The organism is Tundrisphaera macrotermitis (assembly GCF_051175315.1).
GTDB lineage: Bacteria > Planctomycetota > Planctomycetia > Isosphaerales > Isosphaeraceae > Tundrisphaera.
The window spans coordinates 1089756-1147426 of the sequence record NZ_CP195100.1; the positions used below are offsets into that span (position 1 = coordinate 1089756).

Sequence of the window (57671 nt, forward strand, 5' to 3'; positions counted from 1 at the left end):
CGAGATCACTCACACGAGCGAATTGCAGGTGATGCGGCGCGGCAATCATGCCGAGATCGACGTCTTCCCGGGCGAGCCGATCGACAACCCCCTCTCCGGCAACGTCGTCGACCTCTGCCCGGTCGGGGCTCTCCTGGACAAGGACTTCCTCCACAAGCAGAGGGCGTGGTTCCTGTCCAAGCACGACGGGATCTGCACCCGCTGCTCGACCGGATGCAACGTCAAGGTCGAGGAAAACCGCGGGCAGATCTGGCGGTTCACCCCCCGCTTCAATCCCGAGGTCAATGACCACTGGATCTGCGACGAGGGACGGCTCAGCTACAAGGCCGCCAACGACCCGGGCCTGCTCACCTCGGCCTACGGCCGCGACGGCGGCAACCTGGGATCGATCCCGCTCGACCAGGCGATCAACCGCGCGGGCCAGGCCCTGGGCGAACTCGGCCGATCGGGCGGGGTCGTCGCCGGCGTGATCTCGCCGTTCCTGACGGTCGAGGAGGCTTACCTGATGGCCACCTACCTCAAGGAACTGAACCCGGCCAACGTGCTTGCCATCGGCCCGGTGCCGGTCCGGGGCGAGGACACCACGTTCACGCCCGACCTGCGGACGGGCCGGGGCGGCGACACCAGCTTCATCACCCCTCGCCCGTTCACGATCCACGCCGAAAAATGCCCGAATCGCAAGGGCGTCGAGGCGGTCCTCGCCCACGTCCAGGGCGAGGTCATCCCGTTCGAGTCGATCTCCGCCCGCGTGGCCTCCGGCGAGTTCCAGGGCCTGTACGTCGCTTCCGACGCCCTGGAACCCTGGATCGACGAGCCCGCCGCCCAGGCCCTCCGGGCCGGCGTCGCCCTGCTGATCGTCCAGGACACCACGGTCACACCGCTGGCCCAGGCCGCCGACATCGTCCTCCCCGGCGCGACTTTTGCCGAGAAGGCCGGGTGCTACGTCAATGCCCAGGGACGCCTCCAGTATGCCGAGGCATCCTTGCCGCCCCGCGATGGGTCCTTGCCGGATCTCGACCTGTTCGCCATCCTGAAAGGCCGGACGGGCGGCCCGGTCCGGTCGCGCGACATCCTCACCGAGGTCGCCGCCGCGATCCCCGCCTTCGCGGCGTTCGCCGACGGGGTTGTCCCCGCCTTCGGCCTGCCGATCGGCGAGGGACAGGCGGACGGTAAGCCCGAGTTGGTCGCCGTCGGTTACGTCGACCCGTGGCAGGCCCCCCGCGGATTCCGGGGAGATCGGCCCGGCGAACCGAGCCCGAAGGGCGACGTGAACGCATGAGGCTGACATTGGGACGAATCGGATCTGAAGCGGTTGATGGTCTTCTTCCGGGATTGAGAAAGGCGAGCGGCCGATGACGTTCTGGGACTCATTTTGGAACCTCGCGATCCCCATGGGGCTGATCCTCGCGGTCGTCGGGATCAGCCAGGGCACCGTCGCCTACTTGATCCTGGTCGAGCGCAAGATCGCCGCCTGGGCCCAGGACCGCATCGGCCCCAACCGGGTCGGGCCGTTCGGGCTGATCCAGCCGCTCGTCGACGGCGCCAAGATGATCCTCAAGGAGGACGTCACGCCGAAGTATGTCTCGACGCCGGTCTACATCCTGGCGCCGGCGATCGCGATCATCGCCGCAATGATCGGCTTCGCGGTCGTGCCGTTCGGGCCGGTGGGGGCTTCGGCACCCATCTTGCCGTTCCTGGACCGCAGGCTCGACTTCCAGATCGCCCCCAATGTCGACATCGGGATCCTCTACATCCTGTCGATCGGATCGCTGGGCGTTTACGGGGTCATCCTGGCCGGATGGGCCTCGAACAGCAAGTACTCGTTCATCGGCGGCCTCCGCTCCAGCGCCCAGCTGATCAGCTATGAGATCCCCCTGGGGATGTCGATCCTGGGCATGGTCCTGCTGGCCGGCTCGCTCGACCTGAACGCGATCGTCAACTGGCAGGACCGCCACGTCTGGGGCGTCTTCGCCCAGCCGATCGGGTTCCTCCTGTTCCTGATCGCCGGGTTCGCCGAGACGAACCGACTGCCGTTCGACTTGCCCGAGTCGGAGCAGGAACTGGTCGGCGGGTTCCACACGGAATACTCGGCGATGAAGTTCGGCATGTTCTTCCTCGGCGAATATCTCCACGTGATCACGGTCAGCTTCCTAATCACGATCCTGTTCCTGGGCGGATGGGACCTCCCGTTCCTGCTCGACCAGAACCAGACCGGTTGGATTCCCGCACTGGCCAAGGTGGCGGTCGTCTGCGGCAAGGTCGGGTTCCTGATCATCTTCATCATGTGGATCCGCTGGACCCTGCCCCGCTTCCGGTACGACACCTTGATGGACCTCGCCTGGAAGCGGATGATCCCGCTGGCCCTGGTCAATCTGACCCTGACGGCGATCATCGTCTACGCCCTTCGCGAATGGGTGGGTTTGAAGTTCGCTTGAACTGATCGGGCTCCCGCCGGGGCCGAGAATGGAGCATGACACGTGCGAGCCGATGACCCGAAATTGAAGCGGGTGACCCCGCCCACCCTGACCTGGGCGGAGAAGACCTACCTTCCCCAAATTCTCGGCGGCCTGATGGTCACCGGCAAGCATATCGTCAGTGCGGCCCTGGGCGGCGGCGCCATCACGGTGTCCTATCCCGAAGAGCAGCACGTCCCCAGCCCGAACTATCGCGGCGTCCATCGCCTGAACAAGGACGGTCAGGGTCGGGTCAAGTGCGTGGCCTGCATGCTCTGCGCCACCGCCTGCCCGGCCCACTGCATCGACATCGTCGGCGGGACGGCCCCGGAGACCTGGCCCGACCGCGAGAAATATTGCGAGAGCTTCGTCATCGACGAACTCCGCTGCATCTACTGCGGGATGTGCGAGGAAGCCTGCCCGGTCGAGGCCATCGAGCTGACCGGGCTGTATGACCTCACCGGCCTTTCCCGCGAGCAGATGATCTTCGACAAGGCCAAGCTCCTGTCGGTCTTCGACCTGACCAAGGACGCCGAGCCGATGCGTTACACCCAGCCCCCGACCACCGCCGGCGCGACCGAGATCCAGCCGACCACCGTCCCCGGCCCTCGCTGATCCCGAGACGCTTGCCGGACGTCACTCCGATCGGACCCCGCCCCGCACGAGGATGCACGCGACCGTGGACACGCTCTCCCAGTTCGACCAGATCCGGGCCTTCGCGGTCATCCTCCTCGGGGCCACCGGGGCGTTCCTGCTCCTGCCGCACCGGCATGGGCTGGCCCGACCGCGGGTCGCCCACCTCCTCGGATTCGCCCTCTCGGGCCTTTCCGTGATCTTGCTGGCCTCGTTCTGGAGGCCGTCGGGCCATTTCGTCGGCACCGGGTTCTTCTACGCCTTCGCAATCTCGGCGGTGATGTGCGGGATCCTGACCGTCACCAGCCGCGACCCGATCCACAGCGCCCTCTGGTTCGCTGGGGTCGTCCTGGCCACTTCCGGACTGTTTCTCCTGTCCGGGGCCCAGTTCCTCGCGGCCGGCACCGTGATCGTCTATGCCGGGGCGATCATCGTCACCTTCCTGTTCGTGATCATGCTCGCTCAGATGGAAGGTCGCGCCGTTTATGACCGGATGGCCCGTTCGCCGTTCCTGGCGACGCTGACGAGCTATCTGCTCTTCTTCGGCCTCCTTTACGCATTGCTGACGGTGCAGCGTCCGGCGGGCCAGCAGCGCGTCCAGACGGGCGTCATGGTCGAGACTCGCCAGCCCTCCCTGATTCGGGCGAGCCAGCGCCAGGCCGTCGGGGAGTATTCCCGCACGACGGACCGTCAGAAGCTCGTTCTTGCCAAGGCGCTGCCCCCGACCTCACAGTTGCCCGAGGCGACGCCCGGTCGTCCGTCGGCTGGCAATCACGTCGCGGGGCTGGGCGGGAGCCTCTTCACCGAACACCTGGTCACGGTCGAACTGGCGGGCGCCTTGCTGTTCGTCGCGTTGATCGGTTGCGTGGCCATCACCCGGCCCCGCACCCCGATCCGGCCGCCCGGATACACGACCCTGGCTTGATCGACCATCGAAGGTCTCGGCGTCCTCCGAACCCACTCATACCGAGCTTCCGTCCATGACCACCGACGCCTTCAGCTTCGACATGCTGACGAACTTCCTGCTGGTCGGGGCCGCCTTGATGGCCCTGGGCATGCTGGGGTTCCTGTCTCGCCGCAACATGATCGTCATGTTCCTGTCGGCGGAGATGATGCTCCAGGGCGTGGCATTGACCCTGGTCGCCTTCGGTCGCTACCACGGGAACTGGACCGGCCAGGTTTTCACGATCGTGATCCTGACCGTGGCGGCCTGCGAAGCGTCGATCGCCCTGGCGCTGATCCTGATCCTCTTCAACCGGCGGTCTTCGCTCGACGTCACGCTCTGGCAGGACATTCGCGAGCCCAACCAGCCTCGCACGGTCGACCCGGCCGGCGAGGCCGAGCCGCTGCCCGCCCTGGCCGGCCCCGAGACCTACCCGCACCTGCTCACGGCCGGCGTCGAGCCCGCCCACCCGACCGAAGCCTGGGGCCAACGTCGGAATTGACCCGAAACTGAACCTGGACCCGAATCCGACCGTCGCCGATCGCCGGGAGTCGCCTTTCGATGGACGTCTTCGTACGCAATGCCTGGCTCGTGCCGTTGTTGCCGCTCTTGGGCGGCCTCGCCGCCGCCATCGGCGCCAGGCAGCTCAAGCAGATGGCGCACCTGCCGGTGGTCGCCGGGATCGGCCTGGCCTTCCTTGTCTCGCTCGCGCTCCTTTCCGCGACCGGCGGCCAGGCGAAGCCCACTCCGATCGAGTGGATCGAGATCAGCGGCCTGTCGGTGCCGCTCCAGTTCCAGGTCGACGGTCTGACCTCGATGATGCTCTCGATGGTGACGTTCGTGGCCACGCTGGTCGCGATCTTCGCGTCGGGTTACATGGCGGGCGACCCGTCCTACCCGCGCTTCTTCGCTCTGGTGGGTCTGTTCGTCTTCTCGATGACCGGGCTGCTGCTCTCGGCGAACTACCTGCTCACTTATGCCTTCTGGGAAGGGGTGGGCGTCTGCTCTTACCTCCTGGTCGGCTTCTGGCACAGCAAGCCGGCCGCTGCGGCCGCCGCCAAGAAAGCGTTTTTGGTCAACCGTGTCGGCGACGTCGGGTTCGCGATCGCGATCTTCTGGATGTGGGCGGCTTCCAAGGGTCATGACCTGAGCTATGCCAATATCCTGAGCCACGAGAACGTCGAATTGCTGGCCAGCCAGGGTGCGATCGTCGGGATCACCCTCCTCCTCTTCTGGGCCGCCACGGCCAAGAGTGCCCAGGTCCCCCTCTACGTCTGGCTTCCGGACGCGATGGAAGGCCCGACCCCGGTCTCGGCCCTGATCCACGCCGCGACGATGGTCACGGCCGGCGTCTACCTGATCGCCCGATCGACCCCGCTGCTGGTCGAGGTCCCTGGCGTTCAGGCCCTGATCGCGGCCACTGGCTGCGTGACCGCCCTGCTCGCCGCGGCGATCGCCCTGACCCAGACCGACCTCAAGCGGGTGATGGCCTACTCCACGGTCAGCCAGCTCGGCTTCATGTTCATGGGGCTGGGGGCCGGGGTTGAGGGGATCACCCAGTTCGCCGTGATCGGCGCCATGTTCCACCTGTTCACCCACGCCTTCTTCAAGGCCCTACTCTTCCTCGCGTCCGGAAGCGTGATGCACGCGATGGGCGGCGTGATCGACATGAGGGAATTCGGCGGCCTCCGCAAGCGGTTGCCGATCACTTTCCTCACCTTCACGGTGGGGGCCCTGGCGTTGTGCGGGATCCCGCCGTTCGCCGGGTTTTTCTCCAAGGACGAGATCCTGACCAGCCTCAAGCTCGCCGCCCAGCATGGTCATGGCGAGCATGGCGGGGCCAACTACGCCTGGGTCTATCACTCGGTCTACTGGATCGCGGTGATCACGGCTGGGATGACGGCCTTCTACACCGGCCGGGCTTACTTCCTGACCTTCTTCGGTCCCGAGAAGCTGCCCGACCCGTCGGTTGTCGAGGCCCACGGCCATTCCTCGCCCGAGCCCGAAGCGGCCCACCACACCGGGTCCGATGCCCACGGCCATGCGGCCGATCATGGTCACGGCCACGGTGACGGGCACGACTCGCACTTCGGCCACGAATCCGGCCCGGTCATGGCCATCCCGCTGATGATCCTGGCCGTGTGCGCCGCCTTGGTTGGGCTGGTCTTCGGGGCCCAGACCTTCGGCTGGTTCGAGCATCATCTCGAACTGACCCACGGGCTTGAGGCGGTCGAGGGGCACCACATGCCCGGCTTCGACTGGTCGGTGGCGACGGTGGGGACCCTGGTCGGTGTGATCGGCATCGCCCTGAGCTATGCGATGTACGGGACCCGGAGCGCGCTTCCGGCGAAGCTCGCCAGCGGGCTCCGGCCGCTCTACCTGGCCTCGCTCCACAAGTTCTTCATCGACGAGATCTACACCCGGATCGTGATCCTGCCGACGCGGGTGCTCGCCTTCACCGCCGAGCTGCTCGACAAGACCCTGGTCGATGGCCTGGTTCAGATGTTCGCCTGGGTGCCGCGGATCGTCGGCCGCAACCTGCTCGGCCCGGTCCAGAATGGGCTGATCCAGTGGTATGCGGTGGTGACCGCCCTGAGCGTCAGCCTGCTGCTGCTCGCGATGTTGTTCCTGGTCTATTGACCCTTCGATAGTTGATGCGTCTCCCGCGATTCGACCGACCGCCGAGGACCCCGTGATGGCGATCTTGTTGGTGTTGACGGTCTTGCTCCCACTGATTGGGAGCCTGGCCCTGTTCTCGATGCCCCGGTTGCCGGTCACCACGGCGCGGTCGCTGGCGTTGGCCATCACCCTGGCCACCCTGGCCCTTTCGGGGGTGCTCGTCCTCGGCTTCAAGGTCGGCGTGGATGGGCCTCAGTTCGCCTTCCTGGGCGAGTCCGGGCAGCTCGGGCTCCCCTGGATGCCGCGGCTGGGCGTGCGATTCGCCCTCGGCCTGGATGGCATCAGCCTGCTGATGTTCGCCCTGACCTCTCTGCTGATGATCACGGCGGTCTTCTCGTCGTGGACCTCGGTCACGGAGCGGGCCCCGACGCATTACGCGTTGCTCCTGGCGCTGCAGACCGGGCTGCTCGGCCTGTTCGCGAGCCTGGACGTGGTCCTGTTCTACATCTTCTTTGAATTCACCCTGATCCCGCTGTTCTTCCTGATCGGCCTCTATGGCGGGCCTCAGCGGGGCAAGGCGTCGGTCACGTTCTTCCTGTATACCCTCGCCGGCAGCTTGCTGACCCTCCTTGGGGTGATCGCCCTGGTGGCCGTTCACTATCAGTACTCGCCCGACCATGTCCTCACCTTCTCGATGCCAGAGCTGACCCAGGGGCTGGCCAAGCTCGGCTGGGCCGACTGGCAGCAGGCCCACACCTGGGGCGAGTGGCGGCATGGTCATGCGTTCTGGACGACGCCGCAGGTCCTGATTTTCCTCCTGCTCTTCGCCGGCTTCGCGATCAAGGTTCCCCTGTTCCCGTTCCACACCTGGTTGCCCCTGGCCCACGTTGAAGCCCCCACGGCCGGCTCGATCTTGTTGGCCGGCGTGATGCTCAAGGTGGGCAGCTACGGCTTCCTCCGGTTCAATATGGCGATGACCCCGCTGGGGGCCCAGGCGCTCTATCCCCTGATGGCGACCCTGGCCGTGGCCGGGATCATCTACGGGGCGCTGGCGGCCCTGGCCCAGACCGACGTCAAGCGGCTGGTCGCCTATAGCTCGGTCAGCCACATGGGCTTCATCCTTCTGGGCCTGTTCTCGCTGAACGCGACCGGGATGGAAGGGGCCGTGATCCAGATGCTCAACCACGGCCTCACGACGGGCGCCCTGTTCGCCTGCGTGGGCGTGATCTACGAGCGTTACCACACCCGTGACATGGGCGAACTGAGCGGCCTGTGGAATCGCCTGCCGTTGTGGGCCTTCATGTTCATCCTGGCGTCGATGGGCTCGGTCGCCCTGCCGGGCCTGAACGGGTTCATCGGCGAGTTCCCGATCCTCCTGGGGATGTACCGGACCAGCCCGATGTTCGCGGTCTGGGCCACGCTGGGGATGGTGCTGGGGGCCTACTACCTGCTCACGATGCTCCAGAAGGTCGTCTTCGGCCCGCTCAAGGAACCGAAGGCCCACCATCACGACGCGTCCGGGCACGACCACCACGGGGTCCCGCCGATGGGGTGGCACGAGATCGCCGGCCTGACGCCGCTGCTGGTCCTGATCGTCCTGATCGGCGTCTATCCCCGGCCGTTCCTGAACTTGCTCAAGCCGCCCGTCGCACCGATCGCGGCGAAATTCGAAGCCAAGGCCCCGGTCGTGGCGACGATCGCCCCGGTGCCGGCCCCCGCCGCCCACGGCGTCGTCGGTCACTGAACTCGTCTTCTCCTTCACCGAGGCCCGCCCGTCGATGAGTTCCCTCGAAAATGCCCGGCAGACGCTCCTGATCCTGTCGCCGGAATTGCTGATGCTGCTGTCGGCGACCGTGATGATGACGGTCGGGGCGTTCGTCCGCCTCCCGCGGCGGGCCTGGGCGACGACGGCGACGGTGACCCTGGTCGCCTCCCTGTTGGCCCTGATCGCGCTCCGGCACACGACCAACGACCTCTACGCCTCGGTGGCGATCAACGACGCCATGTCGGGCTATGGTCGTCTGTTCTTCCTGCTGACCGGATTCCTGGTGCTGGCCCTGGCCCATGATGCCGTGGACGACGCTCGCGCCTCGGAGTTCTTCGGGTCGCTGCTGATGATCAACGCCGGCGCGATGCTCGTCGTCGCGGCCAATGAGTTGGTCTTCCTGTTCGTCGGCCTGGAACTGGTCAGCATTCCGACCTATCTCCTGCTCTACCTGCCCCGGCGGACGGCCAGCACCCAGGAAGCGGCGACCAAGTACTTCTTCCTGAGCATCTTCTCGTCGGGCCTGCTGCTCTTCGGCCTGGCCTACCTCTACGGGATGACCGGGGTCAGCAACCTCAAGGCCCTGTCCTACCTGGCCCGCATCACGCCGACCGTGCCCGACGTGCCGCATCCCGTCCTGGGCGTGATCGCGGTGGTCTTCGTCATGGCGGGGCTCGGCTTCCGGGTCGCGGCGGTGCCGTTCCACTTCTATGCCCCGGACGTTTACCAGGGTTCGCCGACTTTCATGGCCGCGCTGCTGGCGTGGGTGCCCAAGGGGATCGGCTTCGTCGCGATCCTGCGGACGCTCACGGCGGTGATCCCGACCGATCGCTTCGATTCGAGCCTGACGACCAAGGCCGCCGTCCTCGCCTGGATCATCGCGGTCGTCACCATGACCCTGGGCAACACGGTCGCCCTGGCCCAGACGAATCTCAAGCGGCTGTTCGCCTATTCCTCGATCGCCCATGCCGGCTACCTGATGATCGGCGTGGCGGTCGCCTTCCGCAACGGATCGATGGATGTCGGTTCCCTGCGGATGATGGGGAGCGAGGCGGTCCTGTTCTACCTCGTCGCTTATGCCCTCATGACCCTGGGCGCCTTCGCCATCATCATCGGCCTGAGCACGCCCGAGCGGCCGGTCGAGAAGGTCGATGACCTCAACGGCCTGATCCGGACCCATCCCGTGCTGGCCATCGCGATGGCGGTCTGCCTGTTCAGCCTGGCGGGCATCCCCCCCCTGGCCGGATTCTTCAGCAAACTGTACTTGTTCGTGTCCGCATTCGACGCGGGGCGTAACGAGGATGCCCGGTTCTATCAGTATCTGGCCCTCGCCGGTGCGATCAACTCGGCCATCGGGGCGTATTACTACCTGAAGATCGTGGTTGCGATGTACTACAAGGCCCCGACCGGTGCCCCCCTGGCGGGCAAGCCGTCGTGGCCGGTCGCCCTGAGCATCGGGGCCTGCACCACGCTGACCATCGTCTTCGGTCTGTATCCCAACCCGATCACGATCGCCACCCGCGACTCGGCTGAGGCGCTCGTGAACCTCCCCGCCCCGACCGCCCCTGCCCCCGTCGCCGAGGTGCCCGTGGTCGTCACGGCGGTCCCAGCCGCCCGCTGAGGCCGACCGGTCGGGTTGGTTTGATCTGGATACGATACGAGGGCGGGTCGGGAGTCTTCCCGATCCGCCCTCGTCGTTGTCGGGCGCCGAGCCGACCGGGATCAACTCATCCGGTAGTGGGCACGGTGGATCGGACGGCCCTCGATGCGATACTTGCGTTCGAAGTTGGTCAGGTAGTCCAGTTCGTGCTGGGGTTCCGTCAACTCGGGCAAGGGTTGGTTCTGGAAGCGTTCGCGGGTCGCCATCAGGGCCTGGATGACGCCGAAGTACTCTTCGACGTCCGTGACGACGTGGAGGTCCCCGCCCGGGATGAGCGTCCGTTCGATGTCGTTGACCAGCGGTTCGGCGAAGACGCGGCGCTTCTTGTGGCGGGCCTTCCACCAGGGGTCGGGGAAGTAGACGTGGACGGCGTGCAGGCTCCGCGGCGGGACGTGCCTGGACATGGTCAGCCGGGCATCTCCGGCCAGGACCTTGACGTTGGTCAGCTGCTTCTTGGCGACCCGGTCGGCGGCGCGCCGGGCATACTTCTTGGCCAGTTCGATGCCGAAGAAATTGTGCCCTGGGTTCGCCGTGGCGGCATTGGCCAGGAACAGGCCCTTGCCCGAGCCGACTTCCAGCTCGACCGGGTGGTCATTGCCGAAGAAGTCGGGCCAGGAGATCGGTTCGGGGAGGTCCTCGGGCAGCACGAGGTTGTGGAGCGTGGCGTCGGGCATGGGAGGTGGTTCTGGCTCGGCATCGGGAGGCAGGGTCGAATATCAGCCGCGGCTGCCCAGCGGGACCCCGATGATCTTGCCGTGGTAGACCATGTTGGTCCCGACGAACCCCTGCGTCTCGAAGACGGTCTGGCGGCGATGGACCCGGATGGCCTTGGAGACCAGGACGAGTCGATCGCCGGGCTTGACCTGCCCCCGGAACCGGACGTCTTCCATCCCGCCGAAGCCGATGAAGCTGCCCTCGGCCAGCTTGATCCGATGGCAGAAATAGCTGGAAAGCTGCGCGGCGGCCTCGCAGATCAGGACGCCCGGCATCAGCGGGTAATCGGGCATGTGGCCCCGGACCCAGAACTCATCGGGCTCGACGTCCTTGTAGCCGATCACGAGCTTTTCGGGGATGTCGACGAGGACGATCGCGGTCAGCTGCTCCATCTCGAACCGCTGGGGATTGCCCTGGCGAATCGCTTCGCGGTCGGCAAGGATGCGCGAGGTGTCGATTGTCGCGGGATCGACCAAGGCGACAGGCGGCATTCCCAGTCTTCCTTTCCCGATGGCGGGATTCCAAGGCGCATTGGTCGGGCCGTCATGGACCGGCGGGTCTTCGGGCCGATACCCCGGGAATGAACCGGGTGTCCGGGATCGGGTGGCCGGATCAAGTCTCGACCCGCTATCATGCCGTGCCGAACCCGCAGCATCAAGGGGTCTCACCCCCGGAGCGACGCAACAATATGCCTGGATTTGCCATAGCGACGAACTTCCGGCGACCACTCGGGACCATGATCGCCTACGGATTCGCGGGGGGCGACGTCGGCGTGGACCTGGAGATCGCCCGGCGAATTGGGGCGGATTGCGTCGAGGTCCTGCCCGATTGGCGCGGGTTCCCCGACCCGGAAGTGATCCGGGATCGCGTCGCCGATTCAGGACTGGCGATCCACAGCGCCCACGGTTGCTGGGGGGGGCAGAGCATCTCCGGGGTCCGGGTCGACCTGGCGCAGGAGAACGACGCCGCGCGTTCGAGTAGCCTCGCCGACCTTCGACGATGCGTCGACTGGCTGGCCCGGGCCGGCGGGTCCTGCCTGGTCGTCCACCCCGGCGGACTCTCCTCGCCGGAACAGGCGGAAGCCCGGCGTCATCGATTGAAGGACGGACTGGTGGCCCTGGCCGATCATGCCGTCGGGACGGGGGTGGTGGTCTGCGTCGAGAACATGCCCCCCGGCGTCCATCCCGGCAGCCGGATGGCCGACCTGTTCGACCTCGTCTCGGAGATCGATCACCCCAGCCTGGCGCTGGCGCTCGATACCGGTCATGGTCACCTCAATGGGTCGGCGGCCGATGAGACCGCGAAGGCCGGCCATCGGCTCGCCACGACGCACGTCCACGACAACGACGGGCGGCTCGATTCGCACCTCCCCCCCGGCCTGGGGACGATCGATTGGGGCGGTTGGGTCGCGGCCCTCGACTCGATCGCGTATCGGGGGCCGATCATGCTCGAATGCATCCGACACCTGCGGCAGTTTTCGTCGACGATCTCCGAAGGACTGCAGGGACGATTGCGCCGAATATCGGGGCTGGATCGGTGATGAGAGCTTCGCCTGGGGAGCCGGTCCTGAGACGCTGAGCGCCGCCCGCCGCATCCCCGATCTAGGAGGAGTAGGAAGGGGAGGCGGTGGGCTCGGCCCGCCGCGGATAAGCCGATCTCGAGGGGCCATCGCCGGCCCGGGGGATCGGCCCGAGGATCGCCAGGGAGGGCGAAAGCCGTGGAATCAGATTTCGACCTCGATCGACGCGCGGCCCTCGGGGTCCTGGGGGCCATCGGTGCCGTCGCCACCCTGACCGTCCCATCGTCGCACGCGCAGGAGCCCCCCGTCTCCGTCCCCGCGATCCAGGACGGAATCCGGGGCAAGATGTCCGGGGCCCAGGCGGCGGTGATGGCCCTGTGCAGCGAGGGGACGCCCTGCGTGTTCGGCGTGCCCGGGGCCCAGAACAACGAGTTCTGGGACGCGATGAAGTCGGCCGGCCTGCCCTACCTGCTGGTGACCAACGAGAGTTCGGCGAGCGTGATGGCCGACGCCTCGGCGCGGGTGACCGGCCGGGTGGGGGTCTTCAGCCTGATCCCCGGGCCGGGGCTGACCAACGCCATGACCGGCATCGGCGAGGCGCTCCTGGATAGCGTGCCGATCGTGGGGATCGTGACCGACGTCGATCGCCGCCCGGGCGCGCACAGCTTCCAGGTCCATTCGACCAACAATGCCGCCCTCCTGCGGCCGATCTGCAAGGCGGTCCTGGAAGTCCAGCACCCGGCCCAGATCCCGTCGATGATCCACGACGCCTTCCGGATCGCCCGCTGCGGCGAGCCCGGGCCGGTCGCCGTGGTGATCCCCTACTATCTCTACACCGAGACCTGGGCGTTCGACGGGGCGGTCCCGCCCCCCTACCCGGTCGCCTTCGACGAGAACGCCTACCGCAAGGCGCTCTGCATGCTGGCGGACCGCAAGGCCCGGGTCGGGATCTACGCCGGGATGGGCTGCCAGGACGTCGGGCCCGCTCTGGTCGCGGCGGCCGAGGTGCTCCAGGCGCCGGTGGCGACCTCGGTGAGCGGCAAGGGGGCGATCCCGGACTCGCACCCGCTGGCGGTCGGCTGGGGCTACGGGGCCCAGGGCACCCGCGCGGCGGAGAAGGCGTTCAAGGAAGTCGACATCGTCCTCGCCGTGGGGGTGAAGTACAGCGAGAACTCGACGGCCAGCTTCGCCATCCCCCGCCACGACCGCGTGATCCACGTCGACGCCAACCCGAACAACATCGGGCGGAACGTCCCGGCCTCGGTCGGCGTGAATGCTGATGCCGGCCTGTTCTTCAACCGGCTGGTCGCCGACGCGCCCCTGATCCGCCGGCCGGCCGATCCCAGGCTGGTCCGGAAGATCGCCGCCAACCGCGAGCTGGATCGGCGCGAGAATCACGCGGTGAGGATCACCCAGGGGGTCGATCCGATGAACTTCTTCCTCCAGCTCCGCTGCCAGCTGGGCCCGGAGGAATTGATCTTCGTGGACGTGACGGCCTCGGCCCACTGGGCGTCGGAGGCCATGCACGTGGACGGCCCCCGGAGGTTCTTCACCCCGGCCAACAACCAGAGCATGGGCTGGGCGATCCCCGCCGCGGTCGGGGCGCAGCGGGTCCGGCCCGACCGTCAGGTGGTGTCGGTCTCCGGCGACGGGTGCTTCCTGATGTCGGCCATGGAGATGTCCACGGCGGCGCGGGCCTGCCTGCCGGTCAAGTTCTTCGTACTCGACGACGGCGCGTATCATTACATGCAGATGCTCCAGGAGCCGACCTTCCGCCGGACCACCGCCACGGACCTGGCCCGGGTCGACTTCGGGGCCTACGCCCACGCGATGGGGCTGAGCTACAACGTCATCGAGAGCAACGAGGACGTCTCCGGCGGCGTGGCCCGCGCGATGGGGTGCCCCGGGCCGATCCTGACGCGGGTGGTGATCAGCTACGAGGGGCGCGAGATCCGCTGGCTGAAGGCGGCGAAGTCGGCGTTTATCGACAAGATGTCCACCGAGCAGAAGCTCCGGATGGGGCGCAGGCTCGTCGCCCGTTCGCTCGACCGTAACCCCCTGGACGACTGAACCGGAATGGCAGGAGTTCCGGGCATCCGGCCGCCGATCCATTCATCAATCGCCATCGTTTGTGCGGCACTTATCGGCCGAAGGCGTGCGAGGTTGGGCTTCACGATGCGGGCGGTTCCCCGTATAAGATGCCCGGCCGACGCCCGGCGGGATGGCGATGGGTTCGACCCGGCCACGTCCGCGACCAGTCTCATGGATGAGGCACAATGAAGAACGTTCGCACCGACCGCGCGATTCCCCACGCGGACTACTTCCCGCAGCCGCCATCCGCCAACGGGCCGGCCCGGTGGCTGGCCGTGGTCCTCGAAGACGCGCGTGAGCTGGTCAAGTTCTGGCCGGTGGCCCAGAACATGGTCGTGCAGGATCTCAGGGTCCGCTATCACCGATCGGTGCTCGGCTTCTTCTGGACGCTGCTGAACCCGATCCTGATGATGACCACGCTGACGTTCGTCTTCTCGCAGGTCTTCGCCATCAACAACTGGCGGCAATACGCCATCTATTTGTTCGCCGGACAGGTCCCCTGGGCGTTGTTCTCGGGCGTGATCAACGACTGCGCGGTCAGCATCGTGGGCAACGAGAACCTGATCCGGAAGATCTACCTGCCCAAGCTGATCTTCCCGCTGGTCAAGGTCCTGCTCAACCTGGTGACCTTCGTCCTGTCGCTCACGGCGTTGTTCTTCCTGGCCGGGCCCCTCGGGGCTCGATTCACGGCCCCCATGCTGGGGCTGCCGGCGGTGATCCTGCTCTTCTCGGCGTTCTCGATGGGCCTGGGACTGATCCTGGCCACGGCGAACACGTTCTTCCGGGACAGCGGCCACATGATCGGCGTCGTGATGCAGGCCTGGTACTTCGCCACGCCGGTGATCTGGGGCCAGGAAGGCCTGCCCCCCGCGCTGGAGGCCCGGTGCTGGCTGAACCCGGCCTTCCCGTACATCCAGATGTTCCACGTCATCATCAGCGATGGCCAATGGCCGGATCTGTCCTTGTTCTTGGCGGCCGCCCTCTACGCGACGGTGAGCCTGGGGATCGGATATGCCACCTTCAAGTGTCACGAGTCCAAGCTTGTCTTCCGCCTCTGAGCGCGGGGCGACCGCCTCGGCCACCCTGGAGCGGTCGCAGCCCCTGGTCGAGCTGCGCGACGTGTCGCTCCGATTCGTCAGCTACCGAGACAAGCAATACTCGCTGAAGCGGTCGGCCATCGACCTGCTGCTCCGCCGCGAGGCGCCCCCGGTCTCCAACGAGTTCTGGGCGCTCCGCGACGTGAACCTCCGGATGTACAAGGGGGAGCGGATCGGGATCCTGGGCTTCAACGGGGCGGGCAAGAGCACGCTCCTGCGCGTCCTGTCGAGGATCTACACCCCGACCAGCGGGCGGTTCCACATCCAGGGGTCGGTCGCGCCGCTGATCGAGATGGGGGCGGGGTTCAACACCGAGCTGTCGGGCTACGACAACATCATGCTCAACGGGGCGATGCTCGGGATCCGCCCCCGCGAGATGAGGAAGAAGGTCGACGGGATCTTCGACTTCACCGGGCTCCGCGAGTTCTCCGACCTGCCGCTGAAGTACTATTCGAGCGGGATGTATGCCAAGCTGGCGTTCGCGATCGCGACCGAGGTCGAGCCGGACATCCTCCTGATCGATGAGTCGCTGAATGCCGGCGATGCGATCTTCCTGGAGAAGGCGAAGGCGCGGATCACCAAGCTGCTGGATCGATCCAACCTGGTCGTCATCGTCTCCCACGACCTCGCGTCCCTGAACCGGATGTGCAATCGGGGGATCTGGATGCACCACGGGCGGGTGCAGGCGGACGGCACCATGACCTCGACCCTGGATCAGTACTTCATCCACACCCGGGCCATCGAGGCCCAACTCGCGGCGGAGGCTGCGGAGGCGGCCGCACGGGCCGCGGCGGATCCGGCCGCGTCGCCGGCGGACTCGGCCTGATCGGCCTCGGGACGGCTCGGCCGGGATACCATCTCTCTTGACCAGGAGGGTCGGGGACGTGCTGATCGGAATCGACATGATCGGGGTCCAATCGCCCGAGAGCGGCGGCCGGCTGTCGGGGCGATACGCCCGGCAACTGGCCGCGGCGCTCCTGGAAAGCGACCCGGACAACCGCTACATCCTTTATCTGCACGAGGGGATGGCGACCGATCGGGTCCCGGCCCGCAAGGATGTCTCGCGGGTGGTCCTCGCCCCGATCGCCGCGGCCCAGGGTCCGGCCCGGAGGCGCCTGGCCACGCAGCGGATCATCGATCGCAACCCCGACAACCTCGACTGGCTGATCCTGCTCGACCCGTTCGATGAGCATTACGGCGGCCCCCCGCCCGAGGCCCCGGTCTCGGGCCTGAAGGTCGCGTCGGTCGTGGTCGACCTGTCGGCTTCGGCCGTGAACGAGCGCGACCTCCAGGTGATCGGCCGGCACGACCTGATCCTCGCCGTGTCCGACGCGGTGGCCGCGGCTGGCCGGCGTCGATTGGGCGGCCACGGCGCCCGCGTCCGCGCCATCGAGATGGCCACCTCGTCGCGTCCCGATCCCATGCCGGGCCAAGCCCCGATGACCATGGTCCCCGCCCGCGAACTGGCGGAGCTGGGCATCCACGGCCCGTTCCTGCTGGCCGACGCCTCGGCGGGCATGGAGAACCGCGACCTGTTCAACCTCCTGGACACCTACGCAGACCTGCCGGTCGGGATCCGGTCCGGCCATCAGCTGGTGATCATGGGGCATCTCGACAACCCCAATCGGGCCTACTGGCGGCTCCATGATCGCGGGTGCGATGACGGGTTCCTGCTCCCCGGCCCGGTCGGGGAATCCGCCGTCGAGGCCCTGTTCGACCGCTGCACGGCCTACCTCACCCCCCTGGCGGTCCGCAACGCCCCGCAGGCGCTGGCCGAGGCCCTGGGCCACGGCGTGGCGATCGTCGCCAGCGACTCCGATTGCGATCGATCGATCGCTGGAGATGCCGCGCTCGCGGCGGACCCGGCCGATGTGCTGCACCCGCTCCGCGAACTGCTCGCCGACGCCTCGCTGCGCCGCGACCTTCGCCGCCGCGCCGGCCTTCGGGCCGCGGCCTTCCCCTGGGAAACCGCCATCGATTCGATCCTCACGGCGCTCGGCGAACTCGCCCCGGCGGAACTGGGCCGGAGACGGATCGACGGCTCGCACGCAAGCCGGCCGCGGATCGCTTATTTCCCGAGCCTGCCCGCGACCGCCGGGCGGATCGATCTGGGCGAGTGGGTCCCCGCCGCGCTCGCCCACACGTCCCGCGTCGACCTCTATCTGGACGCGGCCGACCTCGATCGCGTCGTCGGCCTGCCGGTCGATTTCGGCGGCTTCGACGCCCGCCTGTTCGGCCGCAACGACGCGATGCTCGACTACCAGGCGGTCATCTACGAGGCCGCCGATCCGGGCGACGTCGATCGGCTCGGCCCGCTCCTCGCGCGTCGGCCGGGGATCGTCGACCTCGTCGGCCGCGGGTGGCACGATCCCGACCTCGTCGAGGCCGCCCGGTCGATCTCCGCGATCTTCCGGGCTGGCTCCAGGCCGATCGTCTCGTGTCCGTGGCTGGCCTGGCTGATCCGCGAGACGATGCCCGAGCATGCGGGCCGATGGGCCACGATCCCCCGGGATGAGGCGGTTCCGGCCGACCGGGATCGCGCCGGCGGCGGCCTCCGCGGCGAGCTGGGGCTGGCGGACGACGCCTTCGTGATCGGCCGGATCCACGCCGGCCCGGATGATGGGACGGGGCTGGCGGTTCTGCATGCCTTCAAGGACCTGGCCCGGTCCCAGCCCGGCCCCCGGCTGGTCCTGGTGGAGGGCGAGACTGCCGGCGACACGGCCGATCTCCTGGACATGGCGGCCCGGCTCAACATCGGGGATCGCGTGATCACGGCGCAGGCGAGGGATCGTGTCGAATATGCCGACCTGATGGGATCGCTCGATCTGGCGATTCAGACCGGTTCTCCGGAAGTTGACTCCTTGCTCGGCCCCCTGAAAGCCGATGTTCCCAGCATCCGGTTCGGGTGCGGCTCGCCGTTCCCGGCCGGGGTCATTCGCGGGATCGAGCCGGATTGGCCCGGCAACGAGCTGGTCGAGTCGCTCCGAGGGCTGGCCGGCGACGTGGTCGCGAGGGCCGCGATGGTCCAGTCGGCCCGGGACCACTTCCTCGGGACCGCCGAGTCCGCCCCCGAGGCGACCCTGTGGGCCGAGGCAATCGAACGCTGTTCGGCCGAGATCCCCCGGATCCCGGGGCGACGCCGAAACGAAGCCACGGCCCGCCGCGAAGTCCCCGCATCCCCCCACTTCCCCCGCGCCGCGTCGACGTCGGCGGCGGTGGCCCACCGATCGAGGTGATCGTCATGATTGGTCGGATCGCGAAGAAGGCGGGCAAGGTTCTCTGGAAGGCGATGTCCCCGATCCGCCGGCCGCTGAAGGCCCGGGTCGATGCTTATGCCGAGCAGATGATCTCGAACACGGTCAACGCCCGGATGATGCCGATCCTGATGGAGTCGCTGGCGGGGTGCGGCCACCGGCTGGAACGGATCGAGGCGTCCCTCGGCTCGGCCCATCAGGCCGCGAGTGCGATCGCGGACGAGATGGACCTGGTGCTCGGCGGGCTTTCCCGCGAGGTCTTCCGGCTCCAGGCACGGGTCGAAGAACTCCACTGGATGGCCTCGACCGACCGCCGGACCGAGGCCGGGCTTTCGCTGCTCGGCGAGGTCGGCGAAGATGAGCCGATGTGCCGGCCGATCTCCCAGGAACGCGCGATGGTCGGCTGAATCCCCGTTCGCGCCGATGGAACGGCGCGTGGACCGAGCCTCCCCCCGGGTCGATGGAGTGACCCGCCCATGCCCCTGGTGTCCCTCACGCTCGCCCTGGCCGTCCTGGGCTCCGACCTCACCGTCACCCCGAGCCGGAGCGATCGGAGCCCGGCCTCGTTCACGAGAAGCCTGGCCAACCTCGACCGGCCCAGCGATCGGACCAACGAGACGCTCCTGCGGCTCGGCCTGGAATCGACCTATCGTCGCAACGCGGACGAGGTCTTCGTCGCCCTCGAACGCGAGGCCCGGGCCAACCCCGACGTCGACATCGTCTATGCCCTGGCCGAGCTGTCCTACGTCGAAGGGAAGCGGCTCGATCGCCGCCGCAAGCCCGAGGCGATCGACCGCTACATCGACGCGGTGGCCTTCGCCTACGACTACCTGTTCGGGCCGGAGTTGGCCGCGACCCGCCAGCCGTCGGACCCGCGCTATCGCCTGGCCTGCGACCTCTACAACGGCGGCCTCGACCGCCTGCTCCGCGCGGCCCAGGCCAATGGGGTGCTGGAGGCCGACGGCGAGATCAAGCTCAAGGTCCACGGCAAGGAGCAGGTTTTCCGGGTCTCTCTGAAGGACTCCCCCTGGAAGCCCGAGGACATCCACCAGCTCATCATGGCCTCGGACTTCGAGGTGGGGGGCCTGCCGACCCGGACCTATCAGTATGGCGTCGGCGTCCCGCTGATCGCCGTCCGGCGCACCGAGGCCGGGGCCGAGGGCGTGGAGCGGTTCTACCCGCCCGAAATGGCCTTCCCCCTGACCGCATACCTCTGCCCTAACTCGCGGCTCCGCGACCTACCCCAGGGTGAGGGCCCCCGGGACTGCACCCTGGAGCTGGTCGACCCGATCCGGACCCGGGCCGTCGGCGACCCGGCGATCCCGACCGAGAGCGACCTGACCACCCCCCTGGCCTACATGTGGTCGCGTTCGGACCTGAGCCGCTACCGATGGACCGGCCTGCTGCGGCCGGGCCAGGCGACGGGGCGGGCCGGCCTGCTGCTGATCCGACCTTACGAGCCGGGGAAGATCCCGGTGGTGATGGTCCACGGGTTGGCCTCCTCGCCCCTGGCCTGGGTACCGATGCTGAACGACCTCCTCCGCGAGCCCAGGCTCCAGGAGCGCTGCCAGTTCATGCTCTACATGTACCCGACCGGCATCCCGGTGCCGATCGCCGCGGCGGGCCTCCGCGAGACGTTGCAGCAGGCCGAGCAGGCGTTCCGCCTCCCCGGCGGCAGCCCCGACCCCGCGTTCAATCAGATGGTCCTCCTGGGCCACAGCATGGGGGGGCTCCTGAGCCACTCGATGGCGGTTTCCAGCGGCGACCGATTCTGGGAGCTGAACTCCGATCGTCCCTTCCGCACCATCAACGGGCCGCCCGAAGTGCTGGAGGAACTGAAGCGTTACATGTTCTTCGATGCCCAGCCGTACGTCCGCCGGGTCGTCTTCCTGGCGACGCCGCACCGGGGGTCGGACCTGAGCCGGGGCGTGGTGGGGCGGGTCAGCTCCAACTTGATCAGCGAGCCCGACCACATCAGCACCCTGCTCACCCGACTGGTGAAGGAGAACCCCAACGCCTTCCCGCCGCGATTCCGGAGGTCCCCGACCAGCATCGACACGCTCGACGTCGATTCCCCCTACCTGACCGCCCTGCTCTCCATGCAGCCGTCCCGGGGGGTCGCGTTCCACTCGATCATCGGGTCGATCCGGCCCGAGGGGAAAGGCAACACCACCGACGGCGTGGTCCCCTATCGCAGCTCGCACCTGGACGGCGTGGAGTCGGAGTTGATCGTCCGGTCCGACCACGGCGTCCAGAAAGATCCGCTGGCCATCCGGGAGGTCCACCGCATCCTCCTCGAACACGTCGGCATCGGCGCGCAGGCCACCGCGGCCGCCACGGTCCGCCCGGTCGATTGATCCTCGGCCGGGCGCGGGTTGGAAGTCCGGGCGGGCGGTGGTTATCATGCCGCAATCGATACCCGGACGGAGCGAGACCCGAAGATGCCCGAAACCCTGGCCGATGAGATGGCGGCGTTCGCCCTGAGGACGCGGTTCGAGGACCTGCCGGAACCGGTGGTGGACGAAGCCCGGCGTCGCCTGGTCGACGCCTTCGGCTGCGCCGCCGGCGCCCTCCGAGAGCCCGCCCCCAAGATCGCCCGCGCCGTCGCCGCCGGCATCCACACAGATCCGGGCTCGTCGCTGTTCGGCGGGGGCCGTTCGACGCCTGACTGGGCCGCCTTCGCCAACGGCGTCCACATCCGCTACCTCGACTGCAACGACACCTATCTCTCCCTGGAGCCGGCGCACCCCAGCGACAACTGGGCCGCCATCATGGCCCTCGGCGAGCACGTTAGCGCGAACGGCCGGGACTGGATCGCGGCCGGGGCCGTCGCCTACGAGATCCAGTGCCGACTCTGCGATGCCGCCAGCATCCGGGCCCGGGGCTGGGACCATGTGACCTACGGGGCCCTGTCAACCTCGCTGGCCTCCAGCAAGCTCCTCGGCCTGGGGCATGCCCAGACGGTCCACGCCCTGGGGATCGCCGGGACCACCTCGGCCGCCCTCCGCGTGACCCGCGCCGGCGAGCTGTCGATGTGGAAGGGTTGCGCCTTCGCCCACGCGGCCCGCAACGGAGTGTTCTCCGCCCTGCTGGCCCGCGAGGGGATGACCGGCCCGGCCCCCCTGTTCGAAGGGGACATGGGCTTCTTCCAGCAGGTCTCCGGCCCGATGGCACCCAGCCAACTCGGCGGGCCGACGGCGGCCGACTGGATGCTGCCGAAGACGTCGATCAAGTTCGTCCCGGCCGAATATCACAGCCAGTCGGCGATCGCCGCCGCGTTCGAGATCCGCGAGAAGCTCGGCGAGTTCGACCGGATCCGCTCGATCGAGATCGCCACCTTCCGGGTGGCCGTCGAGATCATCGGCCAGGACCCCGAGAAGTGGCGGCCCAAGACCCGGGAGACCGCCGACCACAGCCTGCCCTATTGCACCGCCGTCGCCCTGCTGGATGGCGTGGTCTCCGCGGCGCAGTTCACCGAGGAACGCCTCGCCGATCCGGTGCTGCTCGACCTCGTCTCGCGGACAACCGTCGTCGAGGATCCCGCCCTGACGGCCGGCTACCCCAACGGGATCCCGAATCGGGTCACCGTCGTCCTGGAAGATGGCAGGACTATGGTCTCCGAGGTGGCGTTCCCCCCCGGTCACGACAAGAATCCCCTGACCGATGCCCAGCTCGCCGCCAAGTTCCACGGACTGGCCGACCCCGAGGTCGGGGTCCGCAAGGCCTCGGCCGTCTGGGAACGGCTGATGAGGCTGGAGTCCGATCCCAACCCGCACGAGTCGATCGCGCTGATCTCGCGCTAATCGCCGCTCGACGGGGCTCGGTTCGCTTCCCTGGACCGAACCCCGTCGGTTTTTCGAACGCGATGGCCGCGCACTGGCAAGGCCCGGGGGATCTCGGTAAAATCTTGCGGATGATTCTCGACTTGTTCGATCGGATCTCTCTCCATCGATCGAAGGCCCGGAGGTCGAACGGTTTCTTTCCCATCCTGGAGTTCCCCCGTGAAGCAAAAACAGGCGTGGTTCCGCCGATCGATGCGCGTCCCCGTGATGCTCACCCTCTCGCTGCTGGTCGGCGGCTCGGGCTGCGGCGATGGCACGGTCCGCGGCGCCGGCTCGATCGACCTGCCCGAATCCTCGCTCAAGAAGTTCCCCACGTCCAAGCCGGCCCCCCGCGGCGCCAGGACCAGCCCATCGGTCGTCCGTCCTGGATGACCCCACCCTCGGCCATCCACCTCACCCCATCCTCCGGGCCCCACCCCCTCCTCCTCTCAAGGAACGAACGATGTTTCACCGGAATTCACCGGGACGTCGCGGCTTCACCCTGATCGAACTGCTGGTCGTCATCGCCATCATCGCCGTGCTGATCGCCCTGCTCCTGCCGGCCGTGCAGGCCGCCCGCGAGGCCGCCCGCCGCAGCCAGTGCGTCAACAACCTCAAGCAGATCGCCTTGGCTTCGTTGAACTACGAATCGGCCAACGCCGTCCTGCCCCCCGGGTTCCTGACCAATGGCGGCAATCTCGGATTCGGGGCGTTCCTGCGGGTCGCCCCGTACATGGAACAGACGGCGATCTTCAACGCGACGAATTTCCAGGTCCCCTATTTCGACGCGTCGAACTGGACGACCCCCGGTGCGGCGATCTCGGCACTCTTCTGCCCGAGCGACCCCTCGGCGTTCGTCGGCGATCAGATCTCGTTCGGGCCGCCGACCTTCAAGGCGTTCCACTCGCACTATTCCGGGGTCGCCGGGCCCTGGAATGCCTTCGACCTCAACTACAACATGGCCCAGGGGGGGCTGGAGGTCGCCAGCCGGGCGATGTCGGCCTCGCTGGGCGCGATCATCAACGGCGGCGGCGTGACGATGGCGTCGATCACCGACGGCACCGGCAACACGATGATGTACACGGAAAACGGCCACGGGGTGTTCTCCCCGAACACGCAAAGGCAGATCCACCCCTGGAGCGGTGGGGATCCGAACACCCTGCTGATCGAGGCCCGTTTCCCGCCGAACTGGGCCCGTCGCTACTCCGACCCCGCCAACGACCCCGACAACAATGCCCTGCGCAACTGGGCGGTGTATGACGCGATGAGCTTCCACCCCGGCGGCGTCAACTCGGCGTTCTGCGATGGGTCGGTCCGCTTCATCAAGGACACGATCAATTCGTGGACGATCCCGGCCCCGCAGAATGATGGGATCCCGACCGGCACCAGCCTGGCCAACCCCAGCAACCTGGGACTGGTCCTCTCGCCCAACGCCCGCCTCGGCGTGTATCAGGCGCTGTCCACACGCGCCGGGGGCGAGGTCCTGAGCGCCGACCAGTTCTGATCGATGAGGCCGCGGATACCGCATGGCGTCGCCCCGGTCAGGATCAGGGCGACGCGATGCGGCCTTCGATCAGCGGCGGGCCCGATTCTTCTCCAACTCATCGGCGATCGCGACCGATCGCCAGACGTCTTCGAGCTTGCCCCGATCGGGCGGGCTGGCGGACGCGTCGAGCGGGATCCATCGGCCCGAGCCAGGCACCGAGCGATCCCGGAGCAGGTCGCCGAAGGCGGCGCTCAACTTGAGGGCGCCCCGGCCGGTCAGGTGGGCGCCGTCGGTGAACAGGTCGGCGGCGAACTCGGCCTTCCGGGCGTCGATCACCGTGACTTCCGGATGGCGGGCCCGGACCTCCTCGACGAACCGGGTGTAGCTGGCGTCGAAACCGCTCTGCTCGGTCCGCGCCTGGACCTCCGGGTGGATGACCGGCAAGTACCAAAGGACCGGGATCCCCCGGTCCCGGGCCAGCCCCAGGAGCCGATCCAGGTAGGCCAGGTTCACCGGGTGGGGCGCCCATCGCGAATAAAGGGTCCTCGTCCAGGCGTCCCAGTCCTGGTCCGGGCCCGCCCCATCGCCGTTGAGTTGGGCCCCGTCGTGGAGCCGCCAGTTCCTCCGAAACCCTCGGATCATGGCGGCCGATGAGGTCGACTTCCCTTCGAGGGCGGCGGCGATACCCTTGCGGATCTCGAACCGCTCGCGGAACGACGGGACGTAGCTCGCCGCGAGCGTGCGGGCGAAGAAGTCCGAGTCGCGGCCCATGGCCCAGGCCAGGTCGAACGCCTCGCCGGGCCGGAGCAGTTCTCCCCACAGGTTGTTGTTCTCGTCGGGGGCCTGGGCGAGCAGGTGCGGGGTCAGGTCGAGCAGGATGGCCTTCGGCTTCGCCCCCCCTTCCAGGGCCCGGCGGAGCATGAAATAGCTCGTCGAGGTCTGCCCGACGTGGAGGGCGGCATTGAAGCCGTCCATCCCGGATCGGTCGCGGACCACGCGGGGGATCACGCCGAACTTGACCAGGCTATCGCCCAGCAGGAGCAGGTCGCACCGCTTCGCCTTCGAGGCGACCGCCTTGCCGTAGATCCGCCAGTCCCAGTGCCAGACGTAGGTAAATCCCATGTCGTGGCCGGACAGGGTGGCCTCGATCGCCAGGATCAGGGCCAGCATCCCGACCAACCCAGACGGGGCGCGTCGGAGGACGCGCCCCTCGGGGCTGCGGGTCGGATCGGGTCGATCGGGCGTGACACCATCCATCAGGAACGGCCTCGCCGATCAGAACTGGAAGTAGATGAACTGCCCGCCGCCGAACTCGGCGCCCAGCACGATCGCGTAGAAGCAGGCGGTGTAGAACACGCTCCGGACGTACCAGGGGGTCCGGGCCACCACGTCCAGGTCCTTGGCCGCGTACTGGGCGAACTGCACCAGCACCAGCGGGATGGTGATGACCATGACCGGCAGCAGGTACTGGGCGGTCGGCAACGCCGGCCGATGGGTGATCGCGTGGATCATCCCCATCAGTTGCTCGACCGATTCGGCGCGGAAGATCAGCCAGCCCAGGCAGACGAGGTGGAACGTCGCGATCATCCGCACCCCGGTCCAGCAGGCGCGATCGACGGGCGAGGTCGGCTGCACCCGGTTCAGCACCGGCTTGAGCAGCCTGTGCCCCACCAGGATCGCCCCCTGGTACGTCCCCCAGATCACGAACGTCCAGGCCGCCCCGTGCCACAGGCCCCCGATGATCATCGTGAGCATCAGGTTGCGATAGGTCGCGACCGTCCCGCCGCGGTTGCCGCCCAGCGAAATGTACACGTAGTCCTTCAGCCAGGTGGACAGGCTGATGTGCCAGCGTGCCCAGAAGTCCTGCGGGCTGGTGGCGAAGTAGGGCAGGTTGAAGTTCAAGGCCAGCTCGATGCCCAGGCACTTGGCGATGCCGCGGGCCGCGTCGGTGTAGCCGGAGAAGTCGCAGTAGATCTGGAAGGCGAACGCGTAGATCGCCAGCAGGGCCAACCCTCCATCGATCGTCTGCCAGCGGCCGAACAGGTCGTTGACGATCGGGGCCAGGTTGTCGGCGATGACCATCTTCTTGGCCAGGCCCCAGAAGATCAGGTAGCAGCCCTGGTAGAACTGGTCGATGTTGAACGTCCGCTTGTTGGCGATCTGCGGCAGGAGCGTGGTCGGCCGCATGATCGGGCCGGCGACCAGGTGCGGGAAGAACGACACGAAGGTCGCGAATTCCAGCAGGTTCCTCGTCGGTTTGATCTCGCGCCGGTAGACGTCGATGACGTAGCTCATCGACTGGAATGTGTAGAACGAGATCCCGATCGGCAGGACCACTTCCAGGTGCGAGAGCGGGACGTGGAACCCGGCCCGATCGAGCGCGACCTGGAGGCTGTCGGCGAAGAAGTTGTAGTATTTGAAGTAGCCGAGCATGCCCAGGTTGAGGGCCATGCTCATGATCACGAACGCCTTGCGCTGCTTTGGGCCCTCGATGCGATCGACGGCGATCCCGCAGGCATAGTCGACGATCGTCGAGAGGATCAGGAGCAGGAGGAACTTGGGCTCCCAGCAGGCGTAGAAGTAATAGCCGGCCAGCAACAAGAGCAGGTTTTGCGCCTGGCGGAATCGTGCCAGGGTCCAGTAGGTCGGGAACAATAACGCGAAGAAGTATGCGAATTTCCAGGAATTGAACAGCATTCCTTGCCTTCTTCCTCGGGTTGGCCGGGCCTCCTTCAGCTCGGAGACGCCGCGCGGTGAACGGGGGAAATCGTCCCGGGGCTCGTCGATCGGGCATCTCGGGCATCATCGACCCACCTTCGTATCGGATCGATGTGCCCCGGTCTTCGATGATTCCGGCCCGCCATCAGGCCGCGAGCGGGTTGGAGGCGGCCGGCCGGCCCTGGAGGCCGGCGCGGGCTTCCAGCAGGGTGTCGGCGACCTTCCCCCAGCGGTAGAGGTCGTCGAGCGGCCCGACCGGGATCGGCTCCCCCCGGCCGGCGTCGAGGGCCCGGTAGGCGTCGTCGAGCGTGGCCGGGTCGGTCGGGTCGAAGAAGTGGAGGCCCGGCGAGGAGAACTCGCGGATCGAGCTGTTCGCGGCGGCCAGCGTGGGGGCGCCATGACGCAGGGCGTCGAGCACCGGGAAGCCGAACCCTTCATAGAGCGAGGGGTAGGCCGTCCAGCCGGCCGCCTGGTAGAGACGGCACAGGGCCTTGTCGCTGACCACGCCCAGGAACCGGATCCGCCGGCCGCCCCGCGTCAACGCGCCGAACTCGCGGCGGGACGACAGCCAGCCGACCGGGCCGACCCACCAGAGTTCGGCCTTCTCGGGCAGGGCCGAGGACTCGCGGAACCAGTCGAACAGGAACCGTGCGTTCTTGCGCGGTTCCAGGGTTGAGACGGCCAGCCCCACGTCGGGCCGGCGCCGGACGGCCGACCGATGGGCGTGGGACTCGACGCAGAGACTCGGCCCGGAGGGGGCGACGATGATCCGATCTGGGTCCATCGGCGACAGCCAGGCGGCGTCGGCCTTGGTCGATTCGGACACGGCCAGGGCGAAGTCGGACCGGAGCAGGGTCCGGGCGAAGAAGTCGCCGAACATCCTCCGGGTCGACTCCAGGTGGGTGTGCGGCACCGTGTACGGGCTGAAGTCGTGGAGGACGCTGGCTTCGATCGGGAACAGGCGTTCCTCGGGCCGGAGCGTGCAATACAGGCCCAGGCTCCCCTCCGGCACGGCGTCGAGCGGACGCCTCGGGCTCCGCCAGACCTTCCGCGACCAGCGGGCCAGATCCTGATCGAGCGACGTGTCGCGGCCGGGCGGCGGGAGCAGTTCCTGCCCCTCGCTGAAGTAGCGGACCGGCACCCGCGACGACAGGGCCAGCGCCAGCCGGGCCGTGTAGCGGGATAGCCCGGTGAGCCGGGAATAGCTGAACGGGCCGGCGTCGACATAGACCGGCGCGGCCGGTTCGCGATCGGTTCTTCCGTGGATCATCGATTCGGACCTCGTTCCGGGGTGATCGGTCATGACGCCCAGGCGAAGCGGCCGGTCTGGACCTCGGGCAGGTGTTCGAGGGCCTCGCTCAGGGCCCGGGTGACGACCTCGCGCCCGGCGTAGGCGGCCATCCTCGCGCGGGCCGCGTCGGCCATGGCGCGATAGTCCTCGGGCCGGTCGTCGTACATCGCGGCGGCTTCGAGAAGGCCGTCGCGGAGGTCGGACCAGATCAGGCGTTTCCAGGTCGTCTCGGTCCGCAATTCCGGGTCGTGGGGCCAGCACGTCGGCTCGTCATGGGAGCCGACCACGAACCCGACCGACTCGTCCATGTAGTCGGACATCGAGGTATGGTCGGGGGCGATCGCCGGCCTCCCGGCCGCCAGGGCCTGCTGCAGGGGGAGGCAGGCCCCCTCGGCGCGGCTGGTGTTGACGTAGAACGTCGTCGCCCGGGTCAGCTCGCGCATCTGCTGGTCGGTCAGGAAGTCCGTGATCACCACCAGGCGGCACTCGTGGCGAATGTGGAGCGCCTCGTACATCTTCCGGAACGTGCCGATCTCGTGGTGCTCGCGTGCCGGGCTGGTCGCCAGCTTGATCACCAGCGTTGCATCCTGGCGGTCGCGGAACGCCAGCAGGTACGCCGACAGGAGGTCGACGTGGTTCTTCCGGCGGTCGCCCAGGTTGAACGTGCTGGCGAACACCAGCCCGCCCAGGGTCAGGGGCGTCGATGGGAGGAGCGGGTCCGGGGCGAGGATCGGCTCTCGGCCCACGACCCGGAGCGCCCGGGCCTTGATCCGGGTGATCTTCGACAGTGCCTCCGGGCTCAGCCAGCGGGCGACCCGGCGGCGATACTGGTCGCGGGCCACGGCGTAGGCGAGCCGGACCAGGCCTGGCTTCGGCCCGGGCAGCGGCGCCATGGTCTGCGGGCAGAACCCCGCCGACGCGACCAGGTAGTGCCGAGCCCGCGCGACCCGCTCCAGGGTCCGGCTGCCCAGCCAGGGATAAGCCTTGCGGAACAGGCCGCGCCCCGCCCCGTAGGCCCGCGACTTCCACGACCGCCGGGGCTTCGGCGTGCTCGACGCCTCGACCGCATCGGCCGCCTCGACGGCGGGCGCCTCATCCTGCGGACTCGGCCTACCCCAGGCGACATGGCGGCAGGTGAGCGTCCAGGCGTGGTCAGGATCCCAGTCCGGGACCTGGAAATGTTCGGGTTGGAGCGGCACCGGGACCACCGCGACCGGGGTCTTGATCCGGGCCCGGTGGAAGGCGTCGGCGGTGAAGTGGCAGGCGGTGATGATCAGGTCGGCGCGATTGGAAACACGAACCCAGTTCTGCCGGGTGTCGTAATCGAAGTCCCGGTCGGGGATGTCCGGGAATTCCCAGAACGGGAAGATGATGTTCGGGACCGCCGGCGTCAGGTAGACGTCCTGGGGCGGGTGGATGGCCAGGTGGACGGGCCGAAAACCGTCCGCCTCGGCGCGGGCCGCGACGAACGGGAGGCTGCTCTCGGGCCGGTCGAGCAGGGTCCACTTGCCGAACTGTTCCAGCACCGGGGCCAGGGCCTGGAACACGAAGAAGTAGGAGTAGGCCGGCGTGCCGAGCGACGTCTTGATCCCCTTGGCCGCCCCGGTCGTGCTGACGAGGAACGCGATCGGTCGCGTGTCCGCGCCTGAATGGGGGTCGGCCCCGCGTCGGCTGATCGGCACCATCATGGCGGTCTCCGCTCCATCGCCGAGGCATCGATTCCCTTCGATGCATCATGACGGTGGATCCGTGCGAAAATTAGCCCAACCCCCCATATCGGTCAATCCCAATGACGGTTGCGCCGATCGCGGCCCGACGCCCCGGGCAATCACCGGCCGGATCTGCGACGATGTCGGGATCGGGATGCTTTTCGACGGGACGGGGGCCGAAGATCATGGATACGGCGGGAAATCGGCTGAGGGCGGCCTGGGCGGGCGGGGCGATCGCGATGCCGGGCGTCTTCAACGCCCTGGCGGCCCGGATGGCCGAGCGGCTCGGATTCCGGGCGATCTACCTCTCGGGCGGGGCGTTGTCGGCGGGCTGGGCCGGACTCCCCGACATCGGCCTGCTCACGCTCACCGAGTTCGCCGAGCAGGCGGCGATCATCGCCCGGTCCGCGACGATCCCCCTGCTCTGCGACGCCGACACCGGATTCGGCGAGGCGATCAACGTCGAGCGCACGGTCACGCTCTATGAGGCGGCCGGGGCGGCGGGGCTGCACCTGGAGGATCAGGTCCTGCCCAAGCGGTGCGGCCACCTCACCGGCAAGTCGGTGATCGACGCGTCGGCGATGGCGGCGAAGATCCGCGCCGCGGTCGCCGCCCGCCGCGATCCGGGATTCGTGATCGTGGCCCGGACCGACGCCCGGTCGGTCGAGGGCTTCGACGCGGCCGTGGATCGGGCGCGGGCCTACCTCGATGCCGGTGCGGACATGATCTTCCCGGAGGCCATGGAGTCGGCCGAGGAGTTCGCCCGGTTCGCCAGCGCCGTCCCCGCCCCGCTGATCGCCAACATGACCGAGTTCGGCCGCGGCCCCCTGCTCTCCGTCGACGAGCTGGGCGCGATGGGCTACCGGATCGCCCTGTTCCCGCTGACCGCCTTCCGGGCGGCCATGAAGGCGGCCGAGGAGACCCTGCGGGTGCTCCGCGACCAGGGCACGCAACGCGGCCTCCTCGATCGGATGCAGAGCCGTGCCGAGCTTTATGAGATCCTGGGTTACGCCGATTGGGAGGCCCGCGACCGGTCCTACTTCGGTGGCCCAGGTTCCGCGGGCGGGCCGGACGCCGGGGCGGCCGGTTGAAGTCGGGTCCGGTTCTGTTAGGATGAGAAGTTAGCCCGCAATGGGCCCGACTCGATGATCGAGGTGGGGCCCGCGGGGCCGGGCGGGGCGCCGACCGCCGACGGTGACGTCGCGGAAAGCCTTCGACCCCGACCGGTTCGACGATCGACGACTTTCCATCGTCCCCGGCAACGCCGGGTCCGGCCGGCCGACCCGGCCCGGGCCCGCACGGCGGCCGGGACGATTTCGCATTCCCCGCCTCGCGAAAGGACCTCGGAGTGTTCGGCCTCGGGACGTGGATTGGATGGGCCTGGATGGTGGCCTGGGTCGCTCGGTTCGGCCCGGCCCCGTCACGCCATCCCCTCCCCCGACCCGGCCGACTCCGAAGCCTCCGCGACCCGGCGATCGGTCGATCCGACCCCGCCCGGGTCGTTGCCTCGTGCCGGAAGACATCCGGGCCCCGTCGAATCGTCGATCGGAGCGGCCCCGCCGCCCCGATTGCCGACGGGCCGCCCGGATGCCGGTGCACGTCGCGGCTCATCCCAAGGAAAGGCTAGGGCGGACGTGGTTGGGGAAACCCTCGCGGGTCTCATCGGTTGGCTGGTCGGCATCGGTTGCGGCGCCGGCTCGTTGTCGCTCTACGCCCGGGCCCGCTCCAAGACCGCCCGGGAGCTGGCGCTGGCGATCCTCGACGACGCCCGACGCGAGGCCGATACCATCCGCAAGGAGGCCGATATCTTGTCGCGCGAGGAGGCCAGCCGCCGCCGCGAGGCGCTCGACGCCGAGGCGGAATCCCTCCGCGTCGGGATCCGCGAGCAGGAGCGCCGGCTCGAAAAACGCGCCGACCTGCTCGACCAGAAGCTCGACCTGATCAACAAGAAGGAACGCGACTTCGAGACGGTCCAGCGCTACCTCACCGAGCAGCAGGAGGAGCTGAGCCGCCGCAATCAGGAGATCCGCCAGGCCCTGGCCGATTCGCGCGAGGCCCTGCACCGGATCGGCCAGATGAGCCGCGACGAGGCCCGAGACCTCCTGCTCCGCGAGATCGAGGACGAGCTGAGCCACGAGGTCGGCGGCCTGATCCTGAAGCACGAGCAGAAACTCAAGGAAACCGCCGTCCAGAAGGCCCGCGAGATCCTTGCCACCGCGATCCAGCGCTACGCCGCCGGCCACACCGCCGAGACCACCGTCAGCACCGTCGACATCCCGACCGACGACATGAAGGGGCGGATCATCGGCCGGGAAGGCCGGAACATCCGCGCCTTCGAGAAGGCGACCGGCGTGGACGTGATCGTCGACGACACCCCGGGCATCGTGATCGTATCCGCCTTCGACAACATCCGCCGCGAGACCGCCAAGCTCGCCCTGGAGAAGCTGATCCTCGACGGCCGCATCCATCCGACGCGGATCGAGGAGGTGGTCGCCGAGACCCAGGAGGAGATGGAGCGGCACATCCGCCAGATCGGCCGGGTCGCCGCCCAGGAGGCCAACGTCCCCGGCCTCCACGACAAGCTCCTCGACCTGCTCGGCCGGCTCAAGTTCCGCACCAGCTATTCCCAGAACGTCCTGAGGCACTCGATCGAGGTCGCCTACCTGACCGGGCTGATCGCCGAGGAGATCGGACTGGATGGGGCCCTGGCCCGCCGCGCCGGACTCCTGCACGACATCGGCAAGGCCGCCGATCACGAGATGGAAGGCGGCCACCCCGCCATCGGCGGCGAGCTGACCAAGCGCTACGGCGAGCCCAAGGAGGTCGTCCACGCGGCCCTCGGGCACCACGACGACCTCCGGCCGGAGACGCCCTACACGGTACTGGTCGCGGCCGCCGACGCCATCAGTGCCAGCCGCCCGGGCGCCCGCCGCGAAACACTCGACAAGTACGTCCGGCGTCTGGAAGACCTGGAAGCCCTGGCCTGCGGCTTCCCGGGCGTCGATCAGGCGTATGCGATCCAGGCCGGCCGCGAGATCCGGGTGATCGCCGACAGCCACCGCCTCGGCGACGAGGCCGCGGCGAAGCTCTGCCGCGACATCGCCAAGGCGGTCCAGGAGCAGCTGACCTATCCCGGAGAGGTCAAGGTCACCGTGCTCCGCGAGACGCGCACCGTCGAGTTCGCCCGATGAGGCCGGATCGGATGGCATCGAGACACGAGACGAGGCCCCCATGCCCCTGAACATCCTCTTCATCGGCGACGTCGTCGGGGCTCCCGGCCGCAAGATCGTGTCGCAGGCCCTGCCCCGGCTGATCCACCGGTGGGAACTCGGGCTGGTGGTGTGCAACGCCGAGAACTCGGCCGGCGGGTCGGGCCTGACCATCAAATGCCACGAGGAACTGGCCGACGCCGGCGTGGACGTCTTCACCCTGGGCGACCACGCCTATCGCAAGGATGAAGTCTTCACCCTGTTCGACCGCCATGACAACATCCTCCGGGCGGCCAACTATGCCCCCGACGCCCCGGGCGCCGAGTCGGCGGTGGTCCGGGCCCGCGACGGGACGATGGTCGGCGTCTTCACGGTCATGGGCCGCACCTTCATGAAGCCGGTCGACTGCCCGTTCCGCGCGGCCGACAGGATCCTCGAAGAAATCGGCCCCCAGGCCAAGGTGATCCTGGTCGACGTCCATGCCGAGGCGACCAGCGACAAGCAACTCCTTGGGCGTTACCTGGACGGGCGGGTCTCCGCCGTCCTCGGCACCCACACCCACGTGGCCACGGCGGACGACCAGATCCTGCCGAAGGGGACCGCGTTCCAGTCCGACGTCGGCATGACCGGGCCTTACGACTCGATCCTCGGCCGCCGCTATGACCGGGTGATCGCCTCGACCCTGACGCTGGTCCCCCACTTCTACGACGTCGCCACCGGCGACCCCCGACTCTGCGGCGCCGTGGTCTCGGTCGATCCCGAGACCGGCCAGGCCCTCTCGATCCGCCGGGTCTCGGTCGATCAGGAGGAGACCCGCCGCCTCATGTCCTGAACGGCCCGGCGAGCCGCTCGGCCTCGTCCATGCGGCGGAGGCAGCGGCGGAGCCCCTCGGCCACGGCATCGGGATCTTCGAACCGGCGTCCTTCGAAGAAATGCCACCGGGCCCATCGGCCCGCCCCGAGCACCGCGTTCGCCGCCTCGAAGGCCGGGATCAGGCGGGCCTCCCCGTCGTCGAGCGGCCGGATCGCCCGATACGAAGCCTCGGCCAGGGCGCGGGCCGGGAGGTCGGCGCCGAGCCATTCCCCCATCAACCGGGCCAGGTCGGCCGCGACGGTTTCCATCCCCATCGCCCCGAAGTCGATCAGGCCGGTCAGCCGCCCGCCGTCGAACAGGAAATGGTCGGGCCGGGCGTCGCGGAGGCAGGGCTGGACCGGGATCGCCAGATCTCTCGCCGAGAGGAGCAGGCCCCGGAGGACCGGTGCCTTCCGCATCGCCCGCTCCACCCACGCCCGCGTCAGGTCGGAGCGCGGATCGGAGCCGACCGACCGCAGGAGGCCGCGGATCCGGGCGAAATCCCCCCCGATCCAGCGTTCGAGGTCGGCCAGGCGGTCGGCGATCCCGGGGCTCGTCGACCGGACATCCGGGGCGAACCGGCGGTGGAATGCGGCCAGCCCCTCGAAGCCGGCCCGGATGTGATCGGGCGAAGGGGGACGAATCGGATCGGCCTCCCCGGGCATCCAGGGAGTCAGGGACCAGGCCCGGCCGGCCGCCTCGATCGAAGTCCGTCCGTCCGAGGAGCGGATCGGCACGGGCACGAACGGAAGGGCCTCGGCAGAACGAAGCCAGGCGTTGATCCGATCGAGGGTCGTCCATCGGAACCCATCCCTGGGCCACGCCCGGAGGACCAACATCCCTCTCGGCGACGCGATCCGCCAAAGGCGCGATCCGCTGAATCCCCCGGCACTGCCCAGGGCCTCGACCTCGCCGATCGGGCGGCAATCGGGCGGGTAGCGCCGCAGGACCTCGCGCCAGGCGAAGTGGTCCGGGGAGGCCATCACCCGGCCCGATCCTCCCGGATCGCGCGTTGGCGGAGGTCCTCAAGGGCCCCCATCAAGATCTCGGTCGTGCGAGTGATCGCCGCCCGCTCGGCATCGTGCCCTTTCTCCGCGACGAAAGACGAAGGGTCGATGGGAGGCCCGTACAGGATGCGGGTGTGCGAGGGGCTGCAGAGCGAGACCAGGAACTTCTTGGACGGGGGGGCCCCCCAGATGTAGGCGGGGACCACCGGGACCTTGGCCCGCAGGGCGATGAAGGCCACCCCGGGCTTCCCCTCCCCGAGTTCCCGCCCCGAACTGGGCGTGATCCGCCCCTCGGGGAAGACCGGCACGACCCGCCCGTCGGCCAGCGCCCGCAGGGCCGCGCGGGTCGCGGCGAGGTCGCGGCCGTCGCGATTGACCGGGATGCAGCCGATCATCTTGCAGAACGGGTGGAAGGCCCAGTAGTCGTAGAACTCGCGGGCGATCAGGAAGCCGAGTTGCCGGCCGGTCCCCGCCTGGAGCAGGAAGTGGTCGATGTTGCAGGTGTGGTTTGCGATCAGGATCGCCGGCCCCGTCGGCGGCAAGGTCGACGGATCCCCTTGCAGCCGGTGCATCAGGGTGCAATACGCCGCGTTGAGATACCAGAGGAAAGCAAGGAACCCCCGGAATTCCCAGGTCGGCGCCGTCGGGGGTCGCAGGAATCGGGGGAGGATCAGGAGGGTCGCGGACAGGGCCAGGGGCAGCCAGGGGCTCATCGATCGACTCATCCAGGGGCGGACGGCTCGGGGCGATCGTCGATCGGCCGCCCGGTTCGGGGCGGCCGTCGTCCGGGAGGCGATGCTCCCCCGGAAGGATCAATCTAATCGAATCGAAGGCGGCATGCGAGGGACGAGCCGATCTCGCATCGGCCCCCGCGCCCGCTCAGCGGGCCGAGGCCCGGGCACGCCGCCGAAGGACGATCCCGAGCGTGCCGGCCAGGGCCCACAGGGCCACGGTCGAGGGCTCGGGGACCGGGGCGGGCATGGCCTCCTGGCCGCTCTCGACGATCGGCTGGGTGCCGGCCGAGGAGGCCAGGAGATCGTCGGTCGCCCGGAAGTTGAGCGTGGACAGCTGGTTGGCGGCGGACTGGCTGAACGAGGCGTTGGGATCGTTCAGGCTCGACCAGCTCGCGGTGGCCGCGTCCACGGCGTCCCCCGTCGTTTCGGGGTGGTCGGCGATGCCGAAGGTGTGCATCAGCTCATGCGCGACGTTGTGGCCGATCGCCGTGGCGAGGTCGTCGGGCGAGCGGGATTCGGTGAACTTGTCGACGAACGTGAAGCCGTTGAAGCCCACGCTGGCGATCCCGATCGCGTTGGGATTGGCGGTGGCCTGGGTGTTGGCCACCACGCTCAACATGTGGGCCGCGTCGACCGAAGGGTCCGTGGTCAGCCGGACCGGGACGCCGGCCTTCTCGTAGGTCTTCTCGACGGTCGAGACGACCTTGGACTCGAACGAGGCCCGATCCTTGGCGTCGGGGGTCGATCCGCCATAAGCGCGGGACACGACCGGGCTGGTGTACCAGGGCTTCGCATCTCCGGTGGTCAGGGTCTTCGCCTCGGCATACGGGCCGGACCCGAAGTTGAGGTAGGCGTCGGCGACCTCGGTCGGGGCCGTCGGGGCGGACGCCGCGGCCGACCGGCTGGCCAGGGCGGCCGCGTTCGTGGCCGCCGTCGCGGTGGGGTTCGACGACAGGGAATGGCCCGACGTGGCGTTCGGCGAAGCGAACAGCCCCGAGGTTGTAGTCGAGGTCGAGGGCGTGGCGGAGGACGAATTGAGCGGCGAGAAGTGGCTCGGGGAGGAGGCCGATGAGGACGAGGCCGGGTTGCTATTCGCCGACGGAGAGGCCAGGGGCGAGCCGCCGGAAGTCACGGCCAGTTCCAGGTGCCCATCGACCTTGAGGGCCTCGCCCGCCTTCGTCGCGACGGCCGGATCGGTCGACGAGGCGTGGCTCGTCGAAGGGGCGGACGGCGTCGAGGTGATCGTCGGGGGCGTGCTGGTCGAGGCCGCCGGGGCCGAGTCCGCGGGCTTGTTGCCGCGGGATTCTTCCGATTCGTCGATCGGCGCGACGCCCACCGGACGGTAGTTGAATCGCAGCTCGTTCCGGGGCGGGCCGGGTTTCGCCGCGATCGTCCCGCCATCGGTCCTGGGATTGAGCATGGCCTCGGTCGCCGAGGAGACGGCCAGCCGGGGTTCCCCCGGGGTCGGCGGCGTCTCGGGCGTGGCCGTGCCCTGCACCGGGTTGATAGCCCCACCAAACGCCGGACGGCCGACGCACCCGAGCAGGCAGAGGTAAAGGGCGATTCGATTGGTGGCGGCCATCGAGAACCTCCTGTTCGGATCCTGGGCGAGATGCCGGCCGGGCATCTCGCTTCACCCGATCCCTCACGAGGTCATCATGACCAGGGAATGGGGTGGGCTGGCTTCGATATCACTGGCGAATTGGGGCGAATGGAAGGGGATTCCATCCCTGACGGGCGAGTCGAATGGCTTGCGAGTGCATGGTGAGTGCCAACGCCGCAAAATCAATCCGCCGACGCCGCGTGATCGCGACCGCAACCTTGCGAAGACGCCACCGCATTCCCTAGTTGCGCGAATATCCGGATTTTGACGAATATCGCGATCTTGCGAGGTTGAATTTGTCGTTTCTCCAAATCGAGGCGGTTTTTACATGACATCCGCCCGGATCATGAAATCGTTTCCAAGACCGGCGACGCAGGGAAATGGCCCCAGAGAGATCCCCGGGGGGACCGGTCCGTGCGTGACGCGACGGGTTGAGATCGGACGGCGGGGCGACTATCATCGTGACGCGGGATCGGGGGCCGGGGGTTGCATCATCGACCGATCGACCTGTGCGTCGGCCGGTCGAACGCGACCCATTGCCGCGGCCCTTCCTTCTTAATGATCTCGGTAAGCAAATCCCTTTCAACGATCACGGAGAGGCTTGATGGCCGTCATCTGCAGGGCCAATCTCCTGGCCATGACCCTGGGCCTCGGCCTGGCCGGTTGCGGCACGCAGCCCGCGACCGAGGCGACCGGCCACACGTCCCCCGAGCCGACGGCATCCGCGTCGAAGCCGACGAACATCCAGGCCCCCGAACCGTTCATCGTCCCTTCGCCGCTCCCCAAGCTTCCCGACCCCGGCCAGAAGGGCAGCATGTCGAAGCCGGAGGAGGTGACGGCGCCGAACTCCGAGGTCCAGCCCGCTACCCCGGATCCGGCCCCGTCCGCATCTCCCGCCCCCTCGGCATCCAAGCCGAACTGACGGATCTCCGAAGGGTGCCCCGCTCAGGCGATCGGGCCCTGGACGACCGGGTTGACCAGGGTGCCGATCCCGTCGATCGTGATCCGCACCAGGTCCCCCTGCTTGAGCGTGAAGTCGTCCGGCGGGATGATCCCGGTGCCGGTCAGGAGGATCAACCCGCCGGGGAACCGATTATCCCGCCCGAGCCAGGCGATCAGGTCTTCGAACCGGCGGGCCATCTTCGCGGTCGAGGTCGAACCTTCCACGACGATCTGACCATCCCGCTCGATTTCGAGGCGGATGGCTGCGTCATCCGCGCGGGGCATCGCCCCCGCCAGCGTCACCACCGGCCCCAGGGCGCAGCAGCCATCGTACATCTTCGCCTGCGGCAGGTAGAGGGGATTGACCCCCTCGATGTCGCGGGCGCTCACGTCGTTGCCCACCGTATAACCGACGATCCGAAGCGACGGGGAGATGATCAGGGCCAGTTCGGGCTCGGGGACGCACCAGGCGCTATCCTGGCGGACCCGGATCGGCTGGCCGGGGCCGACCACTCGGCTCGGCGTCGCCTTGAAGAAGAGTTCCGGCCGATCGGCGCGGTAGACCAGGTCATAAAAGGTCGCGGCCCGCTCCGACTCCTCTTCGCGGGCGGTCTTGCTCCGCTCATAGGTGACCCCGGCCCCCCAGACCTCCTGGGCATCGATCGGGGCCAGCAGCTGGACCGAGGCGAGGTCCAAGGGCGACATCGTGGCCCCCTCCAGCCACGCGGCGAGGACCGGGGAAGGGTCTTCGAGATGGAGGAGGTCGGACAGGAGGGAGCCATCGGGCCCGATTGGGCGGATGCCGTCCGCCTCGATCAGGCCGACGCGCGGGGTGGGGTCGGTGGCGGTGGCGAATCGCGCGAGTTGCATGGTCGGGGCCCCGTCGTGGGCAAGGGTTTGGGTCGGGGCGGTTGCCCGGGATCGATTCCTGATTACTCGGGCCACATGCCCGCGTCAACCGGGCGATCTGCCGGATCGGCGGGATCGGCCCATCCCGGAACTTCGAGAAATTCGGAACCGACCTTAAGTTGCACGGCGATTTTGACGATAATCAGGATTGGAGCGGTCGACCGGATCGGTGCGAGACATCGCGGAGGCGGCCCCCCGACCATCGTCCGGGCGGGGCCAGGGAGCGGCGGATGACGGATCGCATTGTGGTGGTAGGGCATTCGGCCACGACCTGCCTGGGGCGGGACATGGACGCGACCTGGGAAGGCCTGCTCGCGGGCCGATCCGGGATCAAGCGCCATGCCCAGCTGGCCCCGGAATCGTACCTGGTCGACCTGGGCGGCATGGTGGAGGACTTCGGACCCGGGTCGGCCGGCGAAGACCCCGCCGTGTCGCGGCTCGCCGCCCGCTCGATCCACCTGGCGATGGCCACGGCCCGGGCGGCCTGGGCCGATGCCGGGCTCGACCGCCTCTCCGGACAGTTCGACCCGGATCGCGCCGCCATCGTTGTCGGCTCGGCCTTCGGCGGGCTCGACCTGCTGGAGGCCGAGCAGGTCAAATCGTCGAAGCGGAAGAACCTGGCCGCCAGCCCCTACCTCGTGCCGGGGCTGCTGATCAACCAGGCGGCCGGCCAGGTCGCCCAGCACCTGGGCCTCTACGGGCCGAGCATGGCCCCGGCCAACGCCTGCGCCACGGGCGGCCATGCCATCGCGCTGGGGGCGATGTTCCTCCGGTCCGGCGAGGCCGACATCGCCGTATGCGGCGGGGCCGAGAGCGCCTTCACGCCGATGATCGTCAACGGGTTCGCCACGATGAAGGCCCTGTGCGGCCGGCGGGCGGGCGATCGCTCGATCGAGGACCCGTCCCAGGCCAGCCGCCCGTTCAGCGAGGACCGGGCCGGGTTCGTGATGGCCGAAGGGGCTGGGATGGTCGTGCTGGCCACGGAGGCCAAGGCCCGAGAACTCGGGCTCCCGGTCCAGGCGATCCTGGCCGGATGGGCCCTGAATACCGATGGTTATCACATGGCCATGCCCAACGGCGAACGGATCACCCGTTGCCTGGCGGTGGCCGTGGAACGATCGGGGCTCGCCCCCGACCGGATCGATTACTACAACGCGCACGGGACCAGCACGTCGGTCAACGACCGGGTCGAGACCCAGGCGGTCAAGGATGTGTTCGGGGACCATGCCCGGCGGATGGCGATCAGCTCGATCAAGGGGGCTCTCGGGCATGGCCTGGGGGCGGCCTCCGCGATCGAGGCGGCCGCCTGCGTCCGGGCGCTCCGCGACCAGATCATCCCGCCGACGATCAACTACCGGGCCGACCCGGAGTTGGATCTCGACTATGTGCCCGATCAGGCCCGCCCGGCCAAGTTGGAGGCGGTCCTCAGCGCGTCGTTCGGATTCGGCGGGACGAATAACGCCCTGATCCTCGCAAGGGGGGACCGATGATCGAGCCGAACCTGCTGGCCCAGATCGCCACCATCGTCCGCACGGTGGCCCGCATCCCGTCCGAGGTGGCGATCCGCGACGACTCGCGGCTGATCGAAGACCTCGGCGTCGACTCGCTCGACCTGTTCTCGATCGTGGTCGAGATGCAGGATCGCTTCGGCGTCGTGATCGACGTCGAGGACATGCCGGGGCTGTCTCGCGTGAGCGACCTGGCGAAATTCGTGGCCGCCCGGACGAAGACGGCGGCGGCGGCCTGAGTCGCACCGACTCAAGGCCCCGCGTCGCCCTGGACCGACGGAAGGATGAGGATATGCCGCATCACTGGGTGGGCTTGCAGAAGCACATCTTGCGCGTGATCCTCCCGATTCTCCGCCTCTGGCCGGCGCGGCTCTCGGCGGCGTTCCTGGACTGGATCGGGTGGGTCGATTACGCCCTGGTCCCCGGCCAGAAGGATCGCTATGCCGAGGTCGTCGCCCGAGCCCGGCGCGAGCTGGATCGGGCCTGGGACGACCGCGCCGTGGCGCGTCGCCTCTCCTCGGGCCTGGTGACCTGGCGCACCCGCGACCGCCTGCTCGACGGGATGTCCGACCGGAAGGCCCTGGATCGGTTCATCGTCCACGGCAAGGAGCATCTCGACGCCGCCCTGGCCGAAGGGCGCGGGGCCATCCTCCTGGCCAACCACTTCGGATCGCACATGACGTCGTCGCACTGGCTGTTCCGCCAGGGCTACGACCTCCGGCTGTTCTCCGAACGGCCGCGCAACGTGTCGAAGTACCTCGGCCAGCAGTTCCGCACCGATGGGCCGCTCGGCCAGGAGAAGCTGTTCATCTCGCGGCGATCGACGCCGACCGAGGCCGCCGGCTCGATCCTCCGGGCCTCCCGCGTGCTGAAGGCCGGCATGGTCCTGAAGATCGCCTCGGACGTCCGCTGGCACGGCGGCCACACCGCCCCCGGCCACTTCCTCGGCAAGACCTACCAGTTCTCCACGACCTGGATCGTCCTGGCTGCCATGACCGGGGCCCCCATCGTCCCGGTCTTCGCCCGGCCCGACGACAGGGGACGCTACATCCTCGACTTCCTCCCCAGCTTCCACGTCCCGGCAGACGCCCCGCGCAACGGCGAAGCCTCCACCTATGTCCAGCATGCGCTCGACCTGATCACCGAGCAGGTGCGTCTCCACCCCGAGCAGAGCAACGATTATTTCTACTGGACCTCCCCCGCCGCCTCCGGGGTCGAGGCTCCGAGGAAGCAGCGACCGGAGACGGTGGCCTGACCGGAGCCGCGCGTTCGGGGTTGCCCGATCCGCCCGGTCGCGGTAGACCACTCCCTCCGCGGCTCGGCCACGGTACGAATGGATTCGGACACGGGTCGACGAGGAGTGCGCGATGCTGCACGGCAAGGCGAGGGCGTTCGTGAAGCGGGGCTGGCCATGGCTGGTCCTGGGGGCGGTCGCCGCGATCGCGATCTGGCACACGGTGGACTTCTCCGAGGCCAGGGACACCGACTTCCCCCGGGTGATCCGCCCCTATTTCAGCGCCCTGCCGCCGGGGGCCTATCGCCTGGCCGAGCCGGGCGACACGCTCGACCGGATCGCCCTGTACCTGTCCACTGGCGGGCTCGTCCTGTCATTGGCCGGGATCATTTTCCGCCTCCACCGTGGCGACTCCCCGGCCCTCTGGCCGACCTCGGCCGCAATCGCCGTGGGTTTGTTCTGGCACGCGTCCACGCCCGGGCCGACCTTCGACGGCTGGCATGGGCTGGGATGGCGGGAGATCTTCGATCCGGCCGCCCCCCTGTCCCTCCGCATCGCCTTGGTCGCGGCCGGCCTGGGCCTGGCTGCGGTCGCGGCGGCGAACATCGGCCGGAATCGACACCGACTCGGAGCGCTGGCGTCCGACGGGCGGGCCCGGGGGGTGCTGGGGCTTTTGATGGCCGCTGCGGTGCTGATCGGCCTCAGGCAGGTCGAGTTCCCGGGGGTCGAGCCGGCCGGGTACTGGCCCCGGTGCGCCTTCGACCTGGGTGTTCTGGCCTTCGTCCTCGCCCTGATCCGGCTGCGGCCGGTCGGCGTGGTGATCCCTCATCGCAAATTGGCCCTCGGCCTCGCGGCGGGATGGGCCGGCACGGTGCTGATCGGCCTGGGCGTCGTCACGCTCCATCGGCCGCTCTCAAGGCTCAGGGCGATCGTCCCCGGGCGGATCTACATGAGTGCGATGCCGACCTACACCGGCCTGAAGATCGAGCAGGAGCGGCTCCACTTCCGCACGATCATCAACCTGTTCGACGAGACCTCGCCCCAGCGCAGCCCCCGGCACGAGGATGAACTCCGGTTCGCCCGCGAGAACGGCATCCATTATCTGGGGAGTCCGGCCGACGGGATGGAGTCCGACCGCTTCCTGGATGAGACCCTCCGCCTGGCCCAGGATCCGTCCGCCTGGCCGATCCTGGTCCATTGCCACGGGTGCATGGATCGGACCCCGGCCTGGATGGGGATTTATCGCTTCCTGGTCGAAGGCAAGCCGATGGCGGACATCTACCGCGAGATCGAACGCCATCGGGGGACCCGCCCCAAGGCGGTCGTGATGCTCCAGTACAACCGGAAGCTGCCCTCGCGCAACCCGGAGCGGTTCGCCAACGACCCGACCGCCCGCAACTTCCCTCGGTGGATCAACGGCACTCCCGACCCTTATGCGCAACCGGGGTGGCGGGGCGAGGCCCCGGCAAATCGCGTGTCGGCCCGAACCCAGGACTCCCCGGCGGTTGTCAGGCCATGAACAAACCCCCGGCCTTGACGGGCCCCGGACAATCGCTAGAGTACCGATCGACCCGTCCGGGTCCTGGCCCCCTGTTCCTGGCGCCTTCCCCATGAAATCGTCCCGCCCACCCCTGAGTGCATCTTCGAGCCGGACCGATACGCCGGTCATCTCCGAGATGATGCAGACCGCGCTGGCCAATCCCGGGCTGATCTCGCTGGCCGCCGGCTTCGTCGATCATCAGAGCCTCCCCGTCGAGGCGGCGGCTCGCGTGGCGGACGGCCTGTTCGCCGACCCGGATTCGGGCCGCAAGGCGCTCCAGTACGGGACCACCCAGGGCGATCCGGGTCTTCGCCATGAGATCGTGGCGCACCTGGAGCGGGGCGAGGGCGTGGAGCCGGGGGCCTTCGCCGCGATCGCCCCCCGGGTGGTCGTGACCAACGGGTCGCAGCAGCTTCTCTACCTGGTCACCGAGATGTTGATCGACCCGGGTGACATCGTCCTGGTCGAGTCGCCGACCTACTTCGTCTTCCTGGGCGTCCTCCAGACCCGGGGGGCGCGGGTCATCGGGGTCGGGATCGACGAGGGCGGCATGAAGCTCGACGCCTTGGAGGCGACCCTGGCCGCGATCGAGGCCGAGGGGCAACTCCACCGCGTCAAATTCATCTACACCGTCTGCGAGCACGCCAATCCGAGCGGCATCAGCCTGGCCGAGGACCGTCGGGGGCCGATGGTCGACGTGGTGAGGCGCTGGTCCAGACACGCCCCGATCTACATCCTCGAAGATGCCGCCTATCGCGGCCTGAACTACGAAGGGGCCGAGCCGAAGAGCATCTGGCGGCACGACCCCGAGGGCGAGACCGTGATCTACGCCCGGACCTTCAGCAAGACGTTCAGCCCGGGCATGAAGCTCGGCTACGGCGTGCTGCCGGCCCCGCTGGTCGCCCCCCTGCTCGACCTCAAGGGCAATCACGATTTCGGCACTTCGAACGTCAACCAGCAGGTCATGCGGCGGATCCTCGCCGATGGCAGTTATGATCGCCACCTGGCGGGGCTGATCGCCATGTACCGCGAGAAGCGCGACATCTTCCTGGCGGCCATGGACGAGCACTTCGCCCTGCTCGAAGGCGAGGTCACCTGGACCCGTCCCAAGGGCGGATTGTTCGTCTGGTTGACCGCCCCGGAGGGGGTCGACCTGAGCATGAAGGGGCCGGTGATGCACCGCTGCGTCGAGCAGGGGGTGCTGTACATCCCCGGCGCGTTCGCCTTCCCGGATGAGCCGGTGCCGGCCGCGACCAACCACGCGCGGCTCTGCTTCGGCGTCCCGAGCGAGGCGGACCTGGTCGAGGGGGTGCGGAGGCTGGCGGCCTCGCTCTCGGGATGCTTGCACCCGGTCGGCTAGTCCGGCTCGGTTCGGTGGCGGTTGGGGATGGGGCGGCCCAGGGAATGGGCCGCGAGGCCTGGGATCTGGTCGGCCCATCCGGGGCAGGATGCCGAAGGAGGCGCCGGTGCGGTTCGGAATCTTGCAGCGTTACATCATGGGCGAGGTCTTCCGCGCCTTCTTCCTGGCGCTGGTGACGATCACCTGCGTCTTCGTCCTGATGATGGTCATGGCCACGGCCAACCGGATCGGGCTGGCGCCGGGCGACATCATCCGCCTGATCCCCTACCTGATCCCCGGAAGCCTGCCGTTCACGGTGCCGGTCTCGCTGCTGTTCGCGGTCACGGTCGTCTACGGGCGGCTGGCGTCGGACAACGAGGTGATCGCCGCCAAGGGGGCGGGCCTCAGCGTCTGGACCCTGCTGTGGCCGACCATCCTGATGGCCCTGGTGCTGAGCGTGGTGCTGAGCTTCGCCACCTCCGAGGCGATCCCCAACGCCAACTTCGCGGCCAAGAAGGTCATGTTCGACAACATGGAAGACCTGTTCTACAAGACCCTCAAGAAGGATCTGGTCTTCGACACCAAGAAGTGGCCGTTCCTGATCAAGGTCAAGGACGTCAAGGATCGGGTCATGATCGGCCCGACCTTCAAGCATCGCAATCCCAAGTATGTGGCGAGGCCCGACGGCGGGCCGGACGATACCGGCGCCTTCGACATGATCGTGATGGCCAAGGAGGCCCGGCTCGAATTCGCGACGGTTCCCGGCGATACCAAGGACGAGCCCGTCGTGCGGATCCACTTCGTGGGCGGGACCATGAGCCAGAGCGGCCCCCTGCCCCCGCAGGTCTCGCTCAACGGCACCACCCTGGAGATGCCGATCGGCACCATCGGCGACATCGCCGGCCGGAAGACCATCGAGGAGATGACGATCCCGGAGATGAGGGAGGCCGAGCAGGCCAACCGGGAATTGATCGAGCACGAACGGCTCCGCCAGGCGATCGCCGCGTCGATGTGGATCGGCTCGGGCCGGCTCCACAAGGTCGATTGGCCCAGCTTCCAGACCGCATTCCGCCAGCAGGATTACTGGAAGATGGAATGCCGGAAGTACCAGACCGAGACCCAGATGCGGCTGGCGATGGCCTGGGGGAGCCTGTTCTTCGTGCTGATCGGGGCCCCGGTGGGCATCCTGTTCGCCCGCCGCGACTTCCTCAGCGCCTTCATCTCCTGCTTCATGCCGATCATCATGGTCTATTATCCTTTGATGCTGTTCGGCGTGAACCTGGGCAAGGAGGACATCCTCCACCCGATCCTGGCCCTCTGGTCGGGCAACCTCGTCCTCTGGCTGGGCGCCTGCTTCTGGGCGTTGCCGCCGGTCGTGAAACACTGATCCCGCGACCCGCTGAAGCCGGCGATCACGATGATCCCGGGGCCGACCACCCGGCAAGGAGCCGTGCCCGATGCGAATCCTCGACCGCGAACGATACTGGTCGTTCGTCAAGGCCTACTTCATCTGCTTCGTCGCCCTGGTGGGGCTGTACATCGTCATCGATGCATTCAGCAACATCGACGAGTTCGGAGAGGTCGCCGACAGCACCGGCCAGATGTTCCGCAACATGGGGCGGTACTACCTGGTCAAGATGAGCCTGATCTACGACCAGATCTGCGGGATCATCGCCATGATGGCGGCGATCTTCACCGTGACCTGGATGCAGAAGAATAACGAGCTGCTCGCGATGCTCGCCGCCGGGATCAGCACCCAGCGGGTGATCCGGCCGGTGCTGATCTCGGCGCTCGCGGTCAGCCTGCTGGCCGTGGTGAACCAGGAGATGATCATGCCGCAGATCGCCGAGGAGCTGCAGAAGCCCCCCGACGATGACGGCCAGCGGCCGATCCTCGTGGTGGGCCGCCAGGACATCAACGACGTCGCCATCGACGGGAACAAGGCCGATCGCGCCAGCCGCTCGGTCCTCCGATTCAACGCGACCATCCCGGTGCGGGTCGCGGGCGAGATCATCGAGGTGGAGGCCATCCAGGCCCACTACATCGCCGAGACGGAGACCCAGCTCCCCAAGCGAGGGGGATGGCTGCTCCGGGGCGTGAAGTTCATCACCAACCCGACCGACAAGTCGATCGAGACGCTCACCCAGGGGGTGCTCTCGCCGGTCGAGGACGTCTCGGCCTACCCCAAGGCGTCCGACCCGATCGCCGCCCGGCCAGGGGCCCCGGCCTTCTTCCTCAAGACGCCCTTGACCTTCAGGTCGGTGACCCGCAGCCGCCAGTGGTATTACTATGCGCCGACACCCGAGCTGCTCCGGGCCCTGGGCGACCCGACCAACGCGAGCGATCGCCGGACGATCGAGGTCTTTCTCCACGGCCGGATGCTCCGCCCCCTGCTCGGGTTCAACCTGATGCTGCTGAGCCTCCCGCTGGTGCTCGGCGGGGCCGGGCGGAACATGTTCGTGAACCTCGGGATGTCGCTGGCCACCTCGGGCATCTTCTATGCCTCGATGTTCTTCAGCTCGTACCTCGGCAGCCACGAGATCCTCACCCCCGAGCAGTCGGCCTGGGGCCCCCTGATCGTGTTCGGGACGATCGCCGTCGCCCGATGGGATCGGATTCGCACCTGAGCATCGTCCATGCATCGTCCCAAATCGGCGAATCCGGGTTGGCATTTCGAGAAGATTGGTTTAAGGTTGCCCTCGTCGACGACGCAACCCGGATCTCGGACTTGGCCGCCGGCCCCGTCCGATGCATCACGGCCCCCGGACCCACCCTCTCGGCCCCGGGGCCCTGCGCGGATCGCCGCACCCGGCGATGGGCTGAACCTCACCCTCGAGCTTTCCAACGTCCCCGCGATCACATGCGGCCCCCCCCCCCTTCGGAGCGGATGGGCCGGACTTCGGGATGAGCGATCCCCGGCGTGAGCGGACCTCGCCTTCGCCGGCCGATCCGGGATCCCGGGTCATCTTCAGAGGAGACGGGCTGTTTCACCCGGGGGCACCCCGCGCATCGAGTCGTGTCGTCGGTTACGCAGCCCTCGCGTCGAGGGTGGGCCGATCGCTGGAGCGATCTCCCACCCCGTCCTCACGCCGCGGAGGCTGTCGCGTTCGCATCAGGTTTGAATGGAGTCTCCCACGATGCATCTTGAATTTCTCTCGCCCATGGCCTGGAATTCGACCGCCGGTTGGATGGCGTCCGGCTCGTTCCTGGGATACCTCGACCCCGGGACCGGCAGCTATGCCCTCCAGATGCTCCTGGCCGGCCTGTTCGGCGGGATGTTCGCCCTGAAACAGTCGTGGGCCGCCCTCCGGGCGTGGTTCTCGGCGCGTCGCGGCACGTCGGTGTCGCTGGCGGGGGCGGCCGCCGGCCTCGGCCATGGGAACGGGCACCGATTGAATCACGCGAGGCCTCGGCTTCATGGACAACCGAACCCCAACGATGCCTGAGGCGCGGAAGACGCCCGGGTCGTTTCGCGATCCGGGCGGATTCCTCTTCGAGCGCGATGGCATCCTCTATCGCCAGGTCAACCGAGCGGGCCGGGCCGACTACGATGCCCTGGTCACCTCCGGCCTCGCCGACGAGTTGATCGATGATGGCCTCCTGATCCCGCATCGCGAGGTCGACGTCCCGGCCTGGAATCCGGAGGAGGCTTACAAGATCCTCCGGCCCGAACTCGTCCCGTTCCTTTCGTACCCCACGGAGTGGAGCTTCGGCCAACTCCGGGATGCGGCGCTCCTGACCCTGGAGCTGCAACGACGCGCCATCGCCCGAGGCCTGACCCTGAAGGACGCGAGCGCTTTCAACGTCCAGTTCCTGGGGGGGCGGCCGATCTTCATCGATACCCTCTCCTTCGAAGCCTACCGCGAAGGGGCGCCCTGGGTCGCGTATCGCCAGTTCTGCCAGCACTTCCTGGCCCCACTGGCTCTGATGGCCCGGGTCGATGTCCGGCTCAATGCCCTGTTCCGGTCGTACATCGACGGCGTCCCGCTCGACCTGGCCGCGCGGCTGTTGCCGTGGCGGACCCGGTTGGAGCCGCGCCTGCTGGCGCACATCCACCTCCACGCGCGGGCACAAAAGTCCTACGCCGGCGGGGAGACGGCGAAGCCCCGGCCGTTCAGCCGCAACGCCCTGCTCGGCCTGATCGGCAGCCTGCGCGCGGCGGTCGAGTCGCTCCGCTGGGAGCCCAAGGGCACCGAGTGGGCCGAGTATTACGGCGAGACCAACTACTCGGACGCCGCCACCGAGGCCAAGGCCCGGCTCGTCTCCGGCTACCTGGCCGAGATCGCCCCGACCACCGCCTGGGACCTGGGGGCCAACACGGGGCGATTCAGCCGGCTGGCCGCCGAGGCCGGCGCGCGGACGGTCGCCTTCGACATCGATCCCGCCTGCGTGGAGCGGCACTATCAGGCCGTGAAGGCGAAGGGGACCGACGGCATCCTCCCGCTCCTGCTCGACCTGGCGAATCCCACCCCGGCGCTGGGCTGGGACCACCGGGAACGCGCGTCGTTGCTGGAGCGCGGGCCGGTCGATGTCGTCATGGCGTTGGCCCTGGTCCACCACCTGGCGATCAGCAACAACGTGCCGCTGGATCGGGTCGCGGCCTTCCTCAAGAGGGCTTGCCGCCACCTGATCATCGAGTTCGTCCCCAAGGGGGATTCGCAGGTCCGACGCCTGCTGGCGTCCCGCATCGACATCTTTGATGACTACACCACCGAAGGGTTCGAAGCCGCGTTCGCCGAGCACTTCGCGATCCGCCGTCGCGAACGGGTCGGCGACAGCGAGCGGACGCTCTACCTCATGGACGCGAGAGAGCCGTGACCATCACCAAACGCACCTGGATCATCCACCCGTTCCTGATCGGCCTGTATCCGGTCGCCTTGCTTTATATCCGGAACCTCCCGACCGTCGCCCCGGGCGAAGTGCTGATCCCCGGCCTCCTCGTCGTGGCGATCACCCTGGCGGTGTGGTCGGCCTTCCGGTGGCTCTGGAATGACGGGATCCGGGCCGCGTTGGTGGCCTCGTCGGTATGGGTCCTGTTCTTCTCGTTCGCCACCGGCGTCCGGCTCGCCGAGCGGGCGGGGATCGGCGGCGACATCCTCGGCCGCGAGCGGATCGTCCTGGCGGTCGAGATCCTGGCGGGCGCCGCGGTGGTCGCGATCGTCTGGCGACTGCCGGGCCTGGCCCGGGCGCTCCACGGCGGGTTCAACGTCGCTGCGATCACGCTGGTCGGACTCTCGCTTTGCTCGGCCACGATGCAGGCCACGGCCAAGGGGTCGATCCGCCCCCCGTCGGTCACGCCCCCGGCGGTGCCGGCGACACAACCCCGGGCATCACTGCCGCCCGATATCTACTATGTCGTGCTGGACGCCTACGGGCGGTCGGACGTCCTCGACGAATTCTACGGGTTCGATAACGAGCCCTTCCTGAACCGCCTGGAACAGCGGGGGTTCTACGTCGCCCGCCGGAGCACGGCCAACTATTGCCAGACCGCCCTGTCGCTCTCCTCGACGCTCAACCTACGCTACCACGACGACCTGGCGGGCAGCCCGTCCCAGAATCGGCTCCCCCTCAAATCCCTGATCGCCAACAATGCCGTGGTCCGGGCCCTCCGGCCCCACGGCTACCGGTTCGTCAGCTTCTCGTCCGGGTTCCAGATCACCGAGATGCCCGGCGCCGACGCCTACCACACCCCCCGGGCGAACCTGGGCGAGTTCGGCTCGATGCTGGTGGCCAAGACGCCGTTGTGGCTGATGCTCGGGCTCAAGGAGCAGCGCGACCCGCACCGGATGCACCGCGAGCGGATCCTCCACCTGTTCGACCGTCTGCCCGCGGTGGCCGACCCGGATCGGCCCACATTCACGTTCGCCCACGTCCTGTCGCCGCATCCCCCGTTCGTCTTCGATGCCGACGGGGGCGATACCTCGGGGCAGGAGCGGGAATACTCCCTCTACGACGGCGACGGCTGGATCGGCCTGGAGGGCCACGGCGACAGCGACGACTATGCCCGACGCTACCGAGCGCAGATCACCTACATCACGCGCCGGGTCGAGGAGGTCGTCGACCGGATCCTCCAAACCTCGAAGACGCCGCCGATCATCATCATCCAGGGGGACCACGGGCCGGCCTCGCACTTCGCGATGTCGAGCGAGCGACCCCAGGACCTGCGCGAGCGGATGGCCATCCTCAACGCCTATTACCTGCCCGACGGCGGCATCGCGGACCTCGACCCGACGATCACGCCGGTCAACAGCTTCCGGGTGGTCCTCGACCGCTACTTCGGCTCGCACCTGGGGCGGCTCGAAGACCGGAACTACTATTCGTCCTACCCCGCCCCCTACGTCTTCACCGACGTGACCGGCCAGGTGGAAGACTCGCGGCCCCGATCCGACCGCGACGATTGAACCGGGTCGGGGCTCAGCGTCCGAACTTCGGCCCGCGCAACCGATTGAGCCCGGCCGACGATGCGGTCTGAGGCGGTGCCGGGGCCGGGGCCGTCGAGACGGGCCGGGGCCTGGGGGCATCCTCCAGGGTCGGGTCGGGCAGCAGATCCTCGGCCTCGATCGATCCCAGGGCCAGGGGCTCGGCCGACGTCTGCATGGCCCCGTCGCCGAGGGGCTGGGGCGCTTCGAGTCGGATGCTCGACCCCGACCGGGGCGACGGCCGGGTCTCGTGGATCCGCGACGATGGGGCCGGCGCCGAGGCCCGCTCCACGCCGCCCCGCGTCGCCAGGTCGACCCGGGTGTATCCGGGGACCGTGGGCTCGGTGAACAGGGCCGCGTAAGTCCCCTCGTCGAACTTCGGATTGAAGATCGTCTTCTCCATCTTGATTTCGAGGGCGAATCCTTCCTCGACCCATTCCAGGCGGAACCTGGACGGATAGTTGATGATGCGTTCGGTCGGGTTCTCGGCCGTCGCTTCCATCTTCATGTGGCCGTATTCGGAGATGGTGGCATTGGCCAGGAGATGGGCCTTGGCACCGCTGTAAAGGCGATGTGCCACGATGCTCCCATCCCGGACGTTGACCACGGTCTCCTTGGTCAGCATCTCGCCGTGGGCGTCCTTGCGGAGCTGGGTCAGGATCAGGGTGTCCGGCCTATCGCCGGGCTGGGCGCTGATGACCTTGGCCTCGGCCGCGTCGATCACCCGGAGGCCCATCGCCTCGATGATCCAGTCGGGCTGGAAGGTCGCGGCCAGCGGACTGGCGTCGAGATTCTCATGGGCGCAGGTGTAGATCTCGCGCTCCTCGTTGTCCTTGACCCAGAACCAGAAGCCCTGGTCATTCGACCCGATCTTGGCGACCGATGTATTCGCGGTCGCTGCGATCTCGAGGTTGAAAGCTTGGGGCCGCTCCAGAGCCATCCGTCCCCTCAGCGAGTAGGACCTGGGCCGATCCTTGAGCCCTTCGGTCAACTCGATCCGAGGCGAGGCCCTGAGCGATTGGATCGCCCGCGCGTTGCTGTTGTGCATGGCGATGAAGCGATCCTTGGAGATCGCCTCCTGCGTCTTGATCGGCGCCGGGGCGGGCTTGGCCAGGTTGTTGGCCGACCCGGCATGGCAGCCGATCGAAGCACAGGGGATCACCAGGGCGAGGACAACGGCGCGGCGGCGAACCATAGACGGAAACCTCCCCGGACGCCCGCTGCGGGAGGCCGGTTGGGGACTCGGGGGGATCTCCTGGTTGCGGGACGCGGGAGGGGTGCTCGGCGGGCGGGCGGAGCCTATCCCATCGCGGCCGATCGGGCAAGCTCGAACGCCCGCCCGATCCGGCATCCTCCTCCCCATTATCGGCAAACCTCGGCCTCAACCTCGGAGAAATTTCTCGAGGGCGTCGAAACCGCGCTCCAGGGTGTTCATGTCGGTCGCGAACGACAGGCGGGCATAGCCCTCCGCCCCGAACGCCGAGCCCATCACCAGCGCGACGTGGGCCTTGGCCAGTGCCGTCAGGCAGAACGAGGTCGAATCCTCGATCCGCTGCCCGCCCAGGGTCCGACCGAAGTGCTCGGACACGTTCATGAACGCATAGAACGCCCCGCCGGGGGCGACGCAGCGGACGCCCGGCAGCGACTCGATCCGGCTCAGGACGTAGGCCCGGCGCTCGGTGAACTTGGCGAGCATCTCGCGGACCGAGTCCTGCGGGCCGGCCACCGCCTCCATCGCCGCGTACTGGCTGATCGAGCAGGGGTTGCTGGTCTCCTGGCTCTGGACGTCGGCCATGAACTTGGTCACGGCCGCCGGGGCCACCGACCAGCCGATCCGCCAGCCCGTCATCGCGTAGGTCTTGCTCACGCCGGAGATCGTGATGGTCCGCTCGGCCAGGCCGGGCCGGAGGGTCGCGAAAACCGTCGGCTTCGCGTCACCGTAGACGAGTTGCTCGTAGATCTCGTCGGAAAGGACGCCGGCGTTGGTGGTCAGCACGGCATCGGCCAGCGCCTCCAACTCGGCCCGGTCGTAGACGACGCCGGTCGGATTGGACGGGCTGTTGATCATCAGCAGCTTGGTGCGCGGGGTGACGGCCGCCAGGAACTGGCCCGGCGTCAGCTTGAAGCCGGATTCTTCGGTCGTCTCGATGATGATCGGGGTTGCCCCGGTCAGCTTCACCAGGTCGGCATAGCTGACCCAATACGGGGCCGGGATGATCACCTCGTCGCCGGGGCCGCACAAAGCCATCAAAGCGTTGTGAATCGAGTGCTTGGCGCCGTTGGAGACCAGCACCTGGGCGGCGGAGGTCGGCAACCCCTGCTTGTTGGTGTAGTGATCGGCGATCGCCTGCCGAAGTTCGGGGATGCCGGCCGGCGGGGTGTAGTGGGTGTGCCCCGCCTTCATCGCCCGGATGGCCGCCTCCTGGATGTTGGCCGGGGTGGAGAAGTCGGGCTCGCCGAGGGCGAAATCCATGACATCGATCCCCTCCCCCTTCAGCCTCCTGGCCTCGGCGGCCATCGCCAGGGTCGCCGACGGGGCAATCAGACTCGAACGCTCGGCCAGTGTCAGGACCATCGCGACCTCGGAGGGAAAACGAAGACCGGATCATGCGTGCGGGGGCTCTCGGCCCTCTAAATTAACATGGACCCGGATCCGCGTCACCTCTCGCAGGTTCGCCGGCCGGGTCAGGCCACCCGGATTGATTCTCCATGTAAGAATGACAAGACTGGATCATGCGGGAGCTTTTGCCGGATTCTCGACCTAGATTCCCCATATTGCTTGATTGTCGAGCCCACCATGATAGGATAAGCCGAGATGGAGGAATCGACACTCTGGGTTAACTCGGGGTTATCGGCTGCTTCTTCATGCTAGGTTTCTGGGCTTGCGACGGCATCCGTGACGCATCAACCGGATCTGGTTCGGCGGGGGGCGAAACATGCGGCGCGTGGTGGTCACCGGCATCGGGGTGGTCTCGCCCAACGGGATCGGGCGTCGTGCTTTCGGCGAGGCGATCGTCGAGGGGCGATCGGGCGTCGGCCTGATCGAGAGCTTTGACACTTCGGGGCACGCGGTGAAGATCGCGGGCGAGGTCAAGGGCTTCGACGTGACCCCCCACCTTGGGGAGCACAAGAAGAACGCCAAGACCATGAGCCGCGCCGTGCAATTCGCCGTCGGGGCCGGCGGGATGGCGGTCGAGGACGCGGGGCTGGACATGGCCCGGCTCGACCCGGAACGCTTCGGCGTCTGCATGGGGACGGGCATCACCCCGATGGACATCGCCGAGTTGGTCGGCCCGATCGGCAAGGCGATCGGCCACGATGGGGGATTCGACATCGGCCGGTTCGCCCAGGCGCAGGGGGAGGCGATGGCGCCGCTCTGGCTGCTCCGCCACCTGCCCAACATGGCCGCCGCCCACCTGTCGATCCTCCACCACGCGATGGGGCCGAACAACACGATCGTGACCGCCTGCGCCGCCGGGACCCAGGCGGTGGGCGAGGCGTTCCGCCTGATCCAGCGCGGCGACGCCGACGTGATGATGGCCGGCGGCTGCGATAGCCGGCTCGACCCCCTGCTGATGGTCGCCTACCAGGCGATGAAGGCCGTGAGCGCCTCCAACCGGCCCCCGTCGGAGGTCTCCCGGCCGTTCGACGGCGAACGCGACGGGTTCGTGATGGGCGAGGGGGCCGCCGTCCTGATCCTGGAGAGCCTGGCCCGTGCGAAGCGCCGCAAGGCGACGATCTACGCCGAGATCACCGGCTACGGATCGTCGTTCGACGCCTACGGGATCACCCGGCCGGAGCCCGAAGGCAAGGGCGCCGCGCTTTCGATGCGGTCGGCGCTCCGCGAAGCCCGCCGTGACCCGGCCGACATCGACTACATCAACGCCCACGGCACCAGCACCCGGCTCAACGACCTGATGGAGACGGTCGCCGTCAAGAACGTGTTCGGCCATCGGGCGGGGTCGATCCCGATGAGCTCGCAGAAATCAATGATCGGCCACCTGATCGGCGCCTCGGGCGCCGTCGAGGCGGCGGCCACCGCCCTTTCGCTCCAGCGGGGATTCGTCCCCCCGACGATCAACCAGGAAACGCCCGACCCGGCCTGCGACCTCGACTACGTCCCCAACACCGCCCGGGAGATCCCCCTTCGAACGGCGATCTCGAATAGCTTCGGTTTTGGGGGCCAGAATGCAACCCTGGTCATGACTCGGGTTTGAGGGGAGTAGCGGCCCTCCCACGAGCCTCGGTATCGATAATTGCCCTGGCCCGGATCGGGCGAACTGCTAGACTGCCGCCGCTTCCCTCCCCCGGGGGATCTGGGGCAAGGCGTACCTTGTCCCGGCACTTTCCGCGTCGGGATGAGACCTCATGCTCCAGCGTCGGCGATGGATCGCCTGGCTGATCCCGGCCATCGGCTTCGCCCTCGGATGCCCGGCCTTTGCCGATGAACCCGGGCCCCGGACCCGGCTCAAGGTCCCGCCCGGCCTGCCTCGCTATGCGATCGAGGCCCGGCTGGACATCCCCGGCCGGCGGGTCGAGGCCCGCGAGCGGGTCGTGTTCACCAACCGGACCAACGTCGAATTGTCGGAGTTGGTGTTCCACGTCTACCCCCGGCACCGGGTGGCCGAGGCCGACCGGCTCAAGACCGGCAAGACCCTGGAAGTCCTCCGCCTGAGCCCCGAGGAGGCGATGGACGCCGAGGGGCGCAGGCTCACGGTCGACTCCGCGACGATCGCCGGTAAGCCGGCCGTCGTGGCCTTCGACCCCTCCAACGACACGATCATGGCCGTCCCGCTGCCCGCTCCGGTCAAGCCGGGCGAGACGGCGACCGTCGAGATCGCCTTCGTCGTGGACCTGCCCGACTTCTGGGGCCGGTGGGGGCATCACAAGGGGGTCACTTACCTCCTGAACTGGTACCCGGTCCTGGCCCACGTCGACGACAGGGGCTGGGAGCGGACCCCGTTCGTCCCCTGGCACCAGCCCTGGCACCAGGAGGCCGGCCATTACTCGGTCCGGTTCGACCTGCCCGAGGATCAGGTCGTGGCGTCGACCGGCCGGATCGTGGACACCGACGCGGCGGGCCCTGGCCGCAAGGCGATCACCATCGAGGCGGCCCCGTCGCGCGACTTCGCCTTCGTCTGCTCGAATCGGTTCGAGTCCCTGGAGAAGAAGTCCGGCCCGACCACGATCCGGGTCGTCGGCTTCCCCGAGGACCGCGCCAATGCCGAGGCCGCCCTCACCTACATGGGCGAAGTGATCCCGCTCTACGAAGAGTGGTTCGGGCCGTATTACGACGAGGAATTCGAGATCGCCACCTCGTTCTTCGGCTGGAACGGCAACGAGTGCGCCGGGCTGGTCCTGATCGACGACCGGGTGATGAAGCTTCCGGAGGCCGGCACACGCTACCTGGACCACCTCGTGACCCACGAGACCTTGCACCAATGGTTCTGGAACGTGGTCGGGACCGACGGCTACGCCGAAACGTTCATGGACGAGGGGATCGTCAACGGGGTGACCGCCCGCCGCCTCGACGAGAAATACGGCCGCAACGCCCCCATCGTCACCTGGGGCAAGTACCTGAACTGGATGCCGACGATCGGCCGCGAGGACATGCGGCTGTCCGGCTACTACGGCTGGAAGGCACGCGGCGGGGGCGGGTCGGCGATCCGCAACCTAGGCGAACTCAGCGACCTGGGATCCCTGTTCAGCCTGGCCTACGACCGCGGCGGCAAGGTGATCAACATGGTCGAGAATCGCCTCGGTCCCGATCGCTTCTTCGCCTTCTTCCGCCAGGTCTACCAGCAGTACGCTTTCGGGACGTTCCACTACGCCGAATTGAAGCGTGACCTCGCCGCGTTCGACCCGGGGACCGACTGGCCGAGGTTCCTGGACGACTGGCTGGTCGAGCACAAGGATACCGACTGGGCCGTGGAGCGCGTCGACGTCGGCTACGCCGCCCCCGGGTCCCCTTCCCGCCCGGTGGTGATCCGCCTCCGCCAGCGGGGCGAATTGATCGAGCCGACCGTGGTCGCCTGCCGGGCCGGCGAATCGGAGTTGCGGATCCCGATCTGGCCCGATCGGGGCAGCTACGACGTCCCGGACGCCCACGTCAACCGCGAAGGCGACACCTGGACGGTGACCCTCAACGCCCCGGACCGGCCGACGCAGGTGGAGGTCGACCCGGACCATGCCTTGCTGGACGCGGTGCCGGACAACAACCGCTGGAAGGGGGAGATCGCCTGGCGGGTCACGCCGCTGATGACCCCGCTCGACCAGGCGTCCACGTTCCAGGCGTTCGACCGCCCCTCGGTGGTGGCCGGCCTGTTCGTCGACCAGTACCAGAGGGGTGGCTTCAAGGTGGCCGTCACCCGGCTCCAGAAGTACCAGCTCACCGCCTGGGCCGGCACCGAGCCCGCACTTCGCGAGGCGATCTTCGGCGGGCAGTTCCAGTTCCTCCACTTCCCCTGGCCGCGTTGGAATGCCGGTGTCTTTTATGAGCAGGGGCTCTACAACTTCTACAACGACAAGCAGCACTCGGGCGGGCGGATCTTCGCCCGCAACCGATTCCTGGAGTCGGCCAGCAACCTGACCGAAGACGCCGG

The 57671-nt window shown here is 68.2% G+C and carries 46 protein-coding genes (2 of these 46 cut by a window edge); 34 read left to right on the forward strand and 12 right to left on the reverse strand.

All coding sequences use genetic code 11. From position 1 onward, the window contains the following. The 8 genes from TA3x_RS04735 to TA3x_RS04770 all read left to right on the forward strand — a co-directional run. Window positions 1–1279 carry the 3' portion of a molybdopterin-dependent oxidoreductase gene (locus TA3x_RS04735; protein WP_435018955.1) on the forward strand. The gene continues 506 nt to the left of window position 1, outside the view, so the window shows 1279 of its 1785 coding nt (coding positions 507–1785); its start codon lies beyond the left edge, outside the window; it ends in the stop codon at window positions 1277–1279. Between the two features lie 73 nt (window positions 1280–1352). Next, window positions 1353–2435: an NADH-quinone oxidoreductase subunit NuoH gene (gene nuoH, locus TA3x_RS04740; RefSeq protein WP_435018956.1), complete on the forward strand. Its 1083-nt coding sequence runs from the start codon at window positions 1353–1355 to the stop codon at window positions 2433–2435. Between the two features lie 42 nt (window positions 2436–2477). Then, complete coding sequence (locus TA3x_RS04745; RefSeq protein WP_435018957.1) at window positions 2478–3068, forward strand: NuoI/complex I 23 kDa subunit family protein; 591 nt, start codon at window positions 2478–2480, stop codon at window positions 3066–3068. 64 nt (window positions 3069–3132) lie between these two features. Beyond that, complete coding sequence (locus tag TA3x_RS04750; RefSeq protein ID WP_435018958.1) at window positions 3133–4011, forward strand: NADH-quinone oxidoreductase subunit J family protein; 879 nt, start codon at window positions 3133–3135, stop codon at window positions 4009–4011. 55 nt (window positions 4012–4066) lie between these two features. Continuing rightward, on the forward strand, window positions 4067–4531 hold the full coding sequence (gene nuoK, locus TA3x_RS04755) for an NADH-quinone oxidoreductase subunit NuoK (protein WP_435018959.1): 465 nt from the start codon (window positions 4067–4069) through the stop codon (window positions 4529–4531). A 59-nt stretch (window positions 4532–4590) separates the two neighbouring features. Further along, a complete protein-coding gene (nuoL, locus tag TA3x_RS04760; RefSeq protein ID WP_435018960.1) occupies window positions 4591–6669 on the forward strand; it encodes an NADH-quinone oxidoreductase subunit L in 2079 nt (692 codons plus the stop codon). A 55-nt stretch (window positions 6670–6724) separates the two neighbouring features. Beyond that, complete coding sequence (locus tag TA3x_RS04765) at window positions 6725–8392, forward strand: complex I subunit 4 family protein (RefSeq protein WP_435018961.1); 1668 nt, start codon at window positions 6725–6727, stop codon at window positions 8390–8392. Window positions 8393–8426: 34 nt separating this feature from the next. Next, window positions 8427–10034, forward strand: a complete 1608-nt coding sequence (locus TA3x_RS04770) for an NADH-quinone oxidoreductase subunit N (RefSeq protein WP_435018962.1) — start codon at window positions 8427–8429, stop codon at window positions 10032–10034. A gap of 101 nt (window positions 10035–10135) precedes the next feature. Here TA3x_RS04770 and trmB read toward each other — a convergent pair whose 3' ends face one another. Beyond that, a complete protein-coding gene (gene trmB, locus TA3x_RS04775; protein ID WP_435018963.1) occupies window positions 10136–10747 on the reverse strand; it encodes a tRNA (guanosine(46)-N7)-methyltransferase TrmB in 612 nt (203 codons plus the stop codon). 42 nt (window positions 10748–10789) lie between these two features. Then, a complete protein-coding gene (locus TA3x_RS04780) occupies window positions 10790–11278 on the reverse strand; it encodes a 3-hydroxyacyl-ACP dehydratase FabZ family protein (protein WP_435018964.1) in 489 nt (162 codons plus the stop codon). A gap of 245 nt (window positions 11279–11523) precedes the next feature. Here TA3x_RS04780 and TA3x_RS04785 point away from each other — a divergent pair, with 245 nt between their 5' ends. The 10 genes from TA3x_RS04785 to TA3x_RS04830 all read left to right on the forward strand — a co-directional run bounded on the left by TA3x_RS04785 (window position 11524) and on the right by TA3x_RS04830 (window position 24073). Continuing rightward, window positions 11524–12327: a sugar phosphate isomerase/epimerase family protein gene (locus TA3x_RS04785; protein WP_435018965.1), complete on the forward strand. Its 804-nt coding sequence runs from the start codon at window positions 11524–11526 to the stop codon at window positions 12325–12327. 177 nt (window positions 12328–12504) lie between these two features. Then, the gene (locus TA3x_RS04790; protein ID WP_435018966.1) at window positions 12505–14376 is read left to right on the forward strand and encodes a thiamine pyrophosphate-binding protein; all 1872 of its coding nucleotides are present in this window, start codon (window positions 12505–12507) and stop codon (window positions 14374–14376) included. Between the two features lie 206 nt (window positions 14377–14582). Further along, on the forward strand, window positions 14583–15455 hold the full coding sequence (locus TA3x_RS04795) for an ABC transporter permease (protein WP_435018967.1): 873 nt from the start codon (window positions 14583–14585) through the stop codon (window positions 15453–15455). Then, a complete protein-coding gene (locus TA3x_RS04800) occupies window positions 15439–16320 on the forward strand; it encodes an ABC transporter ATP-binding protein (protein WP_435018968.1) in 882 nt (293 codons plus the stop codon). The genes TA3x_RS04795 and TA3x_RS04800 overlap by 17 nt, the downstream gene beginning before the upstream one ends. Before the next feature lie 58 nt (window positions 16321–16378). Then, a complete protein-coding gene (locus tag TA3x_RS04805; protein WP_435018969.1) occupies window positions 16379–18730 on the forward strand; it encodes a glycosyltransferase in 2352 nt (783 codons plus the stop codon). Window positions 18731–18735: 5 nt separating this feature from the next. Further along, complete coding sequence (locus TA3x_RS04810; RefSeq protein WP_435018970.1) at window positions 18736–19155, forward strand: hypothetical protein; 420 nt, start codon at window positions 18736–18738, stop codon at window positions 19153–19155. A gap of 69 nt (window positions 19156–19224) precedes the next feature. Next, window positions 19225–21105 carry an esterase/lipase family protein gene (locus tag TA3x_RS04815; RefSeq protein WP_435018971.1) on the forward strand — a complete coding sequence of 627 codons (1881 nt, stop codon included), beginning with the start codon at window positions 19225–19227 and terminating at the stop codon, window positions 21103–21105. An 84-nt stretch (window positions 21106–21189) separates the two neighbouring features. Continuing rightward, window positions 21190–22551, forward strand: a complete 1362-nt coding sequence (locus TA3x_RS04820) for an MmgE/PrpD family protein (RefSeq protein ID WP_435018972.1) — start codon at window positions 21190–21192, stop codon at window positions 22549–22551. 198 nt (window positions 22552–22749) lie between these two features. Further along, complete coding sequence (locus TA3x_RS04825; RefSeq protein WP_435018973.1) at window positions 22750–22962, forward strand: hypothetical protein; 213 nt, start codon at window positions 22750–22752, stop codon at window positions 22960–22962. Window positions 22963–23032: 70 nt separating this feature from the next. Next, a complete protein-coding gene (locus TA3x_RS04830; RefSeq protein ID WP_435018974.1) occupies window positions 23033–24073 on the forward strand; it encodes a DUF1559 domain-containing protein in 1041 nt (346 codons plus the stop codon). A 69-nt stretch (window positions 24074–24142) separates the two neighbouring features. Here TA3x_RS04830 and TA3x_RS04835 read toward each other — a convergent pair whose 3' ends face one another. The 4 genes from TA3x_RS04835 to TA3x_RS04850 all read right to left on the reverse strand — a co-directional run bounded on the left by TA3x_RS04835 (window position 24143) and on the right by TA3x_RS04850 (window position 29752). Then, the gene (locus TA3x_RS04835) at window positions 24143–25225 is read right to left on the reverse strand and encodes a DUF1574 family protein (protein ID WP_435018975.1); all 1083 of its coding nucleotides are present in this window, start codon (window positions 25223–25225) and stop codon (window positions 24143–24145) included. A 105-nt stretch (window positions 25226–25330) separates the two neighbouring features. Beyond that, window positions 25331–26752 (reverse strand): MBOAT family O-acyltransferase, encoded by a 1422-nt coding sequence (locus TA3x_RS04840; RefSeq protein WP_435018976.1) that lies wholly within the window; start codon window positions 26750–26752, stop codon window positions 25331–25333. Between the two features lie 166 nt (window positions 26753–26918). Next, entirely contained in the window at window positions 26919–28043 is a 1125-nt protein-coding gene (locus tag TA3x_RS04845; protein ID WP_435018977.1) for a glycosyltransferase, read from the reverse strand. A gap of 29 nt (window positions 28044–28072) precedes the next feature. Next, window positions 28073–29752 (reverse strand): glycosyltransferase, encoded by a 1680-nt coding sequence (locus tag TA3x_RS04850; RefSeq protein ID WP_435018978.1) that lies wholly within the window; start codon window positions 29750–29752, stop codon window positions 28073–28075. Between the two features lie 206 nt (window positions 29753–29958). On the opposite strand from TA3x_RS04850, the gene prpB reads away from it, so the two are divergent. From prpB to TA3x_RS04865, 3 genes are all read left to right on the forward strand, one after another. Then, the gene (gene prpB, locus TA3x_RS04855) at window positions 29959–30864 is read left to right on the forward strand and encodes a methylisocitrate lyase (RefSeq protein ID WP_435018979.1); all 906 of its coding nucleotides are present in this window, start codon (window positions 29959–29961) and stop codon (window positions 30862–30864) included. Between the two features lie 543 nt (window positions 30865–31407). Continuing rightward, window positions 31408–32964, forward strand: a complete 1557-nt coding sequence (rny, locus tag TA3x_RS04860; protein WP_435018980.1) for a ribonuclease Y — start codon at window positions 31408–31410, stop codon at window positions 32962–32964. Window positions 32965–33004: 40 nt separating this feature from the next. Next, a complete protein-coding gene (locus tag TA3x_RS04865) occupies window positions 33005–33814 on the forward strand; it encodes a TIGR00282 family metallophosphoesterase (protein WP_435018981.1) in 810 nt (269 codons plus the stop codon). On the opposite strand, the gene TA3x_RS04870 is transcribed toward TA3x_RS04865, so the two are convergent. The 3 genes from TA3x_RS04870 to TA3x_RS04880 form a co-directional block, all read right to left on the reverse strand. Next, entirely contained in the window at window positions 33804–34817 is a 1014-nt protein-coding gene (locus tag TA3x_RS04870) for a phosphotransferase enzyme family protein (protein WP_435022295.1), read from the reverse strand. The genes TA3x_RS04865 and TA3x_RS04870 overlap by 11 nt on opposite strands. Next, entirely contained in the window at window positions 34817–35554 is a 738-nt protein-coding gene (locus TA3x_RS04875; RefSeq protein WP_435018982.1) for a lysophospholipid acyltransferase family protein, read from the reverse strand. Before TA3x_RS04875 ends, TA3x_RS04870 begins: the two co-directional genes overlap by 1 nt. A 166-nt stretch (window positions 35555–35720) precedes the next feature. Beyond that, window positions 35721–37157: a PEP-CTERM sorting domain-containing protein gene (locus TA3x_RS04880; RefSeq protein WP_435018983.1), complete on the reverse strand. Its 1437-nt coding sequence runs from the start codon at window positions 37155–37157 to the stop codon at window positions 35721–35723. 625 nt (window positions 37158–37782) lie between these two features. Between TA3x_RS04880 and TA3x_RS04885 the strand changes: the two genes are divergently transcribed. Continuing rightward, a complete protein-coding gene (locus TA3x_RS04885) occupies window positions 37783–38100 on the forward strand; it encodes a hypothetical protein (protein WP_435018984.1) in 318 nt (105 codons plus the stop codon). Between the two features lie 23 nt (window positions 38101–38123). On the opposite strand, the gene TA3x_RS04890 is transcribed toward TA3x_RS04885, so the two are convergent. Beyond that, window positions 38124–38990, reverse strand: coding sequence for a fumarylacetoacetate hydrolase family protein (locus tag TA3x_RS04890; RefSeq protein ID WP_435018985.1), 867 nt, complete (start codon window positions 38988–38990; stop codon window positions 38124–38126). Window positions 38991–39259: 269 nt separating this feature from the next. On the opposite strand from TA3x_RS04890, the gene TA3x_RS04895 reads away from it, so the two are divergent. The 10 genes from TA3x_RS04895 (at window position 39260) to TA3x_RS04940 (ending at window position 51051) form a co-directional block, all read left to right on the forward strand. Continuing rightward, window positions 39260–40519, forward strand: coding sequence for a beta-ketoacyl-[acyl-carrier-protein] synthase family protein (locus TA3x_RS04895; protein WP_435018986.1), 1260 nt, complete (start codon window positions 39260–39262; stop codon window positions 40517–40519). Next, entirely contained in the window at window positions 40516–40776 is a 261-nt protein-coding gene (locus tag TA3x_RS04900) for an acyl carrier protein (RefSeq protein WP_435018987.1), read from the forward strand. Before TA3x_RS04895 ends, TA3x_RS04900 begins: the two co-directional genes overlap by 4 nt. Window positions 40777–40829: 53 nt before the next feature. Then, a complete protein-coding gene (locus TA3x_RS04905) occupies window positions 40830–41792 on the forward strand; it encodes a lysophospholipid acyltransferase family protein (protein ID WP_435018988.1) in 963 nt (320 codons plus the stop codon). A gap of 112 nt (window positions 41793–41904) precedes the next feature. Continuing rightward, window positions 41905–43290, forward strand: coding sequence for a protein tyrosine phosphatase (locus TA3x_RS04910; protein ID WP_435018989.1), 1386 nt, complete (start codon window positions 41905–41907; stop codon window positions 43288–43290). A gap of 157 nt (window positions 43291–43447) precedes the next feature. After that, window positions 43448–44671 (forward strand): PLP-dependent aminotransferase family protein, encoded by a 1224-nt coding sequence (locus tag TA3x_RS04915; protein WP_435018990.1) that lies wholly within the window; start codon window positions 43448–43450, stop codon window positions 44669–44671. 106 nt (window positions 44672–44777) lie between these two features. Next, window positions 44778–46037 (forward strand): LptF/LptG family permease, encoded by a 1260-nt coding sequence (locus tag TA3x_RS04920; protein WP_435018991.1) that lies wholly within the window; start codon window positions 44778–44780, stop codon window positions 46035–46037. A 70-nt stretch (window positions 46038–46107) separates the two neighbouring features. Next, complete coding sequence (locus TA3x_RS04925) at window positions 46108–47277, forward strand: LptF/LptG family permease (RefSeq protein WP_435018992.1); 1170 nt, start codon at window positions 46108–46110, stop codon at window positions 47275–47277. A gap of 510 nt (window positions 47278–47787) precedes the next feature. After that, the gene (locus TA3x_RS04930) at window positions 47788–48096 is read left to right on the forward strand and encodes a hypothetical protein (protein WP_435018993.1); all 309 of its coding nucleotides are present in this window, start codon (window positions 47788–47790) and stop codon (window positions 48094–48096) included. After that, window positions 48089–49468, forward strand: coding sequence for a class I SAM-dependent methyltransferase (locus tag TA3x_RS04935; RefSeq protein ID WP_435018994.1), 1380 nt, complete (start codon window positions 48089–48091; stop codon window positions 49466–49468). Before TA3x_RS04930 ends, TA3x_RS04935 begins: the two co-directional genes overlap by 8 nt. Then, window positions 49465–51051 (forward strand): sulfatase-like hydrolase/transferase, encoded by a 1587-nt coding sequence (locus tag TA3x_RS04940; RefSeq protein ID WP_435018995.1) that lies wholly within the window; start codon window positions 49465–49467, stop codon window positions 51049–51051. Before TA3x_RS04935 ends, TA3x_RS04940 begins: the two co-directional genes overlap by 4 nt. A gap of 13 nt (window positions 51052–51064) precedes the next feature. Here the strand turns inward: TA3x_RS04940 and TA3x_RS04945 are convergent, their stop codons facing one another. Together TA3x_RS04945 and TA3x_RS04950 are read right to left on the reverse strand one after the other, a co-directional pair. Continuing rightward, window positions 51065–52264 carry a hypothetical protein gene (locus tag TA3x_RS04945; protein WP_435018996.1) on the reverse strand — a complete coding sequence of 400 codons (1200 nt, stop codon included), beginning with the start codon at window positions 52262–52264 and terminating at the stop codon, window positions 51065–51067. 186 nt (window positions 52265–52450) lie between these two features. Next, the gene (locus tag TA3x_RS04950) at window positions 52451–53644 is read right to left on the reverse strand and encodes a pyridoxal phosphate-dependent aminotransferase (RefSeq protein WP_435018997.1); all 1194 of its coding nucleotides are present in this window, start codon (window positions 53642–53644) and stop codon (window positions 52451–52453) included. A gap of 361 nt (window positions 53645–54005) precedes the next feature. Between TA3x_RS04950 and TA3x_RS04955 the strand changes: the two genes are divergently transcribed. Then, window positions 54006–55286 carry a beta-ketoacyl-[acyl-carrier-protein] synthase family protein gene (locus TA3x_RS04955; RefSeq protein ID WP_435018998.1) on the forward strand — a complete coding sequence of 427 codons (1281 nt, stop codon included), beginning with the start codon at window positions 54006–54008 and terminating at the stop codon, window positions 55284–55286. A gap of 151 nt (window positions 55287–55437) precedes the next feature. Next, on the forward strand, window positions 55438–57671 hold the 5' portion of the coding sequence (locus TA3x_RS04960) for a M1 family aminopeptidase (RefSeq protein WP_435018999.1). Its footprint extends 679 nt past the window's final position; only the first 2234 of its 2913 coding nucleotides appear in the window; its start codon is at window positions 55438–55440; its stop codon lies off the right edge, out of view.

Bases quoted from the DNA above. Each gene is read 5' to 3' on its own strand.
- TA3x_RS04845 (WP_435018977.1), bottom strand. From the start codon at position 28,043: ATGATCCACGGAAGAACCGATCGCGAACCGGCCGCGCCGGTCTATGTC.
- TA3x_RS04925 (WP_435018992.1), top strand. From the start codon at position 46,108: ATGCGAATCCTCGACCGCGAACGATACTGGTCGTTCGTCAAGGCCTAC.
- nuoL (WP_435018960.1), top strand. From the start codon at position 4,591: ATGGACGTCTTCGTACGCAATGCCTGGCTCGTGCCGTTGTTGCCGCTC.
- TA3x_RS04905 (WP_435018988.1), top strand. From the start codon at position 40,830: ATGCCGCATCACTGGGTGGGCTTGCAGAAGCACATCTTGCGCGTGATC.
- TA3x_RS04765 (WP_435018961.1), top strand. From the start codon at position 6,725: ATGGCGATCTTGTTGGTGTTGACGGTCTTGCTCCCACTGATTGGGAGC.
- TA3x_RS04875 (WP_435018982.1), bottom strand. From the start codon at position 35,554: ATGAGCCCCTGGCTGCCCCTGGCCCTGTCCGCGACCCTCCTGATCCTC.
- TA3x_RS04895 (WP_435018986.1), top strand. From the start codon at position 39,260: ATGACGGATCGCATTGTGGTGGTAGGGCATTCGGCCACGACCTGCCTG.
- TA3x_RS04770 (WP_435018962.1), top strand. From the start codon at position 8,427: ATGAGTTCCCTCGAAAATGCCCGGCAGACGCTCCTGATCCTGTCGCCG.
- TA3x_RS04890 (WP_435018985.1), bottom strand. From the start codon at position 38,990: ATGCAACTCGCGCGATTCGCCACCGCCACCGACCCCACCCCGCGCGTC.
- trmB (WP_435018963.1), bottom strand. From the start codon at position 10,747: ATGCCCGACGCCACGCTCCACAACCTCGTGCTGCCCGAGGACCTCCCC.
- TA3x_RS04835 (WP_435018975.1), bottom strand. From the start codon at position 25,225: ATGCTGGCCCTGATCCTGGCGATCGAGGCCACCCTGTCCGGCCACGAC.
- TA3x_RS04810 (WP_435018970.1), top strand. From the start codon at position 18,736: ATGATTGGTCGGATCGCGAAGAAGGCGGGCAAGGTTCTCTGGAAGGCG.
- TA3x_RS04880 (WP_435018983.1), bottom strand. From the start codon at position 37,157: ATGGCCGCCACCAATCGAATCGCCCTTTACCTCTGCCTGCTCGGGTGC.
- TA3x_RS04955 (WP_435018998.1), top strand. From the start codon at position 54,006: ATGCGGCGCGTGGTGGTCACCGGCATCGGGGTGGTCTCGCCCAACGGG.
- TA3x_RS04930 (WP_435018993.1), top strand. From the start codon at position 47,788: ATGCATCTTGAATTTCTCTCGCCCATGGCCTGGAATTCGACCGCCGGT.
- TA3x_RS04820 (WP_435018972.1), top strand. From the start codon at position 21,190: ATGCCCGAAACCCTGGCCGATGAGATGGCGGCGTTCGCCCTGAGGACG.
- TA3x_RS04815 (WP_435018971.1), top strand. From the start codon at position 19,225: ATGCCCCTGGTGTCCCTCACGCTCGCCCTGGCCGTCCTGGGCTCCGAC.
- TA3x_RS04950 (WP_435018997.1), bottom strand. From the start codon at position 53,644: ATGGTCCTGACACTGGCCGAGCGTTCGAGTCTGATTGCCCCGTCGGCG.
- nuoK (WP_435018959.1), top strand. From the start codon at position 4,067: ATGACCACCGACGCCTTCAGCTTCGACATGCTGACGAACTTCCTGCTG.
- TA3x_RS04865 (WP_435018981.1), top strand. From the start codon at position 33,005: ATGCCCCTGAACATCCTCTTCATCGGCGACGTCGTCGGGGCTCCCGGC.
- TA3x_RS04945 (WP_435018996.1), bottom strand. From the start codon at position 52,264: ATGGTTCGCCGCCGCGCCGTTGTCCTCGCCCTGGTGATCCCCTGTGCT.
- TA3x_RS04900 (WP_435018987.1), top strand. From the start codon at position 40,516: ATGATCGAGCCGAACCTGCTGGCCCAGATCGCCACCATCGTCCGCACG.
- TA3x_RS04910 (WP_435018989.1), top strand. From the start codon at position 41,905: ATGCTGCACGGCAAGGCGAGGGCGTTCGTGAAGCGGGGCTGGCCATGG.
- TA3x_RS04795 (WP_435018967.1), top strand. From the start codon at position 14,583: ATGAAGAACGTTCGCACCGACCGCGCGATTCCCCACGCGGACTACTTC.
- TA3x_RS04780 (WP_435018964.1), bottom strand. From the start codon at position 11,278: ATGCCGCCTGTCGCCTTGGTCGATCCCGCGACAATCGACACCTCGCGC.
- prpB (WP_435018979.1), top strand. From the start codon at position 29,959: ATGGATACGGCGGGAAATCGGCTGAGGGCGGCCTGGGCGGGCGGGGCG.
- TA3x_RS04935 (WP_435018994.1), top strand. From the start codon at position 48,089: ATGCCTGAGGCGCGGAAGACGCCCGGGTCGTTTCGCGATCCGGGCGGA.
- TA3x_RS04885 (WP_435018984.1), top strand. From the start codon at position 37,783: ATGGCCGTCATCTGCAGGGCCAATCTCCTGGCCATGACCCTGGGCCTC.
- TA3x_RS04850 (WP_435018978.1), bottom strand. From the start codon at position 29,752: ATGATGGTGCCGATCAGCCGACGCGGGGCCGACCCCCATTCAGGCGCG.
- TA3x_RS04870 (WP_435022295.1), bottom strand. From the start codon at position 34,817: ATGGCCTCCCCGGACCACTTCGCCTGGCGCGAGGTCCTGCGGCGCTAC.
- TA3x_RS04915 (WP_435018990.1), top strand. From the start codon at position 43,448: ATGATGCAGACCGCGCTGGCCAATCCCGGGCTGATCTCGCTGGCCGCC.
- TA3x_RS04840 (WP_435018976.1), bottom strand. From the start codon at position 26,752: ATGCTGTTCAATTCCTGGAAATTCGCATACTTCTTCGCGTTATTGTTC.
- nuoH (WP_435018956.1), top strand. From the start codon at position 1,353: ATGACGTTCTGGGACTCATTTTGGAACCTCGCGATCCCCATGGGGCTG.
- TA3x_RS04785 (WP_435018965.1), top strand. From the start codon at position 11,524: ATGATCGCCTACGGATTCGCGGGGGGCGACGTCGGCGTGGACCTGGAG.
- TA3x_RS04830 (WP_435018974.1), top strand. From the start codon at position 23,033: ATGTTTCACCGGAATTCACCGGGACGTCGCGGCTTCACCCTGATCGAA.